The following is a 54,905-nucleotide window of genomic DNA, read 5'->3' as shown; positions in this document are numbered from 1 at the left end:
TGCAGGTCCGAAGCGCCCTGCTTGGCACTGAAGGCCAGCAGCTCGGTAATGTCCATGGGACTCCCCAATTCCAGGCAAACGGTCCGAGAACCGCTGAAATAATTCCGTGCGCCAGGCACCGGGCAGTGGAAGCCGACCCGCCTGGCCGTCGCTCGCTACATTCTCCGGCGGCAGTTAGAATGCCGCAGACCCCACTCAGGCCGGGCTGTAGAGCGCAGGTAATGTCCACGATAGCAGACAATATTGCAAAGGTTCGCGCGCGTATCCGTGAGGCAGCGCAAGCCTCAGGGCGAGAACATTCAAGCGTCGGCCTGCTGGCCGTGAGCAAGACCAAACCGGCCGCCGCCATCCGCGAGGCCTTCGCCTGCGGCGTGACCGATTTCGGCGAGAACTACCTGCAGGAAGCCCTGGCCAAGCAGGCCGAACTGGGCGACCTGGACCTGACCTGGCATTTCATCGGTCCGATCCAGTCCAACAAGACCAAAGCCATTGCCGAACATTTCCACTGGGTGCACTCGGTGGATCGGCTGAAGATCGCCGAGCGCCTCTCCGCCCAGCGCCCGCCGGCGTTGCCGCCGCTTAACGTCTGCCTGCAGGTGAACGTCAGCGGCGAGACGAGCAAGTCCGGTTGCGCTCCGGAGGAACTGCCGGCCCTGGCCGCCGCCGTGGCGGAACTGCCCAACCTGCGCCTGCGCGGCCTGATGGCGATCCCCGAACCCACCGAGGACGTCGCCGCCCAGCACGCCGCCTTCGCCCGCCTGCGCCAGTTGCAGGCGGCCCTGAACCCCTCCCTGGATACCCTGTCCATGGGCATGAGCCACGACCTCGAAGCCGCCATCTCCGAAGGCGCCACCTGGGTCCGCATCGGCACCGCGCTGTTCGGTGCCCGCGACTACGGCCAGCCCGCGAACTGACTAAGGAAGCCTCCATGAGCACTCCCCGCATCGCATTCATCGGCGCCGGCAACATGGCCGCCAGCCTGATCGGCGGCCTGCGCGCCAAGGGCGTCGACGCCGAACGCATCGTCGCCAGCGACCCCGGCGCCGAACAACGCGCCAAGGTCAGCGCCGAACACGGCATCCAGGTCCTTGGCGACAACGCCGAGGCCGTGAAGGATGCCGACATCGTCGTGCTGTCCATCAAGCCCCAGGTGATGAAAGCCGTCTGCCAGGCCCTGGCGCCGAGCCTTCAGCCCGGGCAGTTGGTGGTGTCCATCGCCGCCGGCATCACCTGCGCCAGCCTGGCCGCCTGGCTGGGGCCGCGCCCCATCGTGCGCTGCATGCCCAACACCCCGGCCCTGGTGGGCCAGGGCGCCAGCGGCCTGTTCGCCAACGCCGAGGTCAGCGCCACCCAGCGCCAGCAGGCCGGCGAGCTGCTGGCCGCCGTGGGGATCGCGCTGTGGCTGGACGACGAGAAGCTGATCGACGCCGTGACCGCCGTCTCCGGTAGCGGCCCGGCCTATTTCTTCCTGCTGATGGAGGCCATGACCGCCGCCGGCGAGAAGCTCGGCCTGCCCCGCGAGACCGCCGAGCAACTGACCTTGCAGACCGCCCTGGGCGCCGCCCGCATGGCGGTTTCCAGCGATGTGGATGCCGCCGAACTGCGCCGCCGGGTGACCTCGCCCAACGGCACCACCGAAGCGGCGATCAAGACCTTCCAGGCCGGTGGCTTCGAAGCCCTGGTGCAACAGGCGCTGAACGCCGCCGACCGGCGCTCGGCAGAACTGGCCGAACAACTGGGCCAATAAGGGAGCCTTTCTCGATGACCGGACTCAACACCGCCGCCATCTATGTGATCCAGACCCTCGGCAGCCTCTACCTGCTGATCGTCCTGCTGCGTTTCATCCTGCAACTGGTGCGGGCGGACTTCTACAACCCCCTCAGTCAGTTCGTGGTGCGCGCCACCAAGCCGCTGCTCAATCCCCTGCGCAAGATCATCCCGGGCTTCGGCGGCCTCGACCTCGCCTCCCTGGTGCTGGCCATCCTGGTTCAGCTGCTGCTGATGATCGTCACCCTGACCCTGATGGGCTACGGCGTCGGCGGCTACCTGTTGCAACTGCTGATCTGGTCCATCATCGGCGTCACTTCGCTGTTCCTGAAGGTGTTCTTCTTCGCCCTGATCATCAGCGTGATCCTTTCGTGGGTCGCCCCGGGCAGCCACAACCCCGGCGCCCAACTGGTGAACCAGCTCTGCGAACCGCTGCTGATGCCCTTCCGCAAGCTGCTGCCGAATCTGGGCGGCCTGGATATTTCGCCGATCTTCGCCTTCATAGCGCTGAAACTGCTGGACATGCTGGTCATCGGCAACCTGGCGGCGATGACCGGCATGCCGCAGATCCTCAGCCCCTTCCTGTGACCTGGTATCGCTGGGCGGGCGAGGACCTGATCCTCGACTGCCACCTGCAGCCCAAGGCGAGCCGTGACGAGTTCGCCGGGCTGCATGGCGAGCGCCTGAAGATCCGCCTCACCGCGCCACCGGTGGATGGCAAGGCCAACGCTCACCTGATGGCCTTCCTGGCGGAGGCCTTCGGCGTCGCCAAGAGTCAGGTGAGCCTGGAAAGTGGCGAGCTCAACCGCCAGAAACGGATCAGGATCCAGAAGCCCAGGACCCTCCCCGACCTGCCGGGCCTGACCGCTCGGCCCTCCTGACCGACCTTAAGGCGGACACCGGCGCGCCGGCGATTGACGGCGCCTCAGGCGGGCGCATAATGCCCAGCAATGTCAGGTTGGCAATTCGTCCTTTCCCCGCCCCGGAGCGCCCCTCCTCCGGCCGGAGCGGTCCGCACCGCCAGCGCAGTCGACACACCGGCCCGAAAGTTCGTCCATTCCCGTACGCAGGATGCGTGATCGCGAGGAGAGCCCGAATGAGCATGGAGCGTCTCGGTCAGCAGGTCGACGCCTATGTTGGCTGGAAGCGTGAGCTATTGCGGGAAATCACCCGTTACAGAAGCTGGCTCGAACGCAACCGCCTCATCTCCGACACGCTCTCCACCCGACTGGAACGGGCCCAGCGCCTGCTGCGTACCGATCACATCACCCTGGCCTTCGTCGGCGAGTTCTCCCGCGGCAAGACCGAACTGATCAACTGCCTGTTCTTCTCCGAGTACGGCCAGCGCATACTGCCGTCCCAGGCCGGGCGCACCACCATGTGCCCCACCGAACTGTTCCACGACCCACGCTCCGAACGCTCCTACATCCGCCTGCTGCCCATCGAGTCGCGCATGGCGGAGGCCAGCGTGGCGCAGTTCAAGCGAGCCCCCCGGCACTGGGTCAACATCCCCCTGGACCCGAGCGACCCGGACAACATGGTCCAGGCTTTCGCCCAGGTGGCCCGGACCAAGCCGATGCCGGTGGAACAGGCCATCCAGCTCGGCTTCCACCCCGACATGCTGGAAGCCACCGGCCGCCCCGGCGAAGTGCTGGTACCGGCGTGGCGCCACGCCATGGTCAACTTCGACCATCCCCTGCTGCGCAAGGGCTTGCGAATCCTCGATACCCCGGGCCTGAACGCCCTCGGCAGCGAGCCCGAGCTGACCCTTTCGATGCTGCCCAGTGCCCAGGCCATCGTCTTCCTGCTCTCGGCGGACACCGGCGTCACCGCCAGCGACATGGACATCTGGCAGCAGCACATCCGCCAGCTGGACGAGGACACCCAGGCCCACCTCTTCGCCGTGCTGAACAAGATCGACGTTCTCTGGGACGACCTGGCCGGCGAGGGCTTCGTGCAGAACGCCATCCGCCGCGTCCAGGAAACCACCGCCCGCCAGTTGGGCATCAGCAGCGAGGACGTGCTGCCGCTGTCGGCCAAGCAGGCCCTGCTGGCCAAGGTGCGCAATGACTCCGAGCTGCTCGCCCGAAGCCGGGTGGGCGCGCTGGAGGGACTGCTCTGCGACCGCATCATCAGCCAGAAGGAGCGGCTGATGGAGGAGAACGTCTCCAACCAGCTGATGGCCCTGCTGCAGAACAGCCTGCATGTGCTCAACCTGCGCCTGGAAAAGGTCCGCGAGCAGCAGGCGATGCTCGACACCCACCAGCAGGACAACGGCCAGATGCTCTTCGAGCTCACCGCCCGGACCAAGGAAGACCACGCCCGCCATCACCGCCGGCTGCTGGGCCTGAAGACCAACCAGCGCCTGCTCAAACGCCAGGGCGAGGCCCTGCGCAGCGCGGCCCGTGCCGAGCGCCTGGACGAACACCTCGAACGCCTGCGTCGGGAGCTTACCGGCAGCTGGACCACCCTCGGCATCAACCAGGGCATCCTGAAGTTCTTCCACGCGGTGGAGATGGACCTGCGCAGCCTGGAGCACGAGGCGGACCTGGCCAACAAGATGGTCGCGGCCATCTACCAGCGGCACAACGAGGAGAACCCGCTACAGGGGGTCGAGGCACCTCAGTTCAATGTCCAGCGCTACCTGCGGGAGCTGGCCCAGTTGCGGGAGAAGGCCGACCAGTTCCGACTCCATCCCATCACCCTGCTCACCGAACAGAACCAGCTCGGCAAGCGTTTCTTCGACACCCTGGTGCTGGAGCTGGTGGGCATGCACCAACGCCTGCGCCTGGAGGTTTCCCAGTGGGCCAGCGAAGCGCTGACGCCCCTGATGCAACACACCCTGGAGCACAAGCAGCTGCTGGAGACCCACATGCTGCGGCTCAAGGCCCTGGCCCAGGAAACCCAGCTCACCCGGCAGCGCGGCCAGCAGCTGGAGCGCTACACCGAAGAGCTGGAGCAGCAGATCGCCGAAGCCAACGACATGCTCCGCACCTTCCGCCGCCCCTCCCCCATGCAGCGCATGGCCAAGGTGGTCAACCTGCCCCTGGCGGCCCATCGCCGACGCGGTAGCGAGTCCGCCTGAAGCCGCGCCAGGCCTGATGAATCAACGCTTTGCCCGCCTTCCCCCGCGCTTGCCGCAGGGGGCGACGCTCTTTAGACTGGCGCCCTTCCCAAATCGAGAGCAGGGTCGCGATGCCCACCGCCATTCCCGCAGATTCCGTCGGCCTGGTCACCCCAAGGGTGCAGCGTTTCACCGAGCCGCTGGCGCTGGCCTGTGGCCGCAGCCTGGCCGATTACGAACTGGTCTATGAAACCTACGGCGAACTGAACGCCAACCGCAGCAATGCGGTGCTGATCTGCCACGCGCTGTCCGGCCATCACCACGCAGCCGGCTACCACAGCATGGAAGACCGCAAACCCGGCTGGTGGGACAGCTGCATCGGCCCGGGCAAGGCCATCGATACCAACCGCTTCTTCGTCGTCAGCCTGAACAACCTGGGTGGCTGCAACGGTTCCACGGGCCCTTCCAGCCTCAACCCGGCCACCGGCGCCCCCTTCGGCGCGGATTTCCCGGTGATGACGGTGGAAGACTGGGTCAACAGCCAGGCGCGCCTGGCGGACGCCCTGGGCATCGCCCAGTGGGCCGCCGTGGTGGGCGGCAGCCTCGGCGGCATGCAGGCCCTGCAGTGGACCATCAGCTACCCCGAGCGGGTCCGCCACTGCCTGGCCATCGCCTCGGCGCCGAAGCTCTCGGCGCAGAACATCGCCTTCAACGAGGTGGCCCGCCAGGCCATCCTCACCGACCCGGAATTCCACGGCGGCCATTTCCAGGAGCAGGGCGTGATCCCCAAGCGCGGCCTGATGCTGGCACGCATGGTGGGCCACATCACCTACCTGTCGGACGACGCCATGGGCGAGAAATTCGGCCGCGGCCTGAAGAGCGAGAAGCTCAACTACGACTTCCACAGCGTGGAGTTCCAGGTGGAAAGCTACCTGCGCTACCAGGGTGAGGAATTCTCCGGGCGCTTCGATGCGAATACCTACCTGCTGATGACCAAGGCGCTGGACTACTTCGACCCGGCGGCCGCCCACGACGGCGACCTGGCGCGCACCCTGGCCGGCGCCAAGGCGGACTTCTGCGTCATGTCCTTCACCACCGACTGGCGCTTCTCCCCGGCCCGCTCCCGGGAAATCGTCGACGCCCTGATGGCGGCGCGGAAGAACGTCAGCTACCTGGAGATCGACGCGCCCCAGGGCCATGACGCCTTCCTCATGCCCATCCCGCGCTACCTCCAGGCCTTCAGCAGCTACATGAACAGGATTGCGGTGTAACCCATGCGTGCCGACCTCGAAATCATCCAGGACTGGATTCCCGCCGGCAGCCGGGTACTCGACCTCGGCTGCGGCCGTGGCGAACTGCTGGCCTACCTGCGCGACACCAAGCAGGTCAGCGGCTATGGCCTGGAAATCGACCCGGAAAACATCGCCCACTGCATCGATCGCGGGGTGAACGTCATCGAACAGGACCTGGACAAGGGCCTGGGCAACTTCGCCAGCAACAGCTTCGACGTGGTGGTCATGACCCAGGCCCTGCAGGCCGTGCACTACCCCGACCGCATCCTCCGGGAAATGCTGCGGGTGGGCCGCCAGTGCATCATCACCTTCCCCAACTTCGGCCACTGGCGCTGCCGCTGGTACCTGGCGCGCAACGGGCGCATGCCGGTGTCGGAGTTCCTGCCCTACACCTGGTACAACACCCCGAACATTCACTTCTGCACCTTCAAGGATTTCGAGGAGCTGTGCCGCGAGATGCACGTGAAGGTCCTCGACCGCCTGGCGGTGGACCACGAACACCGGCACAACCTGCCCAGCCGCCTTTGGCCTAATCTGATGGGTGAGATCGGCATCTATCGCGTCAGCGGTCCCGGCCTCACTGATCACCGCGTCGCGGTATGAACCAGAGGAGATCCATCATGCGCCGCCTGGCCCTGTTTCTCGTCGCCCTCTGCCTCGCGCTGCCGGCCGCCGCCGAGCGCAAGCAGACCTTCGGCGACGTCGAGGTCCACTACAACGCCTTCAACTCCAGCTTCCTGCAGCCGGACATCGCCGCCGCCGTGGGCCTTACCCGCAGCAAGACCCAGGGTGTGGTCAACGTCGCCGTGCTCAAGGCCGGCAAGGCCAGTACCGCCCAGGTCAGCGGCCAGGTGAAGAACCTGCTGGGCCGCGTCACCCCCTTGCAGTTCAAGCAGGTGACCGAAGGCGAGGCCATCTACTACCTGGCCCAGTTCCCCACCGGTGAACGCGAGATGCTCAACTTCACCCTCACTGTCCAACTCGGAGACGAGGCGTCCCACAGCTTCAGCTTCGATCAGGAATTCTTCCCGGACGAATGATGCCCTTCAACGAACTGGTGCTGGCCAGCCACAACGCCGGCAAACTCAAGGAACTCCAGGCCATGCTCGGCGATAGCGTGAAGGTACGCTCCATCGCCGAGTTCACCGACGTCGAGCCGGAGGAAACCGGCCTGTCCTTCGTCGAGAACGCCATTCTCAAGGCCCGCAACGCCGCCCGCGTCTCCGGGCTGCCGGCCCTGGCGGACGACTCAGGCCTGGCGGTCGACTTCCTCGGCGGCGCCCCGGGCATCTACTCGGCGCGATACGCCAATGGCCAGGGCGACGCCGCCAACAACGCCAAGCTGCTGGAAGTCCTGGCGGACGTGCCGGAAGCCGAGCGTGGCGCGCAATTCATCTGCAGCCTGGCCCTGATGCGCCATGCCGACGACCCGCTGCCGATCCTCTGCGAAGGCAGTTGGCGCGGCAGCATCCTGTTCGAGCCCAGGGGCGACCAGGGCTTCGGCTACGACCCGCTGTTCTGGGTCCCCGAATGCAGCTGCTCCGCCGCCGAGCTGGCCCCCGTCGACAAGAACCGCCTGAGCCACCGCGCCCGCGCCATGGCCCTGCTCAAGCAGCGCCTGGGACTTCAATGAGCGCCGCCAAAGGCTCAGGGCAACGCGACGGCATGCCGAGCTCGCCCGGCCCCGTCAGCCCGGTGTTCCAGCTCCCCCCGCTGGCGCTGTACGTGCATATCCCCTGGTGCGTGCGCAAATGTCCCTACTGCGACTTCAACTCCCATGCCGCGGGCTCCGAGCTCCCTGAAGAGGCCTACATCGACGCCCTGCTCGCCGACCTGGAGCAGGACCTGCATCACGTCCACGGGCGCGAACTGACCTCCATCTTCTTCGGCGGCGGCACACCCAGCCTGTTCAGCGCCAACGCCCTGGGCAGGCTGCTGGATGGCGTGGAGCAGCGGGTCCCCTTCGCCCGCGATATCGAGATCACCCTGGAAGCCAACCCGGGCACCTTCGAGCAGGCCAAGTTCGCCGCCTACCGCCAGCTCGGGATCAACCGGCTGTCCATCGGCGTGCAGAGTTTCCAGGAGGCCAAGCTCAAGGCCCTCGGCCGCATCCACGACGGTGGCGAAGCCATCCGCGCCGCCGACATGGCGCGCAAGGCCGGCTTCGACAACTTCAACCTGGACCTGATGCACGGGCTGCCGGACCAGTCCCTCGACGACGCCCTGTCGGACCTGCGCACCGCCATCGCCCAGGGCCCGACGCACCTGTCCTGGTACCAGCTGACCATGGAACCGAACACGGTGTTCTGGAGCCAGCCGCCCACGCTGCCCGAGGATGACGTCCTCTGGGACATCCAGGAGGCCGGACAGGCCCTGCTGGCCGAACACGGCTACGCCCAGTACGAGGTCTCCGCCTACGCCCGGGAAGGCCGGCGTGCCCGGCACAACCTGAACTACTGGACCTTCGGCGATTTCCTCGGCATAGGCGCGGGCGCACATGCCAAGCTGAGCAGCCCGGACGGGCGCATCATGCGCAGCTGGAAAACCCGCCTGCCCAAGGACTACCTGGACCCGGCCAAGCATTACCTGGCGGGAGAACGCGTGCTGGAGGCGGACGAGCTGCCCTTCGAGTTCCTCATGAACGTGCTTCGCCTCACGGACGGCGCGCCGGTGGAGCTGTTCACCCAACGCACCGGCCTGCCGCTGGACGTCCTCGCGGCCGGTCGCGCCGAAGCCGAGGCCAGGGGCCTGCTGTCGACGGACCGCGAACGGCTGACCGCCACCGCCCAGGGCCAACTCTTCCTCAATGACCTGCTGCAGCAGTTCCTGCCTTGACGACCCGGCCAGGGATTTGGAATCGTCTGCCCTCGAACCCACCCTCAAGGAAACCGGATGGACGTCGTACTGGACCTGATCGCCACCCTCTCGCGCTGGAGCCGCGGGCACCTGAATGACATCGCCCTGGCGATCATGGCCACGCTGCTGGTGCTGTTCGGCCCGTCCATCAATGCCTGGGTGCAGCAACGCATCGGCAGCCTCAACTTCCTCTTCCGCACCCTGCTCTTCGTGCTGCTCTGCGCGGTGGGTTACGGCCTGGCGATGATCTACCTCACGCCCTGGCTGGTGAAGGGGCTGGGCTACTTCAATAACTACACCCTGGCGCCCGTCCTGCTACTAGTCTTCTTCGTGATCGGCGTGATCGCCGATCGCAACTGAGGCCGGCGGACTCCCCGGCGGCCCCGGCCGCCGACCACCTGGGAGCACGCCCATGAAGCCGATCAAGCACCTCTACCTGCACTTCCAGGACGGACAGCGCCTGGCCCTGCGCTTTCCCCAGCAGTCCGCCGATCCGATCGACGTGGCCCGGGGCCTGCGCCGCCAGCTGGAATCCCCCTTCCTCAGCATCGAGGTGGACGGCGACCTGCTGCTGATCCCCCGGGAAAGCATCAAGTACCTGCAGATCAGCCCAGCGCCTCCCGCCCTGCCGCAAGCCACCATCACCGGCGCCGAACTGATCAATTGAGGGCCTCGGCCACGCGACGGTTCGCAGGGCGCCCAACGCGTCCAGGCGCCCATTAAAAAGCCGCCCCGAGGGGCGGCTGGGATGGCCAGGCAGGCCGGAATTCAATTGCCTTCGCGTCGCAGCGCCTGGGGAGTGAAATCCCTTGGGCTGAGCGGAGCGTTGAAATCATACATGGGTTCGTTGTTGTCGAGTCCATCGACAAAGTAACGATTTCCGACGAAATCGTAGAGGCTCTCCAGGGTGCCGCCAAACATGGGTACATCGTAGTAGCTGATGGGGTGACTTTCCTGCAGGCCGATCAGTTGGCCGTCCCGGTCATACAGATCCACGGCGAGGATCTGCCAGCTGTCCTCGTCCAGGTAGAAACGACGCTTGGCATAGGGGTGGGTGAAGCCCTTGCGCAGGCTGGCCTCCACCACCCAGACGCGGTGCTGCTCGTAGCGCAGCAGATCGGGATTCACGTAGCCGGTCTTGAGAATGCGCTCGTAGGGGATGCCCTTCTGGTGAAGGGCATAGCTGTTGTAGGGCACCAGCATTTCCCGCTTGCCGAGCAGTTGCCATTCGTAGCGGTCCGGCGCGCCATTGTAGGCGTCCACCACATCGGCGGTGGCCATGCCGTTGGTGTCGGGCTGCAGGGTGTCGTAGGCCAGCATGGGCAGGCGACGCACGCGACGCTCGCCGCGGTTGAAGCGCCAGGCCTTGCGGATCGACAGCACCTGGTCGAGGGTCTCCTGTACCACCAGGGCCGAACCGGACAGCTTGGCCGGCGCCACCACGCGGTACTTGTAGAAGAACAGGGTGTTCTCCAGGTTGGCCGGCGTCATGCCCTCGCGGCCGTAGACGAAGTAGATGTCGCGCTCCAGTTTCAACAGGTTGTAGCTGCCATTGGCCAGCACCGCCGCCTGGTTGGTGGTGAAGTGCACCTGCTCCCCCCGGTAGCGGAGGATGTGGTTCCAGATCGCCTCCAGGCCGTTGGCCGGAATCGGGAAGGGAATGCCGGCGGCGACGCCTTCCACGCCATTGCCTCCGGCGATCAGCCTGCCGTTCTCGGCGTTGAAGCGGGTGGCGTCGTAGATGCGCTGGGGCGCGGCGGCGCTGCGATGGGTGGGGAAGACGCGCAGGCGGTAGTCCGGATGCTGCGCCAGCAGAGCCTTGTGGCCCGGGGTCAGCAGGGCGTCGTATTCACTGGCATTGCGGCCATCGATGACCAGCCGCGGGCTCTCGCCTGCATAGGGATCGGGGTGGTGCATGCCGCGCTGGTAACCCGCCGGCGGTGTGGCCAGGCCGCCATCCCAGGCCGGGATGACGCCATCGGCGGACGCGGCGCGTTCGCCGCCCAGTGGAGTGAGGTCCTGCCCCAGGCGAGCTGCCTGGGTGGCATCGACCTGGGCGTGGGCCTGCAGCACGCAGCCGGCCAGGAGCAGATATCCGAAAGTCTTCAACAACACAGCCTTCTCCTAACGGCGCCAGGGGCACTGCGCCGCTCTTATTCTTATGGCGCCCGCCATGACGGGCGGCGCTCTCGTCGGATCAGGTGAGGTGCCGGGTGGGCCCGGTCTGATAGGGGCCGTCAAGCCGCCCGGCACGGGCGGCATGCGGTCAATCGATGCGCTGGAACTTGAGGTCCCAGACGCCATGGCCAAGGCGCTCGCCACGACGCTCGAACTTGGTCACGGGGCGTTCATCCGGGCGCGGCACGAAGCGGCCGTCTTCCGCCAGGTTGCGGTAGCCGGGGGCGGCGTTCATCACCTCCAGCATGTGCTCGGCGTAGTGCTCCCAGTCCGTGGCCATGTGCAGCACGCCACCCACCTTGAGCTTCTGCCGTACCAGCTCGGCGAAGGCCGGCTGTACGATGCGACGCTTGTGATGGCGGGACTTGTGCCAGGGATCCGGGAAGAACAGCAGGACGCGATCCAGGCTGGCATCGGCGACGCAGTCGCGCAGCACTTCCAGGGCGTCGCAGCTGTAGACGCGGATATTGGTCAGCCCCTGGGACAGGGCGCCGTTGAGCAGGGCGCCGACACCCGGACGGTGCACTTCGACACCGATGAAGTCCTGGTCCGGCGCGTTGGCGGCCATTTCCAGGGTGGCGTGCCCCATGCCGAAGCCGATCTCGAAGGTGCGCGGCGCGCTGCGGCCGAACAGGGCATCGAAGTCCCGGAGACCATCGGCCAGCTCCAGGCCGTACTTCGGCCAGCCCTGGTCGAGGCCGCGCTGCTGGCCTTCGGTCATGCGCCCGGCCCGCATCACGAAGCTCTTGATGGTGCGGTGGTGGCGCGTTTCGTCGGCGGCGGCCGGCAAGCCCTGTTCTTCAATCATCGTGGGAAAACCTGTCAGTGAAACTTGCAGCACCTGTTCACAATCCTGCGAGCTCGCGCCGCTGATCGTGAGCGGGTATTCAGCGGATCATGCCATCCAGCGGCGAGGAGGCGCTGGCGTAGAGCTTGCGGGGCATGCGACCGGCCAGATAGGCCAGGCGCCCGGCGACGATGGCGTGCTTCATCGCTTCGGCCATCAGCACCGGGTGCTGGGCATGGGCGATGGCGGTGTTCATCAGCACGGCCTCGCAACCCAGTTCCATGGCGATGGTGGCATCGGAGGCGGTCCCCACGCCGGCATCCACCAGCACCGGGACCTTGGCTTCCTCGAGGATGATGCGCAGGTTCCAGGGGTTGCAGATGCCCATGCCGGAGCCGATCAGGCCGGCCAGCGGCATCACCGCGATGCAGCCGATCTCGGCCAGCTGGCGGGCGATGATGGGGTCGTCGCTGGTGTAGACCATGACGTCGAAACCGTCCTTGACCAGCACTTCGGCGGCCTTGAGGGTCTCGACGACATTGGGGAAAAGGGTCTTCTGGTCGGCCAGCACTTCCAGCTTGACCAGGTTGTGGCCATCCAGCAGTTCGCGGGCCAGGCGGCAGGTGCGCACCGCTTCCTCGGCGTCGTAGCAGCCGGCGGTGTTGGGCAGGATGGTGTACTTCTCCGGAGAGATCACGTCCAGCAGGTTGGGTTCGCCCGGGTTCTGGCCGAGGTTGGTGCGCCGAACCGCGACGGTGACGATCTCGGCACCGGAAGCCTCGATGGCCACGCGGGTTTCCTCGAGGTCCTTGTAGCGGCCGGTGCCCACCAGCAGGCGCGATTGATAGGTACGGCCCGCAAGGGTGAAGGGCTTGTCGATCGGCGTTTGGCTCATGCTGGACTCCTGGCGGGCAGTGGGAAATTCACGAAGGCAGGCGACGGGGCGTGCCGGGCGGAGCGATTGCGGGTCGGCTCGACTAGCCGCCACCGATGGCGTGCACCACCTCGATCCGATCGCCCTCGCGCAGCACCGTCTCGCCATGCTGGCTGCGCGGCACGATATCGAGGTTGAGCTCGACCGCGACGCGGCGGCCAGCCATGTCCAGGCGGTTGAGAAGGTCCGCGACGGTCTGGCCGTCGGGCAGCTCGAAGGATTCGCCGTTCAACAGGATGCGCATGACGGGTCGGTCAGATCTGGAAAAGGGGTCGGCATTCTAGCCCGATCGCCGCGCCGCACCAAGGCAAAAGGGCACCATTCGTCCCACAATCTGACGCCAGGGTCAGGTCAGCGATCGCCAGGCCGCCAGCCCCAGGCAGAGCCAGCCGGCGAGAAAAGCAAGGCCGCCGAATGGGGTGATGATGCCCAGCTTGCCGATGCCGGAGAGGGTCAGCAGGTAGAGGCTGCCGGAGAACAGCAGGATGCCGAATGCGAAGAAGCCACCCGCGAGGTTCACCAGGCGCCCTGGCAGGTGCAGGGACAGCAGGGCGACACCGAACAGCGCCAGGGCGTGGATCAGTTGGTAATGGGTGCCGGTCTGGAACACCGCCAGGTGCTCGGGACTCAGGCGGCTCTTCAGTCCATGGGCGGCGAAGGCGCCGAGTGCCACGCCGGTGAAACCGGCGAACGCGGAGAGCAGCAGGAAAAGGCGCGCCATGGGGACTCCAGACAGAGGACGGACGGCCGCTATAATGGCGCGCAAATTTCCCCGGGCCAACCCAGCATGTTCAGCACCATTCGCCGCCGCCTGTTCAAATTGCTGCTCTGGTTCGCGGCGGCGTCCGTGCTGCTGGTGATCCTGTTCCGCTGGATACCGCCGCCCGGCACCATGCTGATGGTGGAGCGCAAGGTGGCGTCCTGGATCGACGGCAAGCCCATCGACCTCCGGCGCGACTGGGTGGCCTGGGACGACCTGCCCGATAACCTGAAGATCGCGGTGATCGCGGCCGAAGACCAGAAATTCGCCGAGCACTGGGGCTTCGACGTCCCCGCCATCCGCGCGGCCCTGGCCCACAACGAGCGCGGCGGCTCGGTACGCGGTGCCAGCACCCTCAGCCAGCAGGTGGCCAAGAACCTGTTCCTCTGGTCCGGCCGCAACTGGCTGCGCAAGGGCCTGGAAGTCTGGTTCACGGGATTGATGGAGCTGTTCTGGCCGAAACAGCGGATCCTCGAGGTCTATCTCAACAGCGCCGAGTGGGGCAATGGGGTGTTCGGCGCCGATGCCGCCGCCCGGCATCACTTCGGCGTGCCCGCCGCCCGCCTGTCACGGCAGCAGGCCGCGCTGCTCGCCGCGGTGCTGCCTAACCCGCGCCAGTGGAGCGCCTCGCGGCCCAGCGGCTATGTCGCCCGCAGGGCCAGCTGGATACGTCGGCAGATGGCGCAGCTGGGCGGTGCATCCTACCTCGAGCGCCTCTGAGGCGAGACGCACCGGCGCTCAATGCTTCATCGCCTCCCGGGGCACCAGGTGCAGCAGTTGCACCTGGTCGTCCAGCAGGTGGACGCTGAGCCCCTGGCGCGGGTAGATCCAGGCTTCGCCTTCGCCGGTGCGCAAACGCAGTCGGGGGGCGCCGAGACTGGCCGCAATACGCGCCGCCGGAATCACCGCCATCGGCACCAGATTCAGCACCGCCACGCGATGACCGCCGAGCTGGTCCAGCATGGCGCCACTCAGTGGTTGCTCGTCGGTGCTCTTGCCCAGCGCCCTGGCCAGGCTCTCGTGCTCGCTGGCCGTCAGCCCCAGCTGCGCCTCCAGGCGCCAGGCGCCCTCTTCCCGATCCAGCTGCGCCCGATACACCAGGCGCGGTCCGCCCGCCCGGGGCTGCAGCCAGAGCTCTCCGGGGGCCTGCCCCGCCAGCTGCGTCAGGCTCAGTTGGTCATCGGCCAGTGGTTCGATCACGTCCGTGCCCCAGGTCGTCAGCCAGGGCATCGGCTCGGCGTCCGCGCCCTGCCGACTCATCCACAACGCCAGGGCGAAGAACAGTGCGGCGATGACGGCGAACAGCGTCAGGTGGCTGGAACGCAGGAGCGGCAGGGGCATCGGGTTTCTCCGGGCAGAAAAAAGCCGCACCAGGGTGCGGCTTCTTCGGGGGGCAGCGTCACGCCTGAATACAGCCCTTGAGCTTGTTCATGGCGTTCTTCTCCAACTGGCGAATACGCTCGGCGGAGACGTTGTACTTGGCGGCCAGGTCGTGCAGCGTCGCCTTCTCTTCGGCCAGCCAGCGCTGATAGAGGATGTCGCGGCTGCGTTCGTCCAGGCCCTCCAGCGCTTCGTGCAGGTTGGCGGTGGAGCTGTCGCTCCAGTCGGCCTCCTCGAGCTGGCGCGCAGGGTCGTAGCGATGATCTTCCAGGTAATGGGCCGGAGCCTGGAAAGCAGCGTCGTCATCGGCATCCGCCGCCGGGTCGAAGGCCATGTCCTGGCCCGTGAGCCGGCTTTCCATCTCGCGGACTTCATGGGGCTCGACGCCAAGGGTGTCAGCCACGGCGTGGACTTCATCGTTGTTCAGCCAGGTCAGGCGCTTCTTCTGGCTGCGCAGGTTGAAGAACAGCTTGCGCTGGGCCTTGGTGGTCGCGACCTTGACGATGCGCCAGTTGCGCAGGATGAATTCGTGGATCTCGGCCTTGATCCAGTGCACGGCGAAGGACACCAGGCGCACGCCCATTTCGGGATTGAAGCGCTTCACGGCCTTCATCAGGCCGACATTGCCTTCCTGGATCAGGTCAGCCTGGGCCAGGCCGTAGCCGGAATAACTCTTGGCGATATGTACAACAAAGCGCAGGTGCGCCAACACCATTTGCCGGGCCGCTTCCAGATCCTGTTGGTAGAAGAGGCGCTCGGCCAGTTCGCGCTCCTGCTCGACAGTCAGCAGCGGAATGCCGTTGACCGCATGCACGTATGCCTCCAGGTTCGCACCGGGGGCAAGGGCATAGACAGGTTGCAGGGAAGTGGTCATGCGAATCCTCCGATTCACTAAAGCTCGCGCAGTGTAGCACTGGCCAATCTGACTGCAAGGGGGTGTAAAAGTTTCCTTACACCCCGAAAAGCGGCAGCCGACGGACGCGCTTTTTCAGCGCGGCGCAAGCTCGCTCAGATGCCGCGCAACCGCCAGCCAGGCACCGATGTAGCCCAGCAGGACGGCACCGACCAGCAGCGACAGGCCGTCTCCGAGGGGCACGCCGGCCAGGGCGAAATCGCTGCCGTAGAGACCGGCGAGGCGAACGACGGCATCGTTCAGCCAGTTCAGGCCGTAGGCCAGCACCAGCCAGGCCAGCAGGCCGGCGCCGGTGCCGTAGATCGCGCCCATATAAAGGAAGGGACGACGGACATAGCCATCGGTGCCGCCCACCAGCTTGATCACCTCGATCTCGGTGCGGCGGTTCTCGATGTGCAGGCGGATGGTGTTGCCGATCACCAGCAGCAGCGCCAGGATCAGCAACACCGCCAGGCCGAAGACGAAGCGCTCACCCAGCTTGAGGATGGCCGACAGGCGCTCGACCCAGACCAGGTCCAGCTGCGCCTGCTCGATGCCCGGCATCTCCGCCAGGCGCTGGCGCAGGGCCTCCAGGCCGGCCTTGTCGACCTCCCTGGGCGTGACCAGGACCACGCCCGGCAACGGGTTCTCCGGCAGCTCCTTGAGGGCCTCGCCCAGGCCGGATTGCTGCTGCAGCTCGGCGAGCGCCTGCTCGCGACTGATCCACTCGGCCTCGGCCACGTCGGGCATGGCGGCGATCTCGTCCCGCAGCTTCTGGCCCTGGGATTCGCTGGCGTCGATCTTCATGAACAGCGAAATCTGCGCCGCTCGCTGCCAGGATCCGCCCAGTCGTTCCACGTTGCTCAACAGCAGGGACAGGCCCATGGGCAGGCTGAGGGCGATCGCCATCACCAGGCAGGTAAAGAAGCTGCCGATGGGCTGCCGGCCGAGGCGGCGCAAGCTGTCCATCAGGCTGGCGCGGTGGCTTTCCAGCCAGGCCAGCAGCAGGGTGCGGAAGTCCGGGCCATCGTCCTGGCGATCCGGCGACTCCACATTGCGCGGCGTGGCGCCCACGCGCTCGGCGGGCTTGGGTGGCGGAATCTGCTTGGCGCTCATACGGCCTCCCCATCGCCGATCAGGCGGCCGCGTTGCAAGGTGAGCAGGCGATGGCGCATGCGCGCGATCAGCGCAAGGTCGTGACTGGCGATCAATACGGTGGTCCCCAGGCGATTGATGTCCTCGAAGACGCCCATGATCTCGGCGGCCAGACGCGGGTCCAGGTTACCGGTGGGCTCGTCCGCCAGCAGCAGGGCCGGCCGGTGCACCACGGCGCGGGCGATGCCGACGCGCTGCTGCTGGCCGGTAGAGAGGTCGGCGGGGTAGAGCTCGGCCTTGTCGGCCAGGGAAACCCGCTCCAGGGCGATGCCGACCCGCTTGGCGATCTCCGGCTTGGACAGGCCGTGGATCTGCAACGGCAGGGCGACGTTGTCGAACACGGTGCGGTCGAACAGCAACTGGTGGTTCTGGAACACCACGCCGATCTGCCGGCGCAGGAAGGGAATCTGCGAATTGGTGATGGTGGACAGGTCCTGGCCGGCCAGCAGCAGCTTGCCGGTGGTGGGCCGCTCCATCGCCAGGAGCAGGCGCAGCAGGGTGCTCTTGCCCGCACCGGAGTGGCCGGTCACGAAGAGGAACTCGCCGCGGCGGACGCGGAAGCTCAGCTCGTGCAGGCCAACGTGGCCATTGGGGTAGCGCTTGCCGACCTGCTCGAATCGAATCATGCAGACTCCCGCTCGGCGAAGAGGGCCTTGACGAAGGCGTCGGCTTCGAAGGTCCGCAGATCATCGATGCCTTCGCCGACGCCGATGTAGCGGATCGGCAGGGCGAACTGCTTGGCCAGGGCGAAGATCACGCCACCCTTGGCGGTACCGTCCAGCTTGGTCAGGGCCAGGCCCGAGAGATTCACCGCCTGGTGGAACTGCTTGGCCTGGTTGATGGCGTTCTGGCCGGTGCCGGCGTCCAGTACCAGCAGCACCTCGTGGGGAGCGGTCTCGTCCAGCTTGCCGATCACCCGGCGCACTTTCTTCAGCTCCTCCATCAGGTTGTCCTTGGTGTGCAGGCGGCCGGCCGTATCGGCGATCAGCACGTCGACGCCCCGGGCCTTGGCGGCCTGCACGGCATCGAAGATCACCGAGGCGGAATCGGCGCCGGTGTGCTGGGCGATCACCGCGATGTTGTTGCGCTCGCCCCAGACCTGCAGCTGCTCCACGGCGGCGGCACGGAAAGTATCACCGGCGGCCAGCATCACCTTCTTGCCGTCCTGCTGAAGCTTCTTCGCCAGCTTGCCGATGGTGGTGGTCTTGCCGACGCCGTTCACGCCGACCACCAGGATCACATAGGGCGCACGAGCGCCATCGATGTTGAGCGGCTGCTCGACCGGGCGCAGCAGCGCGGCGAGTTCCTCCTGCAGGGCCCTGAACAGGGCATCGGCGTCGGCGAGCTGCTTGCGCGCCACCTTCTGCGTCAGGCTCTGGACGATGGCGCTGGTGGCCTCCACCCCGACGTCGGCGGTGAGCAGGCGGGTCTCGATCTCATCCAGCAGGTCATCGTCGATGGCCTTGCGCCCCAGGAACAGGCTGGCCATGCCCTCGCCGATGCTGGCGCTGGTCTTCGACAGGCCCTGCTTGAGTCGGGCGAAAAAGCCCGCCTTGGCCGGTTCGGCCGAAGCGACGGATGCGGAGGGTACCGGCGTTGCCTGGGCCGGCTCCAGCGCCGAAGGGGCAGCGGCGGCCTCCGGTGCAGGTGCAGGTGCAGGTGCAGGTGCAGGTGCAGCAGGCTGAGGCGCGGCCGGGATTTCGACCACCGACGCGGCGGGAATCTCTGTCACGGGCGCCGGCGCTTCGATCACCAGCGGGGCAGGCGCGGGCGTTTCAGGCGCGGCCGGCGCGGGGTCGGCCGCCGGCGAGGCAGGAGCCTCGGCCGACACTGGAGACGGAACGGAATCAACGGGGGATTCGGCCTGGGCAGGCGCTACCGGCTCCGCCGGAGCGGGAGCGGCTTCCTGGGGCTTCTTGCGCAGCCAGCCGAACAAGGATTTCTTTTCCCCGGCCTGAGCCGGAGCCTTCTTGTCGTCGTTGGAACCAAACATGAGTCGATTGCATCTCAAGGGAGCGACGGTGCTGGCTCTGTGCCTGGCCCGCTTCGCCGCCCCGGGAAGTCGGGTAGCCCCGTACCATTATCTGGTCCGGGGCCCCCTAAGAACCGTGCATGCGGCTTTCATCGCACACGGCTCAAGCCTACATGAAGCCATGAAGACTGGCCGGCAACGCACGGAGTGTTGCGCGCGACTTTACCACTATAAGCCGCTGTGGAGCAGGTTTACTTGCTTCCGCTGACTGTGGATCAGCGCGTGACAGTTGGGGTGCAGCAGCACCCGGTTATCGAGCGTGTCTGGTCCGCCGTCCACACGCCTAATGACGTGGTGGTCGTGCCATCCTGTCTCTTTGCTCACCGGGTATCCGCACAATGCGCACTTGCCTTTTTGCCGAGCGAAAAGCCTGACGACTTGCCCTCGGTAACGCAGCTTGTGCTGCATCCGTTGGACTCGTAGCGCTTCCCACTTCAGCTCATGCTCAGCGTCATAAGGGTGATACTCCCCCGGCAGACGCTTGTGTCGCACGATTGCGGTTTTCGCCAGCGTGTACAGCTGACGGAACCGCTGCTCTCCTTTGCCACCTTTATAGGGTTGCGCAAACACCCAGCTTCGCCCGTCTATGGAATGGAAGTATTTATTCCTAATCCAGTCGACCGACTTGTTCGGATGCCTGCGCTTCGCCCACCTCCATACACGCCAATGAATCAGGTGATCCAGCCTGCTGAAGGTCTGCTTTGCTACAACGGCGGAGTGGTATTGCGCCCACCCCTTCAGTACCGGGTTCAGTTGGCCGATCAACGCTTCCTGCGTCATAGCCCCGCTGCTCTTGATGATCTCTGCCACTTTTCGGTAGAACGCCGAGGCATTCTTCTTCGAGGGTTTGATCAACAGCTTGGCCTTCCCGTAAGGCGACTTCGGCACGTATTTCCTGAAGCACCAACCCAAGAAATCGAAGCCTTCGTGGATATGCGTAATCTGCGTTTTCGCCTGGGATAGTTCGACCCCTCGTACAGACAGGAATTGTTCTACCCAGGGTTTTACCTCGGACTCCAACAGCTCTTTGGAAGCTGCAGTAATCACAAAGTCGTCCGCATAACGCACCACTTGGACTTTCGTTTTCTCAGCCTTTTTGACACCCAGTTTCTCCGCCAGATGGCGTTTCAACTGAGCTTCCAGGCCGTTGAGGGTGGCATTTGCCAAGCAAGGGGAAATGATTCCTCCTTGTGGTGTCCCGGCCTGCGTGGCCGTGAATTGTCTCCGGTCGATAACCCCGGCCCGTAACCACTTGCGCAGTACCACCCTGTCCATGGGGACATTCCGGCACAGCCAGTCATGGTTGATGTTGTCGAAGAAGCCTTTGATGTCCCCCTCCAAGATCCATTGCGGACTGTCCTGCCGTGACAGCAGGGCAAAGAGTTCCACCATCGCATCAGCGGTAGAGCGGTCAGGTCGGAAACCGTAACTTTTCAAGTCGCTGGTGCTTTCGACTACGGGTTCTAGTGCGAGCAGGTGAAGTGCCTGCCAGGCCCGATCAATCATCGTCGGAATACCTAGTGGACGCTTCTCCTGCTTGCCGGGCTTCGGTATCCACACTCGCCGAAGCGGTTGCGGTCGATAGCCTCGTTTTTTCGACAGACGTATCACGGCCTGTAGCTTGGCCTGGGGCGAGCCCCATGTTGCTCCATCTACGCCCGGGGTCTTGCGACCACGGTTCTCCGTGACTCTTTTCGTGGCCAGACACCGACCATGAAACGAGTGGGTCAGCATCCTTTGCAGGCGTTTAACCCTGCGCCAGTTGCCTTCCCTTGTTGCCTGCGCAATTTTCAACTGCGTCTTCCGGACGGAGGTCTGAATACTGGCCCAGTCGAGACTGTGCCAGGTCATATCCTCGTCGAAGGACGCAGACGTAACTGATGTTTCTAGTTGCGTTTTCATACTGTCCTCCTGATGGTGACTAGACCTTCAGGACGGACTGCCCCTAGGGGCAGAATCCGCCCCCTAGGGTCGTTGTTACGCTGGAATCAGCGGTTTTCGTTGCGCCTGTAGACCAGGTGCAAGTCAGCCAGGGTTGCCCCTGTCGATGATGTTTCAACCGATATGACGCCCATTACAGGCGACCATTCGCTTTTTGCACCCTCCCATTCCCCACACTCATCAGCGTCCCTTGCGGGCAGCCTGCCTGCCGAAGCGAGGCGAGTGGTCGGGATTACCACGTTCCCCGGATAGCATCGATTCCCCGTTTAGGCTTCGCCTTTCCCCCGGTAGTGCGGCGGTACCGCAGTGCATCTTCCTACTGCACTGACCGACTACGGTGCCATTTTGGCCGGGGCCTAATTGCCGTTGGCCCCATGATACTGACGAGGGTTCTGACGACGATTCACATGTGTTAGCCATGCGGGTTAGGTCACTAGCCTCCAGACTCCGGGCAATTCGAAGCCTTATGCATACCGTCACCGGATGCATTTCCTAAAAAGGAGAGACATTGTTAGCCGGGCTTCATACCCCAGGGTTGGTCCCCAGAGCATGCCGACCTAGTGAACTGATGGGTACACATCAGGCTCGGTACTCCCTGGACCAGCGGAGTTGAGCAATGCGGTCCGGAGCTCACGCTCCGTGCTTGGACTTGGTGCCTCCAACATCTCACGACGATGGTGACGGTCAAGTTAGTCCAGAGGCCTTTATAAGGTGGGAGCAGCCCCTAAGGGCGTTTACCACCCTTGGGGCTTGAAATATCTTGAAACAATTCCCGTGATAGGAATTGCCTTTTGATGCGCTTAACCGAACGAATTTAGACCGCTAGAGGTCGTATTCGAGGCGTAGCTTCCCCCGGAACGGGGATTTACCACACCCCCGCAAGCGGGTCGATTTGAGCTGGTCAAACCAGGCACAAGTGCTTTATTTAGACTCTAGCCCCTTGATATCAAAGGACTTGGTGTCAGGGAGAAAGCTCTCCGACCAAGCACGACACGATCATACGTGTCGCACAGGATGGGGTATCCTAGCACCTCTTCGCCCGCAGGCGGTACGACCGCCGGGGCCGTCCGACAGGTCCAGAACATCCATGAAAGGCATTGCCCGACAAGCCGCTGGCTTGCTCATCTGCGCCCTCTGCCTGCCTGCCCTGACACTCGCAGCAGACACCCAACCCACCCACGAGTTCACCCTGGACAACGGTCTGAAAGTCGTCGTCCGCGAGGACCACCGTGCCCCCGTCGTGGTCTCCCAGCTCTGGTACAAGGTGGGCTCCAGCTACGAGACGCCCGGCCAGACCGGCCTGTCCCACGCCCTCGAACACATGATGTTCAAGGGCAGCCGCAAGCTCGGCCCCGGCGAAGCCTCGCGCATCCTGCGGGAGCTGGGCGCCGAGGAGAATGCCTTCACCAGCGACGACTACACCGCCTACTACCAGGTGTTGGCCCGTGATCGCCTGGGCGTCGCCTTCGAACTGGAAGCGGACCGCCTCGCCAGCCTCAGGCTGCCGCCCGAGGAATTCGCCCGGGAGATCGAGGTGATCAAGGAAGAACGCCGCCTGCGCACCGACGACAAGCCCAGCGCCAAGGCCTTCGAGCGCTTCAAGGCCATGGCCTATCCGGCCAGCGGCTACAGCATTCCCACCATTGGCTGGATGGCTGATCTCGACCGCATGAAGGTGGAGGAGCTGCGCCACTGGTACCAGTCCTGGTATGCCCCGAACAACGCCACCCTGGTGGTGGTCGGCGACGTCACCGCTGACGAGGTGAAAGGCCTGGCCCAGCGCTGGTTCGGCGACATCCCCCGCCGCGCCGTACCGCCGGCCAAGCGTCCCCTGGAGCTGGCCACGCCCGGCGAGCGTCGCATCACCCTGCACGTTCGCACCCAGTTGCCCAGCCTGGTGATGGGCTTCAACGTGCCGGGCCTCGCCACCGCCCCGGAGGCCCGTCAGGTCCACGCCCTTCGCCTGATCTCCGCCCTGCTCGACGGCGGCTACAGCGCCCGCCTGCCCAGCCGACTGGAGCGCGGCGAGGAACTGGTGAGCGGCGCCTCCGCCTGGTACGACGGTTTTTCCCGTGGCGACAGCCTGTTCGTTGTCAGCGCCACCCCCAACGTGCAGAAGAGCAGGACCCTGGCCCAGGCCGAAGCCGGGCTCTGGCGCGAGCTGGAGGCTCTGAAGCGGACGCCGCCCAGTGCAGAGGAACTGCAGCGCGTCCGCGCCCAGGTCATCGCCGACCTGGTCTACCAGCGCGACTCCATCACCAGCCAGGCCACCACCATCGGCCAACTGGAGACCGTGGGCCTGTCGTGGAAGCTGATGGACCAGGACCTGGCCGCCCTGGAAGCGGTGACCCCGGCCGACATCCAGGCCGCCGCCCGCACCTTCTTCACCCGCGACCGCCTGAGCGTCGCCCACGTCCTGCCCGAGGAGAGCGGCCATGAGTGATCGCAACGGCCTGCGTTACGGCCTGCTCGGCCTGGCCCTGATCGTCCTGCTGGGCCTGCTCGGCTTCATCGCCGACCGCCCGAACAGCTCGGCCACGGCGGAGACCGCCGCGCCGCCCAGCACCCCTGGCCTGGAATCCCTGGCGGAATTGAACGGCAACGCCCCCGGGCGCCGGCGCCTGGAGATCCAGAGCTGGAAGACCACCGAGGGGACCCGCGTGCTGTTCGTCGCCGCGCCCGAGCTGCCGATGTTCGACCTGCGCCTGACCTTCGCCGCTGGCAGCAGCCAGGACGGCGACCTGCCGGGCCTGGCCACCCTGACCAACGCCATGCTCAACGAGGGCGTGGCCGGCAAGGACGTCACCGCCATCGCCGAAGGCTTCGAAAGCCTCGGCGCCGAATTCGGCAATGGCGCCTACCGCGACATGGCCATCGCCAGCCTGCGCAGCCTGACCAAGCCCGAGCTCCGCACTCCGGCGCTGGAACTCTTCACCCAGGTCGTCGGCGCCCCGGACTTCCCGGAGGACGCCCTGGCACGGATCAAGAACCAGATGCTCGCCGGTTTCCAGTACCAGAAACAGAATCCTGGCCGCCTGGCCGGCCTGGAGCTTTTCGAGCAGCTCTACGGCCAGCACCCCTACGCCCACCCCAGCGACGGTACCGAAGCGTCCATCCCCGGCATCACCGTCGACCAGCTGCGCGCCTTCCATCGGAAGGCCTATGCGGCCGGCAACCTGGTGATCGCCCTGGTAGGCGACCTGTCCCGCGCCGAGGCCGAGGCCATCGCCAACCAGGTGTCCCGCGCCCTGCCCAAGGGACCGGCGCTGCCGAAACTGCCGGAGCCCGCCGCGCCCAAGGCCGGCGTCCACCATATCGAGTTCCCCTCCAAGCAGACCCACCTGATGCTGGCCCAGCTCGGCATCGACCGGAACGAGCCCGACTATGCCGCCCTGTACATCGGCAACCAGATCCTCGGCGGCGGCGGCTTCGGCACCCGGCTCATGGACGAAGTGCGGGAGAAGCGCGGCCTCACCTACGGCATCAGCTCCGGCTTCACCGCGATGCAGGTCAAGGGCCCCTTCATGATCGGCCTGCAGACCCGCGCCGAAATGAGCCAGGGCACCCTGGCGCTGATCCAGGACATCGTCCGCCGCTACCTGGCCGAAGGCCCTACCCGGAAAGAACTGGAGGATGCCAAGCGCGAGATCGCCGGCAGCTTCCCGCTGTCCACCGCCAGCAATGCCGATATCGTCGGCCAACTGGGCGCCATCGGCTTCTACGACCTGCCCCTGACCTACCTGGAAGACTTCATGACCCAGGTCCAGGCTCTGGACGTGGCCCAGGTGAAAGCCGCCATGGCCCGCCACCTGGATCCCGACCAGTTCGTCATCGTCACCGCAGGCCCGACCGTCTCCCAGCAGGACCTGCCGCCTCCCACCGACAAGCCCGCCGACCTTCCCAGCGGCGTACCGGAGCACTGATGCGCAAACCCAACGCCAAACCCGCCCGTCCTGGCCATGGCGGCCAGGGCCAGCTCCGCATCATCGGCGGCGAATGGCGCTCGCGGCGCTTCGCCTTTCCCGATGGCCCGGGCCTTCGCCCCACGCCGGACAGGGTGCGCGAGACCCTGTTCAACTGGCTGGCCCCCCATGTGGAGGGCGCCCGGGTGCTGGATCCCTTCGCCGGCAGCGGCGCGCTCTTTCTCGAAGCCCTGTCCCGGGGCGCGGAACAGGCGCTGGCCCTGGACCTGAATCCCGACTCGGTGGCCGCCTTGCGCGGCCACCTGGACGTGCTGCGCTGCGGCAAGGGCCAGCTGCTGCAGAGCGACGCCCTGCGCTACCTCGACACCCAGGCACCCTCCCCATTCGACCTGGTGTTCCTCGACCCGCCCTTCAACCTGGGCCTGCTGGCCCCAGTCTGCGAACTGCTGGAAAACCGGGGCTGGCTGGCCCCCCGTGCCTGGGTCTATACCGAAAGCGAGACCCCGCCATCCGCGCTGGGCCTGCCGAGCAACTGGCGCCTGCACCGGGAGAAGAAAGCCGGCCAGGTGTACTACGCCCTGTGGCAGCGCAGCGCCGAGACAGGTCACCTCCCTGACGTCTGACCCGGTTCCCGTCGATGCCCGCGTTCCACCAGCAGGTCACCGCCCACAGCAGCTTCCAGCCCGCCTGGTGGCTGCCTGGCCCCCACCTGCAAACCCTCTGGTCGCCCTTCTTCCGCGTACCGGCGCAACTGGAGCGACAACGGGAGCGGCTCTGGCTGGAAGACGGCGACTTCCTCGACCTGGACTGGCACGGTCCCCACGAGGCCGACAGACCCCTGGTGCTGGTACTCCACGGCCTGACCGGCTCGTCCGCGTCGCACTACGTGCTCGGCCTGCAGCAGGAACTGGCGGCGCGCCGCTGGGCCAGCGTCGCCCTGAACTGGCGGGGCTGCTCGGGCGAACCCAACCGCCTGCCCCGGGGCTATCACTCCGGGGTCAGCGAAGACCTGGCCGCCACCATCGCCCACCTCCGGGCCTGCCGACCATTGGCCCCCCTCTATGCCGTGGGCTACTCGCTCGGCGGCAACGTGCTGCTCAAGCACCTCGGTGAAACCGGCCTGGACTGCGGCCTGCAAGGCGCGGTCGCGGTGTCGGTGCCCTACCGCCTGGACCAGTGCGCGGACCGCATCGCCCTGGGCTTCTCACGGGTGTACCAGGCCCATTTCATGCGCGAGATGGTGGCCTACGTGAAAACCAAGCGGCAGCTCTTCACCCACCAGGGCCAGTCCGAGCACCTGAGCGCCCTGGACCGGCTGGGCACCCTGGACGGCATGCGCACCTTCTGGGACTTCGATGGCCGCGTCACCGCGCCCCTGCACGGCTTCGACGACGCCCACGACTACTACCGCCGGGCCTCCAGCCGCTACTACCTGGGCGGCATCCGTATTCCCACCCTGCTGATCCAGTCCGCCGACGACCCCTTCGTGTTCCGCCACAGCCTGCCGGAGGCCCAGGAACTGTCCGCCACCACGCGCATGGAACTCCATGCCCGGGGCGGCCATGTGGGCTTCGTCGAAGGGTCTCCGCGCAAGCCCGCCTTCTACCTGGAGAGGCGGATCCCGGACTGGCTGGACAGCTGCCGTCAGGCCGGCACGATGGCGTCGAGCGGTACGTAGAGCTTCTCGTAGAGCGCCTTCACCGCCGGCTGCGCCTCGGGCGCGAGGTAGCCGCCCTCCAGCGCCAGCACCTGGTAGATGCCACGGCGCAGCAGGTCCTGGCTGATGTCCGCGCTCTCGCCGCGCGTGGTGCAGAGAAATCGCACCCAGGAGGTGATGATGATCCAGCTGTTCAGGGTCAACGCCTCGGTCTGGGCCGGCGTCATCAGCAGAATCCCCGCCTCGACGAAGCCCCGGTAGATGCCGAGAGCGTGGTCCAGGCAGCGCTGGGCGAACTGCCGGTAGCGGACCGCCAGCTCCGCATCGGACTCCAGCAGGTGCTCCAGGTCGCGGTGCAGGAAACGGAAGTCCCACATCGCCGCCAGCAGCGACTCCAGGTAGAAGGTCTTGTCCTCCACCGTCACCGCGCGCCCTTCAGGCACCCGCAGGAAGGCATCCACCCGCGCCTCGTACTGGCCGAACAGCTCGGTGATGATCTCCTGCTTGTTGCGGAAGTGGTAATAGAGGTTGCCCGGCGACATGCCCAGGTGCGCGGCGATGTGGTTGGTGGTCACGTTGCGCTCACCCTGGGTGTTGAACAGCCCCAGGCTCTCCAGAACGATGCGGTCGCGGGTCTTGGTTCTCGGGGCCATGGAGCGGAATTTCCTGCGGGTGGATGGACCTGGCGGAGGCAAAGGTACATCGACTGATCGTCCGGGAACACCCGGCGTGACCGGCAAACGGACCGCCCGGCCGTTCGACGGGCAGCCTTCCGGCGCGACGAGGGGCAAGCCGTTTGACAGATTAGAGCAATTGCTCTAGAAATCCAGCGACAGGATAACAATAGAGTCCCGCCGATCCCCACCCGGATCCGGAGATTCCCCAGAGCCCGCCAGGAGCCGCACCATGGTCGCCGACCTCGCCTACCTGCAACACAGCCAGCAGCAGATCAGTCAGCTGGAAGCCCTCTTCCAGCGCCAGCGCGAGGCGTTTCGTGCCCATCCCATGCCCAGTGCCGAACAGCGCATCCAGTGGCTGCGCAGCCTGGCCGAGCTGATCTCCAGCGAACGCGACGCCCTGATCGCCGCCGTCTCCAGCGACTTCGGCAACCGCTCCGCCGACGAAACCCTGCTGGCGGAAATCATGCCCAGCCTCCACGGCATCCACTACGCCCGCAAGCGCCTGCGCAAATGGATGAAACCCTCCCGCCGCGCCGTCGGCCTGGCCTTCCAGCCGGCGGCCGCCCGGGTGGTCTACCAGCCACTGGGCGTGGTGGGCGTGATAGTGCCCTGGAACTACCCGCTGTTCCTGGCCATCGGCCCGCTGGTCGGCGCGCTGGCTGCCGGCAACCGGGTGATGATCAAGATGAGCGAGTCCACCCCGGCCACTTCGCGGCTGCTCAAGGAGCTCCTGGCGCGAATCTTTCCCGAGGACCTGGTGGCGGTGGTGGAAGGCGAGGCCGAGGTGGGCGTCGCCTTCTCCCGACAGCCCTTCGACCACCTGCTGTTCACCGGCGCCACCAGCATCGGCCGGCACGTGATGCGCGCCGCCGCCGAGAACCTGACCCCGGTGACCCTGGAGCTGGGCGGCAAGTCGCCCGCCATCGTCTCCGCCGAGGTGCCCCTGGCCGACGCCGCCGAGCGCATCGCCTTCGGCAAGACCCTGAACGCCGGCCAGACCTGCGTGGCGCCCGATTACGTGCTGGTGCCCGAAGACCGTGTGGACGGTTTCATCGAGGCCTACCGCGAGGTGGTCCAACGCTTTTTCCCGAAGCTCGCCGACAACCCCGACTACACCGCCATCATCAACGAACGCCAGCTGGGCCGCCTCAAGGGCTACCTGGCCGACGCCGAGGCCAAGGGCGCGAAACTGGTCCCGCTGTTCCCCGAAGGCGAGGACCGTCGCCTGCCCCATACCCTGGTGCTGAACGCCACCGACGACATGAAACTGATGCAGGAGGAAATCTTCGGCCCCCTGCTGCCGGTGGTGCCCTATCGGCGGATCGACGACGCCTTCGCCTACATCAACGCACGTCCGCGCCCCCTGGCCCTCTACTACTTCGGCTACGGCAAGGCCGAGCAGCAGCGGGTACTCCACGAAACCCACTCCGGCGGTGTCTGCCTCAACGACACCCTGCTGCACGTCGCCCAGGACGACATGCCCTTCGGCGGCATCGGCCCCTCGGGCATGGGGCACTACCACGGCCACGAAGGCTTCCTGACCTTCAGCAAGGCCAAGGGCGTGTTCATCAAGCAGCGCTTCAACGCCGCGAAGCTGATCTACCCGCCCTACGGCAAGGCGATCCAGAAGCTGGTGTACAGACTCTTCGTCCGCTGAGTCGGGCGCTCGCAGGACGGAAACAAGAATGAGCGAAACCACCCTCGACACCCCGGGACTTTCCCGGCGCAACCTGCTCAAGGTCGGCCTCTTTGGCTCGGCCTTCCTCGCTACCGCCGGGCTCACCGCCAGCCTCACCGGCTGCTCGGCGAGCGTCCCGGCCAGCGGGTACGCGGCCCTGCGCGACGCCGACCTGCCCTTTCTCCGGGCCCTGGTGCCGGTGATGCTCGACGGCGCCGTGCCCGCCGGGCGCATGGCCGACGCCGTCACCGGCACCCTGGAGAGCCTGGACCATGCCCTGCACCGCCTGTCACCGGAAATGCTCAGGCTCACCCGGCAGCTGTTCGACGTGCTCGCCCTGCCCGTCACCCGGGGCCCGCTGACGGGCGTCTGGGGGCGCTGGGAGAACGCCAGCGCAGAGGATATCCGCCAGTTCCTCGGACGCTGGGAAAACAGCTCCATCGGCCTGCTGAAGATGGGCCACGCCTCGCTCCTGCAACTGGTGATGATGGCCTGGTACGGCCGGCCCGAATCCTGGGCCCACTGTGGATACCCCGGCCCGCCCCAGGTATGAAACGCCCCCGGCCGTCCCTCCCGATAACGACAAGAATTCGCCCGAGACCCTGAGATGCCCGTACCCGATCTGTTCGCCGAAGGCCTGGCCCGAGGCTGGAAGACCCACGACGGCTCGCGCCTGGAGCGCGACCTGACCCTGGAAGCCGACGTCGCCATCGTCGGCAGCGGCGCCGGCGGCGGCACCACCGCTGAGATCCTCAGCGCCGCCGGGCTCAAGGTGCTGCTGATCGAGGAAGGCCCGCTGAAGACCAGCACCGACTTCAAGATGCAGGAAGCCGAGGCCTACCCGGCGCTCTACCAGGAAGGCATCGGCCGCATGAGCAAGGACGGCGCCATCACCATCCTCCAGGGCCGCGCCGTGGGCGGCACCACCCTGGTCAACTGGACCTCCAGCTTCCGCACCCCCGACCCGACCCTGGAACACTGGGCGCGGGAACATGGCGTGAAGGGCCTGTCCCCCGCCGAGATGGCGCCCTGGTTCGAGAAGATGGAGCAGCGCCTCGGCGTCGCGCCCTGGATGTTTCCGCCCAATGCCAACAACGACGTGATCCGCCTGGGTTGCGAACAGCTCGGCTACCACTGGAAGGTCATCCCACGGAATGTGCGCGGCTGCTGGAACCTCGGCTACTGCGGCATGGGCTGCCCCACCAACGCCAAGCAGTCCATGCTGGTGACCACCATCCCCGCCACCCTCGACAAGGGCGGCGAGCTGCTCTACCTGGCCCGCGCCGACAAGCTCCTGCTGGAGGGCGACCGGGTCAGCGGCCTCGAATGCCTGGCCCTGGACGAACGCTGCGTGGCCCCCACCGGCCGGCGCATCACCGTCAGGGCCCGTCATTACGTGCTGTCCGGCGGCGGCATCAACACCCCGGCCCTGCTGCTGCGCTCCAGGGCGCCCGATCCCCACGGCCGCGTGGGCAAGCGCACCTTCCTGCATGTGGTGAACTTCTCCGCCGCCACCTTCGACCGGCTGATCAACCCCTTCTACGGCGCGCCGCAGTCCATCTATTCCGACCACTTCCAGTGGGACGACGGCGCCACCGGGCGCATGTCCTACAAGCTCGAAGTGCCGCCTCTGCACCCCGCGCTCACCAGCACCCTGCTGGGTCGCTTCGGCACCGACAACGCCCTGCGCATGGAGCAGCTACCCCACACCAACGTGATGCTCGCCCTGATGCGCGACGGCTTCCACCCGGACAGCGCCGAAGGCACGGTGGAGCTGCGCGGCGACGGCAGCCCGGTGCTGGACTACCGCATGACCGACTACACCTGGGACGGCATCCGCCGCGCCTTCCACGTGATGGCGGAGATCCAGTTCGCCGCCGGGGCCAGGGCCGTGCTGCCCCTGCACAACGACGCCCGCCACGTGACCCGCCTGGACGAGGCCCGCCGCCTGATCGACGAACTGCCCCTGGCGCTCTACCGCACCCGCCTGGGCAGCGCCCACGTGATGGGCGGCTGCGCCATGGGCGAGGACCCCACGCGGGCGGTGGCCGACAGCCTGGGCCGCCATCACCAGCTGGCCAACCTGTCCATCCATGACGGCTCGCTGTTCCCCACCAGCATCGGCGCCAATCCGCAGCTGTCGGTCTACGGCCTCAGCGCGCGCCTCGCCAGCGCCCTCGCCGAACGACTCGGCAAGGCCTGACCGACGAGCCGGCCCCGGCGCGCAAATCTTGGCCGCCGGGGCCTGCTGCGCTACCATCCGATTCCCTTTTGGCCCCCTGCCAGGACGTCGCGATGAACCGAGTGTTGTATCCGGGCACCTTCGACCCCATCACCAAGGGTCATGGCGATCTGATCGAACGTGCCTCCCGCCTGTTCGATACCGTGATCATCGCCGTGGCCGCGAGCCCGAAGAAGAATCCCCTGTTCAGCCTGGAACAGCGTGTTGCACTGGCGCGCGAAGTCACCAAGCACCTGCCCAACGTGGAAGTGGTCGGCTTCTCCACCCTGCTGGCGCACTTCGTCAAGGAGCAGAACGCCAATGTGTTCCTCCGCGGCCTGCGCGCGGTGTCCGACTTCGAGTACGAGTTCCAGCTGGCCAACATGAACCGCCAGCTCGCACCGGACGTGGAGAGCATGTTCCTCACCCCGTCGGAGAAGTATTCCTTCATCTCCTCCACCCTGGTACGCGAAATAGCGGCCCTGGGCGGCGACATCACCAAGTTCGTCCACCCGGCCGTGGCCGCGGCGCTGGCCGAGCGCTTCAAGCGCTGAGTCGGGCCGCTGCCCGGCAGTCGCGCCCCGCACCGGGGCGACCGCGATCGATGCGTGCGTCGATCGCGGCAATCCGGCACAATTCCGCTATTTTCCGTTAAAGGCCGCCGCTGCCCGGCGACGGCAGGAGTTGTTCCGCCATGTCCCTCAAGATCACCGACGACTGCATCAACTGCGACGTCTGCGAACCCGAATGCCCCAACGGCGCCATTTCCCAGGGCGAGGAGATCTACGTGATCGACCCCAACCTCTGCACCGAATGCGTGGGCCACTATGACGAGCCCCAGTGCCAGCAGGTCTGCCCGGTGGATTGCATTCCCCTCGACGAGGCCCATGTCGAAAGCAAGGATGAGCTGATGCAGAAGTACCTGAAGCTCACCGGCAAGGCCTGAGCCATGGGCCGCCTGGTCCGCGGCGCCTGCCGAGGCGCGCTGCTCGCGACGCTGCTCCTCCTGGGCGGCGTCGCCCAGGCCGCCGGTCCCGGCCGTGCCGCCGTGGCCACGCCCCATCCGTCCGCCACCGTCGCCGGCCTGGAAACCCTGGCACAGGGCGGCAACGCCTTCGACGCCGCCGTTGCCATCGCCGCCGCCCTGGCGGTGGCCGAACCCTACGGCTCTGGACTGGGCGGCGGCGGGTTCTTCCTGCTGCGCCAGGCCGGCGACAAACCCGTCTACCGCTTCCTCGATGCCCGTGAGCGGGCGCCGCTGGCGGCCCACGCCAAACTCTACCTGCGCGACGGTAAGCCTGACCCGGCCCTGTCCCTGGACGGTCCCCTGGCCGCCGCCATCCCCGGTCTTCCCGCCGCCCTGGCGGACCTGGCCGGCCACTACGGCAGGCTGCCACTGGCCGACACCCTGACCCCGGCCATCCGTCTCGCCCGCGATGGCATCTCCGTGGACCGCATCTACCGGGAGCGTGCGGGTTTCCGCCTGGCGGCCATGCGCGACGACCCGGAAACCGCGCGGCTGTTCCTCGACCACAAGGGCGAAGTCCCCGAGGAATTCAGCCTGCTGCGCCAACCGGAACTGGCCAACACGCTGGAGCGCATGGCCCGCTACGGCAAGGCGGGGTTCTACAGCGGTCCCGTGGCCGAGAAGCTGGTGCGCGGCGTGAACGCCGCCGGTGGCATCTGGAGCCTCGAGGACCTGGACCGCTACCGCACCGTGGAACGCGAACCGATCCGCTTTCCCCTCGCCGAGGGCCGCGAGCTGATCAGCGCCCCGCCGCCCTCGGCCGGCGGCATCGCCCTGGCCCAGAGTCTGGCCATGCTGCAGCAACTGCCCTGGCGCGAAGCCGATCGGGTGCAGCGGACCCACTATGTGGTGGAGGCCCTGCGTCGCGCCTACCGCGACCGGGGGCTGCTGGGTGACCCCGACTTCGTCGCCATCCCCACCGCCAGGCTGCTGGACGCCAGCTACCTGAAACAGCTCGCGCAAGGCATCGACCCGCGCCGCGCCACTCCCAGCAGCGCATTGCCGCCATCACCGTCCTGGCGCGAGGGCGACCACACCACCCATTTCGCGGTGATCGACAAGGACGGCAACGCCGTCGCCGCCACCCTGTCCATCAACCTGCCCTTCGGCGCCGCCTTCACCGTGCCCGGCACCGGCGTCCTGCTGAATGACGAGATGGACGACTTCGCCGCCAACCCCCAGGGCGCCAACGCCTACGGACTGGCCGCCAGCCAGGCCAATGCCGTGGGCTCGGGCAAGCGCCCGCTTTCGTCCATGAGCCCCACCTTCATCGAAAGCGCCAGCGAGTTCACCGCCTTCGGCACCCCGGGTGGCAGCCGTATCCCCAGCATGGTGCTGCTGTCGGTGCTGGAGTACCTCGATGGCCAGCCGGTCAGCCGCTGGCCGGCGGTGGCGCGCTACCACCACCAGTACCTGCCCGACGTGATCGAGCACGAGCCCGGCGCCTTCAGCAGCGATGAAAGCGCGGAACTCCGGGCGCGCGGCCATGCGCTCAAACCCCTGGGCCGCAACTACGGCAACCAGCAAGTGCTCTACTGGAACAAGGAGAAGGGCAGCCTGGAGGCCGCCAGCGACCCCCGAGGCGTGGGTCGCGCCGACCTGCTGGAAGAGCCGCGCTAGGGTTGCCTCAGGACGGCCGGCCAACGTCCAGGACGATCAGCGTCTCGTCATCCCTCCCAAGCCGGCGCAACTCACGGAACAGCGCCTGCCCCTCCCCCAGCATCAGCACATTGCGCAGGCTCTGGAAGATCCGGCTGGCATAGCCCAGGTCGTTCATCAGCGAGCTGGTCTGCAACCCATCCATCTCACCCAGGCGCACCGCATTGAACAGGCGCGCGCGGAAGCGGCCGTCGAAGGCCGCCGCCTGGTCGTCCAGCCACCGGAGTCGCTGGCTCCAGGCCTCCTCGGGCAACTCCGAGCGGCCCAGTTCGCGCAGCTCATGGAGCATGACCAGCAGGTGGCGTCGCAGATCGACGTAGGCCTCGCGCACCGGCGAGTGCTCCTGGTCGAGGAATCGGCCCAGGTTCTTCTGCAGGTGCTTGGCATCCTTCACAGCATCCACCAGTTGCAGGGCGGCCAGTTGGCTGCTGACCCAGAACTGCTGATGCGCCTCGTCCAGGGGCAGGTCGAGGCGCCCCATGAAACTCAGCAGGTCGGCGTAGACGCCCTTGATGTGCCGCTGGTACAGCGCCTCGGCATCCAGGTGATGACGCTCCGGGCGCCCCTGCAACAGGCTTTCATCCCCCTGGACCCGCGCCAGCTGGTCCACCGGCAGATAGAGGGCGTGGCAGATCACCTCGAGGCTGAGCCGGCCCAGGTGACGCAACTCCCGCACCACGGCGCTGGACGCCGCATCCACCGAATCCAGTGCCCGGTCGTTCAGGTAGCGGGCCCGGGTTCGCTGGGGCTCCTCCGGCCCGGCGGCCAGTTCGGTGATCAGCACCTGGGGCTCGGCCCGCTCCGGCAGCCAGCGCACAAGTTGCTGCGCAAGGCGCCCCTGCAGCGGCCAGAACAGCAGCACGCCCATGGCATTGATCAGGCTGTGGAACATCGCCAGCTGGATCAGCTCGTTGGTCCCCAGCCCCGTGCGTTCGGCGATCAGCCCCACCAGCCAGGACAGCGGCGCCAGCAGGACGAAGGCCAGGCTGCAGGTCACCAGGTTGAACAGCACGTGGGCCAGGGCCAGGCGCTGGCCGCTGCGGTTGCCCCCCAGGGAGCCGACGAAGGCCGTGGTGACGCTGCTGCCGACATTGGAGCCGATGGCGATGGCGAACCCCTGGGCCAGGTCCAGTTGCCCGCCCGCCAGGGCGGCGAGGGTGAGCATCAGGGTCGCGTGGCTGGACTGCAGCACCAGGGTCAGCAGCAGCCCCACCAGGGCGAACAGCAGGCTGCCGGCCAGACCGTCGGCCTGGTAGGCGGTCAGGTCGAGGCCGTCGCCGAAGCTGGCGAAGCCCTCCTTGATCTGGTCGATGCCGAGGAAGATGAAGGCGATGCCGAGGACGATGCGCCCCGCCGCCTTGCTCTTCTCCCCCAGGAAGCCTCCCAGCACACCGAACACCAGCAGGGGCAACGCCAGCGGGCTGAGGCTGAGGTTCTGGCCGGCGAGCGCCAGCAGCCAGATGCCGCTGGTGGCACCGAGGTTGGCGCCAAAGAGGATGGCGATGCCGCCGGCCAGCTGGATGAGTCCGGCGCTGATGAACGCGATGGTGAGCAGGGAGACCAGGGTGCTGGACTGCAGCAGCAGGGTGCCGCAGATGCCGAACATCAACCCCTTGAAGGAGGTGGCGGTGCTCCGGGCCAGCAACTGCTCGAGCTTGCCCCCGGCCAGTTGCCGCAGCCCCTCCTCCAGGCACTGCATGCCGAAGAGGAAGAGCGCGAGGCCGGCGCAGAGCTCCAGCCAGCCGGAGCTGAACCAGAAGCTCGCGATCAGGCCGGCGGCGGCCAGGACCAGCAACAGGAGGCGGGCGTAATCTTTCACGGGTGGTTTCCCTTCACCAGAATCAGGGACCAGCTAATACCCGACCCGGACGGGGGGAGCAATCATCGTGCCCCGAAAACGCCAACGGCCCCGTGCAGGGGCCGTTGTGGACGGAGCGAGAGGGATCAGTCGGCCTTGTAGCCGCTCAGGGTGCAGCCGAGGCACCGCACGAAGGCTTCCTGGGCCGGCACGCCCACCAGTTGCTCGGCCGCCTCGCCGACATTACCGCCCAGGGCGGAGAACGGCAGGCTGATGATGAACAGGCCGGCGCCGATCACGGTGGCGCCGATCAGCAGCGGACGGGCGATGAGGATATCGCCGGCCATGCTGTAGCCGCTCGGGGCATTGGCGGTGTACATGGGGTCGCCGCTGACGTTCTCCTGAACCACTTCCGCATGCGCCGGCAACGCCAGCAGGCCAGTGGTCAGAGCCAGGACAGCAGCGGTGGAGCGGAACAGGTTCATGGGGCGATCCTTCAGATAGGGTTGTGCGAAAACTATACCAGCGTATGGCGAATCGACAGCGTGACGGCCATCAATCGCCATTGAAAGCGTAGTCCGGTTTTTTTGGCACGTAAGGGCGGAAAAACGCGAGCAACTGCCGCAAATCGGCCTGCTCGTCACCGGTGGGCGAGAAGGGTTCGCCGATCACCACGCGCCGGTTCACATAGTCCAGGGCGGCCGGAACTATGGGTACGCCCGCGCCCCGGGCGATGTGGTAGAAGCCCATCTTCCAGCGCTCGACCCGTTTGCGCGTGCCCTCCGGGGAGATCACCAGCATGAACTCCCGGCTCTCGCGGAAGCGCTCCACCGCCTGGTCCACGCTGTTCAGCTTGAGGTGGCGGTGAATCGGCACCCCACCCCAGCGTTGCAGCAGCCCGCCGAAGGGCCAGCGGAAGATCGTGTGCTTGCCGAACCAGCGGGCGTTGAGCCGCAGGACGAACTTCACCGCGAGGAACAGCACGAAGTCCCAGTTGGAGGTGTGGTGGGCGCCGATCACCACGAACTTGTCGAGGGGCGGCAGCCGGCCCTCGATGCGCCAGCCCATCAGGCGAAGGACGCCGTGGCCGATGGCCTCGGCGATGGGATTGCGGGGCAGGTAATTACCGGACATGGGCAGGGGTCTTTCTTGTTCTTCCGTTGATGGGCCGCCGGGCACAGGCGACCGATGAGGGATCAGCGCTGGCAACGCGGACAGTAGACACTGGCGCGCTGGCCGAGGCGAATCTCCCGCAGGGTGGAGCCGCACTGGCGGCAGAACTCGCCGCCCCGGCCGTAGACCCAGAGTTCCTGCTGGAAGTAGCCGGGCTTGCCGTCGCCACCGACGAAGTCCCGCAGCGTGGTGCCGCCGCACTCGATGGCCTGGGCGAGGATACGCTTGATCGCCTCCGCCAGCTTCAGGTAGCGGGCGCGGGAGATGGAGCCGGCTTCTCGACGGGGATCGATGCCGGCGGCGAACAAAGCCTCGCTGGCGTAGATATTGCCGACGCCCACCACCACCGCGTTATCCATGATGAAGGGCTTGACCGCCATGCTGCGGCCCCGGGACAGCTGGAACAGCCGGTCGCCATCGAACAGGTCGGTGAGCGGTTCGGGGCCCAGGTGGCGGAGCAGCTCGTGGTTCAGCGGATCCTGGCTCCAGAGCAGCGCGCCGAAACGACGGGGATCGGTGTAGCGCAGGGCCATGCCCGACTCCAGCTCGATATCCACATGCTCGTGCTTGCCCGCCGCCAGCCCCGCCTCCACCAGGCGGAGGCTGCCGGACATGCCCAGGTGGCTGATGAGGGTGCCGGCCTCGGCGCCCAGCAGCAGGTACTTGGCGCGACGCTCCACCCGCAGGATGAGCTGGCCGGAGAGTCGCACATCCAGGTCCTCGGGAATCGGCCAGCGCAGGCGACGCTCACGGACGATCACGCGGCTGACGCGCTGGCCTTCGAGGTAGGGCGCGATGCCCCGGCGGGTGGTCTCGACTTCGGGTAGTTCAGGCATCGGAATCTCGGAACGGCAACGCGGCTCAGTTAACCCCGAGCTCGCGGATGGTTTCCTTGAGGTTCTCGAAGTCGTACTCCGAGAGCCCCACGTAGTCCAGCACCTGGCTGCGGATGCTCAGCCACTCGTAGTCCTCGGCCTGGTTACCCAGCACCAGGTGCGAGGCACAGATGTGCTCGGCCATCTTGAGGATCGCCAGGAGGGTCTTCAACTGGGCGTCACGGCCGGAGTCGTCGGTGATGATCGACAGGGCGTTGTGGTGGTTGGCGATGGCCTCGCAGAGGTGTTCCGGCAGGCGCCAGGAGCGCGCCGTGAAATAGCCCACCACGGCGTGGTTGGTGTTCAGCAGGCGGTTCTCGGTATCCACCACCCGACGCTCCGGACCGGCGCTGGCATAGGCTTCCTCCAGCACCAGCATGTAGTCGGGGAAGCGCTTGAGCATCAGCGGGATGCCGCAGTTGTGGAACAGCCCCAGGGCGTAGGCCTCGTCGGGCGACTGGTAGCCGATCCGCTTGGCCAGGGTGAGGCTGGTCATGGCCACGTCCTGGGCGGTGTCCCAGAACCGGTTGAGGGTGACGATGGTCTCGTCGCTCATCTCGCCCTTGATGGACTGGGCGTTGATCAGGTTGATCACGGTATTGCAGCCCAGCAGGTTCACCGCCTGCTGGATGGACGCGATGCGATTGGTGAGGCCGAAGAAGGGCGAGTTGACGATCTTCAGCAGCGCGCCGGAGAGCCCCGGATCCTGGCTGATCAGCTTGGCGATGCTGCGCAGGTCCGGGCTGGGCATGACCTGCTCCATCTGGAGGTCGACCATGATCTGCGGCTGCGGCGGCACACTGATGCCCTGCAGGACCTGACGAATCTGTTCTGCTGAAAGTTCTTGAGACATGAGAATGAGGAAAAGTCTGACCGTGGCGACAGTCTACCCGGATGCGCCAGGGCTTGGCGCGGCCTTTCGGGCCATTTTTCCGGCTGTCGTGCCAATTGGCCATACCCCCCGCCCGGCGGCCTCCGGCGACCCCACCGGCTGAGGTATAATCCGCGCCTTTTTTCCGGAGAGCGACCATGTCCCTGCCCAGCCTGCGCCTCAAAGCCAACGCCGACCGACGCCTGCGCGCCGGCCACCTGTGGGTCTACAGCAACGAAGTGGACGTGGTCGCCACCCCGCTGACCGGCTTCCAGCCCGGCGACCAGGCCATTCTCGAGGCCGCCGGCGGCAAGGCCCTGGGCGTGGTCGCCCTGAGCCCGAACAACCTGATCTGCGCGCGCCTGGTGTCCCGCGACGTCAAGCACAGCCTGGACAAGTCCCTGCTGGTGCATCGCCTCAACGTGGCCCTGAGCCTGCGCGAGCGGCTGTTCGACAAGCCCTTCTACCGCCTGGTCTACGGCGACTCCGACCTGCTGCCGGGCCTGGTGGTGGACCGCTTCGGCGACCACCTGGTGGTGCAGCTGGCCTCCGCCGCCATGGAGCGCAACAAGGCCGCCGTGCTCGATGCCCTGGTGCAGGTGCTGAAGCCCCGAGGCGTGCTCTGGAAGAACGACTCCAGCGCCCGTGACGCCGAGGGCCTGGAACGCTACGTCGACACCGCCTTCGGCGTGGTGCCGGAATGGGTCGCCCTGGAAGAGAACGGCGTGAAGTTCGAAGCCCCGGTGCTGGAGGGCCAGAAGACCGGCTGGTTCTACGACCACCGCATGAACCGCGCGCGTCTGGCGCCCTACGCCAAGGGCAAGCGCGTGCTGGACCTGTTCAGCTACATCGGCGGCTGGGGCGTGCAGGCCGCCGCCTTCGGCGCCAGCGAAGTCTTCTGCGTCGACGCCTCCGGCTTCGCCCTGGATGGCGTGGAGCGCAACGCCACCCTCAACGGCGTGGCGGAGAAGGTCACCTGTGTGGAAGGCGATGTCTTCGAGGCCCTGAAGGAACTGAAGGCCGCCGAGGAGCGCTTCGACGTCGTGGTGGCCGATCCGCCCGCCTTCATCAAGCGCAAGAAGGACCTGAAGAACGGCGAGGCCGCCTACCGCCGCCTCAACGAACAGGCCATGCGCCTGCTGAACAAGGACGGCATCCTGGTCAGCGCCTCCTGCTCCATGCACCTGCCGGAAGACGACCTGCAGAACATCCTGCTGGGCAGCGCCCGCCACCTGGACCGCAATATCCAGCTGCTGGAGCGCGGCGGCCAAGGCCCGGACCATCCGGTGCACCCGGCCATCGCCGAAACCCGCTACATCAAGAGCCTGACCGTCCGCCTGCTGCCCAACGCCTGACGGCAGGCTCTCCGCGCCTGCGCAGGGGCGAACTCGATCGCCACGGGGCGCACGGCGTCCCCCCTCTCCCGAGCGGAGAGGGGGCTGTCCGTGCCATTGGATGGTTTCCCGCCTTCCCCGTGAGCACCTCGCTCAATGCAGGATCTGCGACAGAAAGGCCTTGGCCCGCTCGCTCTTCGGCGCATTGAAGAAGGTCTCCGGCGGGCTGTCCTCGACGATCCGCCCGCCCTCCAGGAACAGCACCCGCTCGGCCACCTGCCGGGCGAATCCCATCTCGTGGGTCACGCAGAGCATGGTCATGCCGCTGCCGGCCAGCTTCACCATCACGTCCAGCACCTCGCCGACCATCTCCGGGTCCAGCGCCGAGGTGGGCTCGTCGAACAGCATGATCTTCGGCTCCATGCACAGCGCCCGGGCGATCGCCACCCGCTGCTGCTGACCGCCGGACAGCTGGCTCGGGTACTTGTGGGCGTGGCTCTCGATGCCCACCTTGCGCAGGTACTCCCGCGCCCGCTCCTCGGCCTCGGCGCGGGACAGGCCGCGCACCGACATCGGCGCCAGGGTGCAGTTGTCCAGCACGCTCATGTGGGGGAAGAGGTTGAAGTGCTGGAACACCATGCCCACCTCCCGCAGCACCTCGGAGCCCCGGCGCGGGTCCGCCATCAGGTCGCAGCCGTTGACCAGGATGCGTCCGCCACTGGCACCCTCAAGGCGATTGATGCAGCGGATCAGGGTCGACTTGCCGGAGCCGGAGGGCCCGCAGAGCACGATGCGCTCCCCCGGCCGGACCACCAGGTCGATCCCCTTGAGCACGGAGAAATCCCCGTACTGCTTCTCCAGCCCCTCGAGCACCACAGCCGGCACCTGAGGCACGGCGGCAAGGCGGGGAGAGGCGACAGGCTTGGCTTTCATGCTCGATAACATCTTGTTGTCCTCATTGTCCTGTATCGGCAAGTGATCGGCCCTGGCGCTCAGCCGAAACGCTGGGCGCCATAGGGCGTCGGGTCGGTGAAGGGGCGCTCGCCGGTCATCACTTCCGCCAGCAGGCGGCCGCTGACCGGCCCCAGGGTCAGGCCGTGATGGGCGTGGCCGAAGTTGAACCAGAGCCCGGGATGGCGCGGTGCGGCACCTATCACCGGGCGCATGTCCGGCAGGCAGGGGCGGCGGCCCAGCCAGGGTTCGGCATCCAGCCGGCGGCCCAGGGGGAGCAGTTCGCGGGCCAGACGCTCGGCCCGCCGCAACTGGATCTCGTTGGCGGGCGCATCCGGGTGGGCGAACTCGATGCCGGTGGTCAGGCGGATGCCACGGGCCATGGGCGCCAGCACATAGCCACTCTGGGCGTCGCAGATGGAGTGGTCGAGGCCGGCACCCTCCACCGGGGCGTAGTGCATGTGGTAGCCGCGCTTGATCGCCAGCGGGATGCGATAGCCCAGCTGGCGGAACAGGTCGCCCGACTGGGGTCCCAGGGCCACCACCACCTGCGGCGCCTGCAGGTCCAGGTCGCCGACCGAAAGGCACCAGGCGTCGCCGCGCCGGGTCAGCCCACGGGCGTCGCCCGTCAGCAACCGCCCGCCGCGGCGCACGAAAAGCTCGGCGTAGCCGCGCACCAGGGCGCCCGGGTCGAGCACCGTCTTCGGGTCGTGCCAATGAATGCCGCCGGCCGCTACCGGCCCCAGGTGCGGTTCACGGCGGCGTAGGGCGTCGCCATCGAGGATCTCGTAACGCAGCCCGAAGCGGTCCAGAGACCGCGCTTCGTCCGCCGCCCGGGCCAGGGCCTCGGGGCTGCGATAGATGTCCATCCAGCCCTTGGCGCGGATCAGGTGTTCGAGCCCGGCGGCGGCCACCAGTTGGTCGTGTTCTTCCACGCTGCGCTCCACCAGCGGCAGCATCGCCCGCGAGGCCGCCTCCAGGCGCCGGGGCGCGGACTGGTACCAATAGGCCGCCAGCCAGGGCGCGAGCCGGGGCAGATAGGTCGGGCTGTAGCGCACGTCGGGCTGACGGTTCAGGCCATAGCGCAGCAGCGCCCCGAGGTCGCGGGGAAAGGCGTAGGGAATGACGCTGGAACGCTCGATCAGCCCGGCGTTGCCATGGCTGGTGCCGGAGCCGGGCTCCGCGCGGTCCACCAGGCAGACGTCACGGCCGCGCGCCTGGAGATGGAGGGCAGTGGAGACGCCGACGATGCCGGCGCCCAGGACAAGGATGTCGCAGTCCATGTAAGGATCCTTCGAAGGGCACTCTGGCGGTGCCTGGATGGGTGTGAACTAGTTCAGGTGACGCCCCAGGCGCCCCTCGACCCGCAGCAGGCCCCGGCGGATCAGCTCCACCAGCACCAGGTAGAGCACCGCCGCCCAGAGGTAGAGCTGGAAGTCGAAGGTGCGGGAGAAACCGGCCTTGGCCACGCCCATCAGGTCGTGGATGGTCACCAGGGAGGCGATGGCGCTGGCCTTGATCATCAGGATCAGCTCGTTGCCCAGGGGCGGCACGGCCACCAGCAGCGACTGCGGCAGCACCACCCTGAAGAAGGTCGTGCGACGCGACAGACCGAGGGCCGAAGCCGCCTCGTACTGGCCGGGAGCGATGGCCAGCAGGCTGCCGCGGAAGATCTCCGCCTGGTAGGCGGCGGTGTTCAGGGTGAAGGCCAGCAACGCGCAGAACCAGGCGTCGCGGAAGAACCACCAGAGCCCCAGGTCCTGCCAGAACTCACGGAAGGAGCCGACGCCGTAGTAGAGCAGGAACAACTGGGCCAGCAGCGGCGAGCCCCGGAACAGGTAGATGTAGCCGCCGGCGAAACCGCGCAGCGCGCGGCTGCCGGAGTTGCGCGCCAGGGCCAGCAGCAGCCCCAGCACCAGGCCGAGGCTGAAGGAGATGGCCACCAGCTTCGCGGTGACCAGCAGGCCGTCCAGCAGGCGCAGGCCGTAGCGGTCCAGCAACTCGGGATCGACGAAGAAGTGCAGGAACTCGCTCATGCGCGCTGACTCCTGTGGCCGAGGCTGTAGCGCTTCTCGGCGTAGCTGAATACCCGGCCTGAAAGGGCGGAGAAGAACAGGTAGATCAGGCAGGCGCAGCCATAGAACAGCATCGGCTCCTTGGTCGCGCTCACCGCCAGGTTGGTCTGGCGCATCACGTCCACCAGGGAAATGGTGGAAACCAGCGAGGTGTCCTTGAGCAGGCTCAGCCAATTGTTGGACAGCCCCGGCAGGGCGACACGGGTCAGCTGCGGCAGGATCACCCGGAAGAAGGTGGTGACGCGGGACAGGCCCAGCACCTGGGCGGCCTCGTACTGGCCCTTGCCGATCACCTTGAAGGCGCCGAGCCAGACCTGGCTGGAGAACGCGGCGAAGACCAGGCTGAAGGCGATCATCGCGGCGAGGAAGGCGTTGATGCTGACCTCGGTGGTGTGGCCGAAGTGCGCCAGCAGCTTTTGCACACCGATCTGGCAGCCGTAGTAGACGATCAGCAGGGTGAGCAACTCCGGCAGGCCACGAAAGACGGTGGCGAAGACGGAGGACAGTGCGCGCCGCCCGCGATGGGGCGAGCGGGCGCCCAGGGCGACCAGCAAGCCAAGGGACAGGCCCAGGGGCAGGCAGGCCAGCGCCAGGGACAGGGTGACCAGGGCGCCGGCCAGCAGGGCCATGCCCCAGCCGCCCTCGCCCAGGGAGAGAAGAGCCAACTGCTCGAACATGATTCAGGCCTCGCGGCGGTGTGCCCGGCGGGTGCCGGGCACGGGGCGACGGATCAATAGATGTCGAAGGGGAAGTAGCGGCTGGCGATCTGCTTGTAGGTGCCGTCCGCGACCATCTCCGCCAGGGCCTTGTTCAGGCGCTCGCGCAGGGCGTTGTCTTCCTGGCGCACGGCGATGGCCACTTCGTCGTCGGTGCCCTGGATGTCGCCCAGCAGGACGCAGCAGTCATTACCGTCCTTGGCCAGCCAGTCCAGCAGCGGGAACTTGTCGTGCACCAGCGCATCGAGGCGGCCGGTGGCCAGGTCGGCATTGGCCTCGTCCTGGGACGGGTAGAGCTTCACCTCGGCACCGGCGGCGCCGTAGATGTCCTCGGCGTACATGCCCTGGGTGGTGGCGGACTGGGCGCCCACCACCAGGCCCTTGAAGCTTTCCGGGCGGGTGTCCTTGAGTTCGGAGCCCTTGGCCACCGCCACCGCCAGGCGGGTGCGGTAGTAGCGATCGGTGAAGGCCACCTTCTTCTGGCGCTCCTCGGTGATCACCATGGACGCGACCACGGCGTCGTATTTCTTCGCCAGCAGGGCGGGGATGATGCCGTCCCAGTCCTGGGCCACCAGCGTGCATTCCACCTTGAGTTTCGCGCAGAGCGCGTTGGCGATGTCGACGTCGAACCCGTGCAGCTGGTTCTTCGAGTCCACGTAGTTGAAGGGCGGGTAGGCGCCTTCGGTGGCGATACGCAGGGTCTCGGCCTGCGCGGTCGCGACCAGGCCGCAGAAAGCCAGGGAAGCCAGTGCCAGACGGGTGAGTCGTTTCATCGATGCTGCCTCTTATTAGGGTTGTTCTAGCGGGATGAGCCGGGTGAGGAGGTGTAGCCAACAAACTCGTTGTGCAGGGCCGCGACCGACTCCAGGCGCTGCTCGACATCGGGGCCGAGGCACTTGAAGACATCGTTCAGCAGCAGGTTGACCAGGGTGAGCATGGGGCCGGTGGACTCCCAGAACAGGTTGAGGTCCGTGGGCACGCGGAAGACCTCGTCCGCATGTTGCTCCGCCCAGTCGCAGTAATCGTCGGTGACCAGGGTCACGGGGATGCCCGCCTCCCGCGCATGGCGGCACAGGGCAATGGCATGACGCGAGTAGCGCCGGGCCTCGAACACCACCAGGGCCGACTGGCCCGGGGCGGACAGCAGCACGTCGCCGAAGTAGCCGGAGGCGCCATCCACCAGGTGCACGCCGTCGCGCAGGTACTGCAGCAGGTGGACGAAGGACACCGAGATGCCGCGCTCGGTCTGGAAGCCGGCGGCATAGACCCGCGGGATGCTCGCCAGGCGCTCGCAGACGGTGCGCCACTGCAGAGTCCGGCTGTGCTCGTAGACGCGCACCAGGGCCGCCATCTCGCGCTCCAGCCCAACCGACAGCGCGTCCTCGCCGGCCACCGCCTGCTGGCGGAACTCCTTCAGCCGATCGCCGATCAGCCAGGGGCTGTCTCCCAGGTCGCCCTTGAGGTCGGCCTTCAACGCCTTGAAGTGGGCGTAGCCCAGGGCGCGACAGAAGCGCCCCACGGTGGACTCGCTGATGCCGAGCTTCTCGGCGAGGGCGGCGGAGGTCTCGAATGGCAGCTCCTGGAGGTTGGCCAGCATGTAGTTGGCGATCGCCCGCGACGACGCGGTGCGTGCCGACAGGCTGTCTTCCAGGCGCTCTTTGAGGGTTCGATTCATGGTGACCTCCGGTTGCGAAGAAAAATGATTGTTTTCTGTCATCAAGTCAATATTTGACAGATAACTTGCAGAACCTATGATGCGGGACCAGTCCACTAGCCGGAGCAAGGCGCCATGCAGAATCCCCCCAGCGACAGGGTCCAGCTGTCCTTCGACGAACTGCGGAACCTGATCGCAGGCATTTTCGAGTGTCACGGCACCTCGGCCCGAACGGCCGCCATCCTCGCCGAGAACTGTGCCGCCGCCCAGCGCGACGGCTCCGAGAGCCACGGGATCTTCCGCATCCCCGGCTACCTCTCGTCCCTGGGCAGTGGCTGGGTGAACGGCCAGGCGGAACCGGTGGTGGAGGATGTCGGCGCCGCCTTCGTGCGGGTCGACGCTGCCGGCGGATTCGCCCAACCGGCGCTGGAGGCCGGCCGCGCCCTGGCGCTGGAGAAGGTCAGGGCCAATGGCATGGCGGTGCTGGCGATCCGCAACTCCCACCACTTCGCCGCGCTCTGGCCGGATGTGGAGCCCTTCGCCCGCGAGGGCCTGGTGGCCCTGGCCTTCGTCAACAGCATGACCTGCGTGGTCCCCCACGGCGGCCACCGCCCCTTGTTCGGCACCAATCCCATCGCCTTCGCCGCGCCCCGCAGCGGCGGCGACCCGCTGGTGTTCGACCTGGCCACCAGCGCCATCGCCCACGGCGACGTGCAGATCGCCGCCCGCGAAGGGCACGCCTTGCCGGAAGGCTTCGGGGTCGACGCCCAGGGGCGTCCCACCACCGATCCCCGCGCCGTGCTCGACGGCGGCGCCCTGCTGTCGTTCGGCGGCTACAAGGGCTCGGCCCTGTCGATGATGGTGGAGCTGCTGGCGGCGGCCATCACTGGCGGCAATTTCTCCTTCGAGTTCGACTGGTCGGGCCATCCCGGCGCCCAGACGCCCTGGACCGGCGAGCTGCTGATCCTCATCGACCCGGACCGTGGCGCCAGCCGCCCCTTCGCCGAACGCTGCGAACACCTGATCACGCGCATGGTGGAGGCCGGCCAGGAACGCCAGCCGGGCGATCGGCGCTACCGCCAGCGCGCCCGCGCCGAGCGGGAGGGGATTCCCCTCAAGGCCGCCGACCTGGAGCGCCTGCGCGCCCTCGCCGGCCGCTGAGCGGCGGCCCGGCGCGCCTTTCCAGTGCCGAGCGGGCGGGGTTAGAATCGGGCATCCCTCGCCAGTTACCCTTCGGCAGGCCGAACGAGCCCCTGCCGGGCACGCGGAGACCCCGCTACCCCGGCACCCTGCAGGCGCAGCCATCCACGCGCCGGCACGCGCCCCGGGCTCCATACGCACATGACTCCCACAAGCGGGTCGTGCAGGACTCGCAACCCTATTAGCCGCAGGAACCCCCATGCCCGACTATCGCTCGAAAACCTCCACCCACGGCCGCAACATGGCCGGCGCCCGCGCCCTCTGGCGCGCCACCGGGATGAAGGACGAAGACTTCAAGAAACCGATCATCGCCATCGCCAACTCCTTCACCCAGTTCGTGCCCGGCCACGTGCACCTGAAGGACCTGGGCCAACTGGTCGCCCGCGAGATCGAGAAGCACGGCGGCGTGGCCAAGGAGTTCAACACCATCGCCGTGGACGACGGCATCGCCATGGGTCACGACGGCATGCTCTATTCCCTGCCGAGCCGCGAGATCATCGCCGACTCCGTGGAGTACATGGTCAACGCCCACTGCGCCGACGCCATCGTCTGCATCTCCAACTGCGACAAGATCACCCCCGGCATGCTGATGGCCGCCCTGCGCCTGAACATCCCGGTGGTGTTCGTCTCCGGCGGCCCGATGGAAGCCGGCAAGACCAAGCTGGCCAACCACGGCCTGGACCTGGTGGACGCCATGGTCGCCGCCGCCGACGATTCCTGCTCCGACGAGAAGGTCGCCGAGTACGAGCGCAGCGCCTGCCCCACCTGCGGTTCCTGCTCCGGCATGTTCACCGCCAACTCCATGAACTGCCTGACCGAGGCCCTGGGCCTGTCGCTGCCGGGCAACGGTTCCACCCTGGCCACCCACGCCGACCGCGAGCAGCTGTTCCTGCGCGCCGGCCGCCTGGCCGTCGAACTGTGCCAGCGCTACTACGGCGAGGGCGACGAGTCCGTGCTGCCGCGCAACATCGCCAGCTTCAAGGCGTTCGAGAACGCAATGACCCTGGACATCGCGATGGGCGGCTCCACCAACACCATCCTGCACCTGCTGGCCGCCGCCCAGGAGGCGGAGATCGACTTCGACCTGCGCGACATCGATCGCCTGTCGCGCAAGGTGCCGCAGCTGTGCAAGGTGGCGCCGAACATCCAGAAGTACCACATGGAAGACGTGCACCGCGCCGGCGGCATCTTCAGCATCCTCGGCGAGCTGGCCCGTGGCGGCCTGCTGCACACCGACGTGCCCACCGTGCACAGCCCGAGCATGGCCGACGCCATCGCCCAGTGGGACATCACCCAGACCGACGACGAAGCCGTCCACACCTTCTTCAAGGCGGGCCCGGCCGGCATCCCGACCCAGGTCGCCTTCAGCCAGAGCACCCGCTGGGACAGCCTGGACGATGACCGCGAGAACGGCTGCATCCGCAGCGTCGAACACGCCTACTCCCAGGAAGGCGGCCTGGCGGTGCTCTACGGCAACATCGCCCTCGACGGTTGCGTGGTGAAGACCGCCGGCGTGGATGAATCCATCCATGTGTTCGAAGGCACCGCGAAAATCTTCGAGAGCCAGGACGCCGCCGTGAAAGGCATCCTCTCCGACGAGGTGAAGCCCGGCGACGTCGTGGTCATCCGCTACGAAGGTCCGAAGGGCGGTCCGGGCATGCAGGAAATGCTCTACCCCACCAGCTATCTGAAATCCAAGGGCCTGGGCAAGCAGTGCGCCCTGCTCACCGACGGCCGCTTCTCCGGCGGCACCTCGGGCCTGTCCATCGGCCACGCCTCGCCGGAAGCCGCCGCCGGCGGCGCCATCGGCCTGGTGCAGGATGGCGACAAGATCCACATCGACATCCACAACCGCACCATCCAGTTGCTGGTGTCCGACGAGGAGCTGTCCCACCGTCGCCACGTCCAGGAGAAGAAGGGCTGGAAACCCGCCGCCCCGCGCGCGCGCAAGGTGACTACCGCCCTGAAAGCCTACGCCCTGCTGGCCACCAGCGCCGACAAGGGCGCGGTACGCAACAAGGCGATGCTGGAAGGCTGATAGCCGCGTCAACCCGAGAGCCCGGCCACGCGCCGGGCTTTTTCTTTGCGTGCGGGAGTGGCTGCAGCAAGGCGCGACTCCCGCCCCCCGGACGCTGGACACCCGTACGCGCCCCGGTCTGAGGCAGAATGGGCCTCGTTCCACCACGAGGCCCCTTCCATGACCCTGCGCATCGGCCTGATCGCCGACACCCACGGCCTGCTCCGGCCCCAGGCCCTGGCGGCGCTGGAAGGCTGCCACCACATCCTGCATGCCGGTGACATCGGCAAGCCCGAGATCCTCGACGCCCTGCGCCAGCTCGCGCCGCTCACCGTGGTGCGCGGCAACAACGACACCCAGGACTGGGCCCTGGAAATCCCTCATGACGCCACCCTCTGCCTCGGCGGCGCCCGCCTCTACCTGGTCCACGACCAGGCCGACATTCCCCCCGGCCTGACCACGCGCGGCATCGACGCCATCGTCACCGGCCATTCCCACAAGCCGCTGGTCACCAGCCGCGACGGCATACTCCACGTCAACCCGGGCAGCGCCGGGCCCAGGCGCTTCAGCCTGCCGATATCGGTGGGGTTCCTGCTGGTGGGGGACGGGGTGAGGGCGGAGCTGCGGGCCCTGGATATCTGAGCCCTTTTACGCCGCAGCGAAGGGGGTTCAGGTGCGGTAGGCCGACGCACAGCCTGCGCCCGACTGCGGTCGCGATCCGGATCCAGAGGGGATGCAGCGCTTGGCAGGCTCCCAGCGGTGTCAGCGCCGCTCCCACACCTGGAAGGCATAGGCCGGCGTCGTGTCGCTGGCTTCGTGTTCGATGCTGGAGGTCAGGTGCCAGTCGGCGGCGGGCACCTCGGGGAAGAAGGCATCGCCTTCCGGCTCCAGCGCCACCTGGGTCAGGTAGAGACGATCCGCCTCGGGCAGGCCCTGGTCGTAGAGCTGGGCGCCACCGATCAGCATCACTTCATCCACCTCCTCCTCTCGCGCCCAGACTTCGGCCCGGGCGATGGCCGTGGCCAGGTCGGGAAAGACTTCGGCGCCCTCCAGCTGCAGGCCGGCCTGGCGGCTGACCACCAGGTTGAGACGCCCAGGCAGCGGGCGACCCAGGGAGTCCCAGGTCTTGCGGCCCATGATGATGGGCTTGCCCAGGGTCAGGGCCTTGAAGTGCTTGAGGTCCGCCGGCAGGTGCCAGGGGAGCTGGTTGTCGCGACCGATCACGCGGTTCTGCGCGAGGGCTGCGATGAGACAGAGGGGGAGGGTCTTGTTCATGGCGGCGAGGATACCGGCTGGCACGACGGCGAGGAAGCCAACGGACGCCGGATCATCCGTAACGAAATCCGGGCACCCGGACGGTCGCCGCATCGACCATTCGTCGAGACCTCTTTATCTGACCATTAAGTCAACTACTTGATTGTTATTATTTGCCGAGATTCGCGGTAATTGACTGCATGTTCATCGAACAACAAAGCAATTAAAATTGTATACAAACCACTAGTCAATGACTCGAATAATTGTCTACAGTTGGCAGCACAATAACAAAACGCGAGAGCCCACCATGACAGTCCCATCCGCAAGTCCGTCTCCGGTGCAACGCCCGGAAGACGAAAACCTCGGCATTGGAGCCAACTTCGCCTACGGTCTTCAGCATGTGCTGACCATGTATGGCGGCATTGTCGCGGTACCCCTGATCATCGGCCAGGCCGCCGGGTTGTCGCCCGCGGACATCGGCCTGCTGATCGCAGCCTCACTCTTCGCGGGTGGGCTGGCCACCCTGCTGCAGACCATCGGCCTGCCCTTCTTCGGTTGCCAGTTACCGCTGGTGCAGGGCGTGTCGTTCGCCGGCGTCGCGACCATGATCGCCATCATCGGCGGCAACGGTCAGGGCGGTATTCCCGTGGTGCTGGGCGCGGTGATTTCCGCCTCGCTGATCGGCCTGCTGATCACGCCGGTGTTCTCGCGGATCACCAAGTTCTTCCCGCCGCTGGTGACCGGCATCGTCATCACCACCATCGGCCTGACCCTGATGCCCGTCGCGGCGCGCTGGGCCATGGGCGGTAACAGCCAGTCGCCGGAGTTCGGCAGTGTGGCCAACGTCAGCCTGGCCGCCTTCACCCTCGCCACCGTGCTGCTGCTGAGCAAGCTGGGCAGTGCCAGCATCTCGCGCCTGTCGATCCTGCTGGCGATGGTCATCGGCACCGTCGCCGCCGTGTTCTTCGGCATGGCGGACTTCTCCAAGGTGCTGGAAGGCCCGCTGGTGGCCATGCCCACCCCGCTGCACTTCGGGATGCCGGAGTTCCAGCTGGCGGCCATCCTCTCGATGCTGATCGTGATCATCGTCACCCTGGTGGAAACCTCCGCCGACATCCTCGCCGTGGGTGAGATCATCGGCACCAAGGTGGACTCCAAGCGCCTGGGCAACGGCCTGCGTGCCGACATGATCTCCAGCTCCGTGGCGCCGCTGTTCGGTTCCTTCACCCAGAGCGCCTTCGCCCAGAACGTCGGCCTGGTGGCCGTGACCGGCGTGAAGAGCCGCTACGTGGTGGCCACCGCCGGCCTGATCCTGGTGACCCTCGGCCTGCTGCCGGTGATGGGTCGCCTGATCGCCGCCGTTCCCACCGCCGTGCTGGGCGGCGCGGGCGTGGTGCTGTTCGGCACCGTGGCGGCCTCGGGCATCCGCACCCTGGCCCAGGTGGACTACCGCAACAACATGAACCTGATCATCGTCGCCACCTCCATCGGCTTCGGCATGATCCCGATCGCCGCGCCGAGCTTCTACCACCACTTCCCGGCCTGGTTCGAAACCATCTTCCACTCGGGCATCAGTTCGGCCGCGATCATGGCCATCCTGCTGAACCTGCTGTTCAACCACCTGAAGGCCGGCAACTCCGACCAGCAGTCGGTGTTCGTCGCCGCCAGCGAGCGCACCCTGCGCTACCAGGACATCGCCGTGCTCCACGAAGGCGACTACTTCCGCGACGGCAAGCTCTATGACTGCGACGGCAACGAGGTGCCAGTGACCGACCGGGACGACCACCACCACGGCGGCGCGCCGGAACCCAGGGTGAAGATGGCGGCTGGCTCCCACAGCCACTGACACCCACCCCAGGCGAAAAGGCCGGCGCGATATGCCGGCCTTTTCGCTGATATTCTCAGCGCTCACCCTTGGCCTAGGGGCCCTTCGTGAGCCGACTCGACACCCTCTCCCACCTTGACCGCCTCTGGCTGACCGAAGCCATCCGCCTGCGCGAGGAACACGCGGGGCCCCTGGAAGACGCCGAGGCCAACCGCCGCGCCAACGCCGCCGGCGGCGATCTCCCCCAACGCATCCAGGCTCGCGCCCTCTGGCTCGCCGAGCGCGACGGCCAGTACCCGGCGCTGCAGCGCTGGCGCCAGGGCGCGCGCCTGGCCGGCCTGCTGCTGGCGGCGCTGGCGATCATCAGCGGCGCCGGCCTGGCCCTGGCCGCCCTCGGTGACGGCCAACGCCCGGTGAACCTGTTCTGGGCCCTGGGCAGCCTGCTCGGACTGCACCTGCTGACCCTGCTGGGCTGGGCGCTGAGCTTCGGCCTCGGAGGCAGCGCCAGCCTGCTCGGACGCCTCTGGCTCTGGGCCAGCGGCAAGCTCGCCCGCGACGCCCGGGCCGCCCACCTGGCCCCCGCGCTGCTCCTGCTCCTGCAACGCCACGGACTGACCCGCTGGGGCCTGGGCGCCCTGGTCCACGGCGCCTGGCTGCTGGCCCTGGGCAGCGCCCTGGTCATGCTCCTGCTGCTGCTCTCCACCCGCCGCTACGGCTTCGTCTGGGAAACCACCCTGCTCGACAGCGACACCTTCGTCGTCCTCACCCAGGCGCTGGGTGCGCTGCCAGGCCTCCTGGGCTTCAGCCTGCCGGACATCGAGACCATTCGCGCCAGCAGCAGCGCGCTGGCCGACGATGGCGCCCGCCAGGCCTGGTCCGGCTGGCTGCTGGGCGTGACCTTCACCTACGGCCTGTTGCCGCGCCTGCTGCTGGGCCTGCTTTGTCTCGGACGCTGGCTTCACGGCCGCTCGCGCCTGGCGCTGGACCTCGGCCTGCCCGGCTACAACCTGCTGCGGGAACGCCTGCAGCCGCCCAGCGAACGCCTCGGCGTCTGCGATGCCGCAGCGGATGCGCCGATGGAGCCGACTCCCCATGCATTCAACGGCCGGAGCGAGGGGGCCCTGCTGGTGGCCATCGAGCTGGACGACCGCCGTCCCTGGCCGCCGGCCCTGCCCAAGGGGGTTGGCGACGCCGGCGTGCTGGATAGCCGCGAGCAGCGCCAGCGCCTGCTGGGGCAGTTGAGCCGTTTTCCCGCCGAGCGCCTCGCCGTGGCCTGCGACCCACGCCGCTCACCGGACCGCGGAACCCTGGCACTGATCGGCGAGCTGGCCCGCAGCGCCGGCGAGATCCGCATCTGGCTGTTGCCGGCGCCGCCGGGCGAGGCGCTGGACAGCCATCGCCTGGAGGACTGGCAGCAAGCCCTGGCGCGGCTTGGCCTGCCCTTCAGCCAGGGCGCGCCCATGAACTGGCTGGAGAGCGGCCATGACTAAGCCCCTCAAGCTCGCCGTGGTGGGCCATACCAATGTGGGCAAGACCTCATTGCTACGCACCCTGCTGCGCGACCGGTCGTTCGGCGAGGTCTCCCACCGCCCCAGCACCACCCGTCACGTGGAGGGCGCTCGCCTGTCGGTGGACGGTACCCCGCTGCTGGAGCTCTACGACACGCCGGGCCTGGAGGATGCCATCGCCCTGCTGGAACACCTGGAGCGTCTCGATCGGCCCGGCGAGCGGCTCGACGGCCCCGCCCGCATCGCCCGCTTCCTCGAAGGCAGCGAGGCGCGCCAGCGATTCGAGCAGGAGGCCAAGGTGCTGCGCCAGTTGCTGGCGTCCGACGCCGGCCTCTATGTGATCGACGCCCGCGAACCGGTGCTGGCCAAGTACCGCGACGAACTGGCGGTACTGGCCCTGTGTGGCCGCCCCCTGCTGCCGGTGCTGAACTTCGTCGCCAGCGGCAGCCACCGCGAGGACGACTGGCGCGCGGCGCTGGCCCGCCTGGGCCTGCACGCCCTGGTGCGCTTCGACAGCGTGGCCCCGCCGCTGGACGGCGAGCAGCGCCTCTACGACAGCCTGGCGCTGCTGCTGGAGCGCGCGCGCCCGCAGTTGCAGCGGCTGGTGGACGATCACCAGGCACAACGCCGCCTGCGCCTCGAAGCGGGCAGCCGCCTGATCGCCGAACTGCTGCTGGATGCCGCCGCCTGCCGCCGCAGCGTTCCCGCCCAGGAAACGGCCCTCGAGGCCGCCACCGAGCGCTTGCGCCAGCAGGTGCGCGATCGCGAGCAACGCTGCGTCGAGGCCCTGCTAAGGCTCTACGCCTTCGACGACGGCGCCGCCGCCACCGGCGAGCTGCCGCTGCTGGGCGGCCGTTGGGGCGATGACCTGTTCAACCCGGAAACCCTCAGGCAGCTGGGCGTGCGCCTGGGAGGCGGAATGGCGGCTGGCGCGGCGGCAGGCGCGGGCCTTGACCTGCTGGTGGGCGGCCTGACCCTGGGCGCGGCGGCGGCCCTGGGGGCCATCGCCGGGGGCGCCTGGCAGACCGTCGGCCACTACGGCGAGCGCCTGCTGGGCAAGCTCAAGGGACAACGCGAGCTGACGGTGGACGACGCCATCCTGCGCCTGCTCGCCCTGCGCCAATGCCAGCTGCTGCAGGCCCTGGACGCGCGCGGGCACGCGGCCTTCGAGGCCGTGCGGGTCGAGACGCCGGAAGAGCGCCAGTGGCGCGAGGGCAAGTTGCCGCCGGAACTGTCCAGGGCCCGGGCCCACCCGGAATGGTCGTCGCTGAACACGGGGGCGGAACTGGAGCAGGCCGAGCGTCAGGCCGAGGTGGCGCAGTTGGCCAAGCAGTTTCTTCCGGCACAATGATCGATGCCCAGACAAGGAGTCTGGCTCTGCGACACCCCGCAATCGAAGCAGGAGAAGGAAAGCGCCTGATGCAAGTCGAACAGTTCATCTCCGGCCACTGGCAGCAGCAATACCAGTACAAGAGTTTTTCGCCGACTCGGATCAACCAGGAATGGCTCTGGATGGATCCGCGGCTCAATACCCTCCTGGAGCAGGCGTCACGAGCCCTGGCCGAGCTGAATACGCTTTCGCTCATGGTCCCGGATGTCGACCTGTTCATTCGCATGCATATCGCCAAGGAGGCCAACACATCCAGCCGCATCGAAGGCACCCAGACGCAGATGGACGAAGCCATCATGCGCAAGGAGCAGGTCGCGCCGGAAAAGCGCGATGACTGGCAGGAAGTGCAGAACTACATCGAAGCGATCAATACCGCTGTCG

56 protein-coding genes (2 of these 56 only partly in view) are annotated in these 54,905 nt (G+C 67.1%); 31 read left to right on the top strand and 25 right to left on the bottom strand.

The window, feature by feature from the left end; all coding sequences use genetic code 11:
* On the bottom strand, positions 1 to 56 hold the beginning of the coding sequence (pilT, locus tag KF707C_RS01330) for a type IV pilus twitching motility protein PilT (RefSeq protein WP_003455638.1). 979 nt of this gene lie to the left of the window's left edge; the window shows 56 of its 1,035 coding nt (coding positions 1-56); the start codon lies at positions 54 to 56; the stop codon falls past the left edge of the window.
* Between the two features lie 165 nt (positions 57 to 221).
* Here pilT and KF707C_RS01325 point away from each other — a divergent pair, with 165 nt between their 5' ends.
* The 12 genes from KF707C_RS01325 (at position 222) to KF707C_RS01270 (ending at position 9,646) form a co-directional block, all read left to right on the top strand.
* Positions 222 to 914: a YggS family pyridoxal phosphate-dependent enzyme gene (locus tag KF707C_RS01325; protein WP_003455639.1), complete on the top strand. Its 693-nt coding sequence runs from the start codon at positions 222 to 224 to the stop codon at positions 912 to 914.
* A 14-nt stretch (positions 915 to 928) separates the two neighbouring features.
* Positions 929 to 1,747: a pyrroline-5-carboxylate reductase gene (gene proC, locus KF707C_RS01320; protein ID WP_003455640.1), complete on the top strand. Its 819-nt coding sequence runs from the start codon at positions 929 to 931 to the stop codon at positions 1,745 to 1,747.
* Positions 1,748 to 1,761: 14 nt separating this feature from the next.
* Positions 1,762 to 2,355, top strand: a complete 594-nt coding sequence (locus KF707C_RS01315) for a YggT family protein (protein ID WP_003455641.1) — start codon at positions 1,762 to 1,764, stop codon at positions 2,353 to 2,355.
* Entirely contained in the window at positions 2,352 to 2,648 is a 297-nt protein-coding gene (locus KF707C_RS01310) for a DUF167 domain-containing protein (protein ID WP_003455642.1), read from the top strand. Before KF707C_RS01315 ends, KF707C_RS01310 begins: the two co-directional genes overlap by 4 nt.
* A 215-nt stretch (positions 2,649 to 2,863) precedes the next feature.
* The gene (locus KF707C_RS01305; protein ID WP_003455643.1) at positions 2,864 to 4,852 is read left to right on the top strand and encodes a dynamin-like GTPase family protein; all 1,989 of its coding nucleotides are present in this window, start codon (positions 2,864 to 2,866) and stop codon (positions 4,850 to 4,852) included.
* Positions 4,853 to 4,962: 110 nt separating this feature from the next.
* Entirely contained in the window at positions 4,963 to 6,102 is a 1,140-nt protein-coding gene (gene metX, locus KF707C_RS01300; protein WP_003455644.1) for a homoserine O-succinyltransferase MetX, read from the top strand.
* 3 nt (positions 6,103 to 6,105) lie between these two features.
* Positions 6,106 to 6,726 carry a methionine biosynthesis protein MetW gene (gene metW / locus KF707C_RS01295; protein ID WP_003455645.1) on the top strand — a complete coding sequence of 207 codons (621 nt, stop codon included), beginning with the start codon at positions 6,106 to 6,108 and terminating at the stop codon, positions 6,724 to 6,726.
* A 17-nt stretch (positions 6,727 to 6,743) separates the two neighbouring features.
* Positions 6,744 to 7,163, top strand: a complete 420-nt coding sequence (locus KF707C_RS01290; protein WP_003455646.1) for a DUF4426 domain-containing protein — start codon at positions 6,744 to 6,746, stop codon at positions 7,161 to 7,163.
* The gene (gene rdgB, locus KF707C_RS01285; RefSeq protein WP_003455648.1) at positions 7,160 to 7,756 is read left to right on the top strand and encodes an RdgB/HAM1 family non-canonical purine NTP pyrophosphatase; all 597 of its coding nucleotides are present in this window, start codon (positions 7,160 to 7,162) and stop codon (positions 7,754 to 7,756) included. The genes KF707C_RS01290 and rdgB overlap by 4 nt, the downstream gene beginning before the upstream one ends.
* Positions 7,757 to 7,788: 32 nt before the next feature.
* Positions 7,789 to 8,958 (top strand): radical SAM family heme chaperone HemW, encoded by a 1,170-nt coding sequence (gene hemW, locus KF707C_RS01280; RefSeq protein ID WP_036993805.1) that lies wholly within the window; start codon positions 7,789 to 7,791, stop codon positions 8,956 to 8,958.
* Positions 8,959 to 9,015: 57 nt separating this feature from the next.
* Complete coding sequence (locus tag KF707C_RS01275) at positions 9,016 to 9,339, top strand: DUF3392 domain-containing protein (protein ID WP_003455650.1); 324 nt, start codon at positions 9,016 to 9,018, stop codon at positions 9,337 to 9,339.
* Positions 9,340 to 9,391: 52 nt separating this feature from the next.
* The gene (locus KF707C_RS01270; RefSeq protein WP_003455651.1) at positions 9,392 to 9,646 is read left to right on the top strand and encodes a hypothetical protein; all 255 of its coding nucleotides are present in this window, start codon (positions 9,392 to 9,394) and stop codon (positions 9,644 to 9,646) included.
* A gap of 101 nt (positions 9,647 to 9,747) precedes the next feature.
* Here KF707C_RS01270 and KF707C_RS01265 read toward each other — a convergent pair whose 3' ends face one another.
* The 5 genes from KF707C_RS01265 to KF707C_RS01245 form a co-directional block, all read right to left on the bottom strand.
* Positions 9,748 to 11,091 (bottom strand): DUF1329 domain-containing protein, encoded by a 1,344-nt coding sequence (locus tag KF707C_RS01265; protein ID WP_036993868.1) that lies wholly within the window; start codon positions 11,089 to 11,091, stop codon positions 9,748 to 9,750.
* 154 nt (positions 11,092 to 11,245) lie between these two features.
* Positions 11,246 to 11,965, bottom strand: a complete 720-nt coding sequence (gene trmB / locus KF707C_RS01260; protein ID WP_036993808.1) for a tRNA (guanosine(46)-N7)-methyltransferase TrmB — start codon at positions 11,963 to 11,965, stop codon at positions 11,246 to 11,248.
* Positions 11,966 to 12,044: 79 nt separating this feature from the next.
* Complete coding sequence (locus KF707C_RS01255) at positions 12,045 to 12,839, bottom strand: thiazole synthase (RefSeq protein ID WP_003455660.1); 795 nt, start codon at positions 12,837 to 12,839, stop codon at positions 12,045 to 12,047.
* An 82-nt stretch (positions 12,840 to 12,921) separates the two neighbouring features.
* On the bottom strand, positions 12,922 to 13,122 hold the full coding sequence (thiS, locus tag KF707C_RS01250; RefSeq protein ID WP_003455661.1) for a sulfur carrier protein ThiS: 201 nt from the start codon (positions 13,120 to 13,122) through the stop codon (positions 12,922 to 12,924).
* 102 nt (positions 13,123 to 13,224) lie between these two features.
* The gene (locus tag KF707C_RS01245; RefSeq protein WP_003455662.1) at positions 13,225 to 13,599 is read right to left on the bottom strand and encodes a DUF423 domain-containing protein; all 375 of its coding nucleotides are present in this window, start codon (positions 13,597 to 13,599) and stop codon (positions 13,225 to 13,227) included.
* A gap of 66 nt (positions 13,600 to 13,665) precedes the next feature.
* Between KF707C_RS01245 and mtgA the strand changes: the two genes are divergently transcribed.
* The gene (gene mtgA, locus KF707C_RS01240; protein ID WP_003455663.1) at positions 13,666 to 14,358 is read left to right on the top strand and encodes a monofunctional biosynthetic peptidoglycan transglycosylase; all 693 of its coding nucleotides are present in this window, start codon (positions 13,666 to 13,668) and stop codon (positions 14,356 to 14,358) included.
* An 18-nt stretch (positions 14,359 to 14,376) separates the two neighbouring features.
* Here the strand turns inward: mtgA and KF707C_RS01235 are convergent, their stop codons facing one another.
* The 6 genes from KF707C_RS01235 to ltrA all read right to left on the bottom strand — a co-directional run bounded on the left by KF707C_RS01235 (position 14,377) and on the right by ltrA (position 20,999).
* The gene (locus KF707C_RS01235; RefSeq protein ID WP_003455674.1) at positions 14,377 to 14,979 is read right to left on the bottom strand and encodes a hypothetical protein; all 603 of its coding nucleotides are present in this window, start codon (positions 14,977 to 14,979) and stop codon (positions 14,377 to 14,379) included.
* 58 nt (positions 14,980 to 15,037) lie between these two features.
* On the bottom strand, positions 15,038 to 15,892 hold the full coding sequence (rpoH, locus tag KF707C_RS01230) for an RNA polymerase sigma factor RpoH (protein WP_003455675.1): 855 nt from the start codon (positions 15,890 to 15,892) through the stop codon (positions 15,038 to 15,040).
* Between the two features lie 114 nt (positions 15,893 to 16,006).
* On the bottom strand, positions 16,007 to 17,026 hold the full coding sequence (gene ftsX, locus KF707C_RS01225) for a permease-like cell division protein FtsX (RefSeq protein ID WP_003455676.1): 1,020 nt from the start codon (positions 17,024 to 17,026) through the stop codon (positions 16,007 to 16,009).
* Entirely contained in the window at positions 17,023 to 17,691 is a 669-nt protein-coding gene (ftsE, locus tag KF707C_RS01220) for a cell division ATP-binding protein FtsE (RefSeq protein WP_003455677.1), read from the bottom strand. The genes ftsX and ftsE overlap by 4 nt, the downstream gene beginning before the upstream one ends.
* Positions 17,688 to 19,058, bottom strand: coding sequence for a signal recognition particle-docking protein FtsY (gene ftsY / locus KF707C_RS01215; protein ID WP_003455678.1), 1,371 nt, complete (start codon positions 19,056 to 19,058; stop codon positions 17,688 to 17,690). Before ftsY ends, ftsE begins: the two co-directional genes overlap by 4 nt.
* A gap of 207 nt (positions 19,059 to 19,265) precedes the next feature.
* Positions 19,266 to 20,999: a group II intron reverse transcriptase/maturase gene (gene ltrA / locus KF707C_RS01210; protein WP_003455680.1), complete on the bottom strand. Its 1,734-nt coding sequence runs from the start codon at positions 20,997 to 20,999 to the stop codon at positions 19,266 to 19,268.
* Between the two features lie 1,126 nt (positions 21,000 to 22,125).
* On the opposite strand from ltrA, the gene KF707C_RS01205 reads away from it, so the two are divergent.
* The 4 genes from KF707C_RS01205 to KF707C_RS01190 are packed head-to-tail and all read left to right on the top strand — an operon-like array spanning position 22,126 to position 26,639.
* Positions 22,126 to 23,481: a M16 family metallopeptidase gene (locus KF707C_RS01205; RefSeq protein WP_003455681.1), complete on the top strand. Its 1,356-nt coding sequence runs from the start codon at positions 22,126 to 22,128 to the stop codon at positions 23,479 to 23,481.
* A complete protein-coding gene (locus tag KF707C_RS01200; protein WP_003455682.1) occupies positions 23,474 to 24,961 on the top strand; it encodes a M16 family metallopeptidase in 1,488 nt (495 codons plus the stop codon). Before KF707C_RS01205 ends, KF707C_RS01200 begins: the two co-directional genes overlap by 8 nt.
* Entirely contained in the window at positions 24,961 to 25,584 is a 624-nt protein-coding gene (rsmD, locus tag KF707C_RS01195) for a 16S rRNA (guanine(966)-N(2))-methyltransferase RsmD (RefSeq protein ID WP_003455683.1), read from the top strand. The genes KF707C_RS01200 and rsmD overlap by 1 nt, the downstream gene beginning before the upstream one ends.
* A gap of 14 nt (positions 25,585 to 25,598) precedes the next feature.
* Entirely contained in the window at positions 25,599 to 26,639 is a 1,041-nt protein-coding gene (locus tag KF707C_RS01190) for a hydrolase (RefSeq protein WP_003455686.1), read from the top strand.
* Here the strand turns inward: KF707C_RS01190 and KF707C_RS01185 are convergent.
* Positions 26,606 to 27,271, bottom strand: coding sequence for a TetR/AcrR family transcriptional regulator (locus KF707C_RS01185; protein WP_003455688.1), 666 nt, complete (start codon positions 27,269 to 27,271; stop codon positions 26,606 to 26,608). The genes KF707C_RS01190 and KF707C_RS01185 overlap by 34 nt on opposite strands.
* Before the next feature lie 253 nt (positions 27,272 to 27,524).
* Between KF707C_RS01185 and KF707C_RS01180 the strand changes: the two genes are divergently transcribed.
* The 6 genes from KF707C_RS01180 to ggt all read left to right on the top strand — a co-directional run bounded on the left by KF707C_RS01180 (position 27,525) and on the right by ggt (position 33,844).
* Complete coding sequence (locus KF707C_RS01180; RefSeq protein ID WP_003455690.1) at positions 27,525 to 28,955, top strand: coniferyl aldehyde dehydrogenase; 1,431 nt, start codon at positions 27,525 to 27,527, stop codon at positions 28,953 to 28,955.
* Between the two features lie 28 nt (positions 28,956 to 28,983).
* Positions 28,984 to 29,529: a hypothetical protein gene (locus KF707C_RS01175; RefSeq protein WP_003455700.1), complete on the top strand. Its 546-nt coding sequence runs from the start codon at positions 28,984 to 28,986 to the stop codon at positions 29,527 to 29,529.
* Between the two features lie 54 nt (positions 29,530 to 29,583).
* Positions 29,584 to 31,179 (top strand): GMC family oxidoreductase, encoded by a 1,596-nt coding sequence (locus tag KF707C_RS01170; protein ID WP_003455703.1) that lies wholly within the window; start codon positions 29,584 to 29,586, stop codon positions 31,177 to 31,179.
* A gap of 92 nt (positions 31,180 to 31,271) precedes the next feature.
* Positions 31,272 to 31,751, top strand: coding sequence for a pantetheine-phosphate adenylyltransferase (gene coaD, locus KF707C_RS01165; protein WP_036993815.1), 480 nt, complete (start codon positions 31,272 to 31,274; stop codon positions 31,749 to 31,751).
* 140 nt (positions 31,752 to 31,891) lie between these two features.
* Positions 31,892 to 32,143 (top strand): YfhL family 4Fe-4S dicluster ferredoxin, encoded by a 252-nt coding sequence (locus tag KF707C_RS01160; protein WP_003455709.1) that lies wholly within the window; start codon positions 31,892 to 31,894, stop codon positions 32,141 to 32,143.
* A gap of 3 nt (positions 32,144 to 32,146) precedes the next feature.
* A complete protein-coding gene (ggt, locus tag KF707C_RS01155; RefSeq protein ID WP_003455711.1) occupies positions 32,147 to 33,844 on the top strand; it encodes a gamma-glutamyltransferase in 1,698 nt (565 codons plus the stop codon).
* Between the two features lie 7 nt (positions 33,845 to 33,851).
* Here ggt and KF707C_RS01150 read toward each other — a convergent pair whose 3' ends face one another.
* The 5 genes from KF707C_RS01150 to KF707C_RS01130 all read right to left on the bottom strand — a co-directional run bounded on the left by KF707C_RS01150 (position 33,852) and on the right by KF707C_RS01130 (position 38,582).
* Positions 33,852 to 35,702, bottom strand: a complete 1,851-nt coding sequence (locus KF707C_RS01150; protein WP_003455713.1) for a Na/Pi cotransporter family protein — start codon at positions 35,700 to 35,702, stop codon at positions 33,852 to 33,854.
* Positions 35,703 to 35,827: 125 nt separating this feature from the next.
* Positions 35,828 to 36,166: a hypothetical protein gene (locus KF707C_RS01145; RefSeq protein ID WP_003455715.1), complete on the bottom strand. Its 339-nt coding sequence runs from the start codon at positions 36,164 to 36,166 to the stop codon at positions 35,828 to 35,830.
* Between the two features lie 70 nt (positions 36,167 to 36,236).
* Entirely contained in the window at positions 36,237 to 36,815 is a 579-nt protein-coding gene (locus KF707C_RS01140) for a lysophospholipid acyltransferase family protein (RefSeq protein WP_003455718.1), read from the bottom strand.
* Positions 36,816 to 36,877: 62 nt separating this feature from the next.
* On the bottom strand, positions 36,878 to 37,690 hold the full coding sequence (mutM, locus tag KF707C_RS01135; RefSeq protein ID WP_003455720.1) for a bifunctional DNA-formamidopyrimidine glycosylase/DNA-(apurinic or apyrimidinic site) lyase: 813 nt from the start codon (positions 37,688 to 37,690) through the stop codon (positions 36,878 to 36,880).
* Between the two features lie 25 nt (positions 37,691 to 37,715).
* On the bottom strand, positions 37,716 to 38,582 hold the full coding sequence (locus tag KF707C_RS01130; protein ID WP_003455723.1) for an HDOD domain-containing protein: 867 nt from the start codon (positions 38,580 to 38,582) through the stop codon (positions 37,716 to 37,718).
* Positions 38,583 to 38,758: 176 nt separating this feature from the next.
* On the opposite strand from KF707C_RS01130, the gene KF707C_RS01125 reads away from it, so the two are divergent.
* The gene (locus KF707C_RS01125; protein WP_003455726.1) at positions 38,759 to 39,955 is read left to right on the top strand and encodes a class I SAM-dependent rRNA methyltransferase; all 1,197 of its coding nucleotides are present in this window, start codon (positions 38,759 to 38,761) and stop codon (positions 39,953 to 39,955) included.
* 132 nt (positions 39,956 to 40,087) lie between these two features.
* Here the strand turns inward: KF707C_RS01125 and KF707C_RS01120 are convergent, their stop codons facing one another.
* From KF707C_RS01120 to KF707C_RS01095, 6 genes are read right to left on the bottom strand one after another with little or no spacing between them, the layout of a single operon-like run.
* Positions 40,088 to 40,867, bottom strand: a complete 780-nt coding sequence (locus KF707C_RS01120) for an amino acid ABC transporter ATP-binding protein (RefSeq protein WP_036993817.1) — start codon at positions 40,865 to 40,867, stop codon at positions 40,088 to 40,090.
* 59 nt (positions 40,868 to 40,926) lie between these two features.
* Positions 40,927 to 42,168, bottom strand: coding sequence for an NAD(P)/FAD-dependent oxidoreductase (locus KF707C_RS01115; protein WP_003455746.1), 1,242 nt, complete (start codon positions 42,166 to 42,168; stop codon positions 40,927 to 40,929).
* Positions 42,169 to 42,216: 48 nt separating this feature from the next.
* Positions 42,217 to 42,921 (bottom strand): ABC transporter permease, encoded by a 705-nt coding sequence (locus tag KF707C_RS01110; protein ID WP_003455752.1) that lies wholly within the window; start codon positions 42,919 to 42,921, stop codon positions 42,217 to 42,219.
* Complete coding sequence (locus KF707C_RS01105) at positions 42,918 to 43,637, bottom strand: ABC transporter permease (RefSeq protein WP_003455754.1); 720 nt, start codon at positions 43,635 to 43,637, stop codon at positions 42,918 to 42,920. The genes KF707C_RS01110 and KF707C_RS01105 overlap by 4 nt, the downstream gene beginning before the upstream one ends.
* 53 nt (positions 43,638 to 43,690) lie before the next feature.
* The gene (locus KF707C_RS01100) at positions 43,691 to 44,449 is read right to left on the bottom strand and encodes an ABC transporter substrate-binding protein (RefSeq protein ID WP_003455756.1); all 759 of its coding nucleotides are present in this window, start codon (positions 44,447 to 44,449) and stop codon (positions 43,691 to 43,693) included.
* 26 nt (positions 44,450 to 44,475) lie between these two features.
* Complete coding sequence (locus KF707C_RS01095; protein WP_003455758.1) at positions 44,476 to 45,351, bottom strand: MurR/RpiR family transcriptional regulator; 876 nt, start codon at positions 45,349 to 45,351, stop codon at positions 44,476 to 44,478.
* A gap of 114 nt (positions 45,352 to 45,465) precedes the next feature.
* On the opposite strand from KF707C_RS01095, the gene KF707C_RS01090 reads away from it, so the two are divergent.
* From KF707C_RS01090 to KF707C_RS01080, 3 genes are all read left to right on the top strand, one after another.
* Positions 45,466 to 46,491 (top strand): Ldh family oxidoreductase, encoded by a 1,026-nt coding sequence (locus KF707C_RS01090; protein WP_003455760.1) that lies wholly within the window; start codon positions 45,466 to 45,468, stop codon positions 46,489 to 46,491.
* Positions 46,492 to 46,729: 238 nt separating this feature from the next.
* Positions 46,730 to 48,568 carry a dihydroxy-acid dehydratase gene (ilvD, locus tag KF707C_RS01085; RefSeq protein WP_003455761.1) on the top strand — a complete coding sequence of 613 codons (1,839 nt, stop codon included), beginning with the start codon at positions 46,730 to 46,732 and terminating at the stop codon, positions 48,566 to 48,568.
* Between the two features lie 159 nt (positions 48,569 to 48,727).
* On the top strand, positions 48,728 to 49,189 hold the full coding sequence (locus KF707C_RS01080) for a metallophosphoesterase family protein (protein WP_003455762.1): 462 nt from the start codon (positions 48,728 to 48,730) through the stop codon (positions 49,187 to 49,189).
* Positions 49,190 to 49,309: 120 nt separating this feature from the next.
* Here the strand turns inward: KF707C_RS01080 and KF707C_RS01075 are convergent, their stop codons facing one another.
* Positions 49,310 to 49,822 carry a dihydrofolate reductase gene (locus tag KF707C_RS01075; RefSeq protein ID WP_100244214.1) on the bottom strand — a complete coding sequence of 171 codons (513 nt, stop codon included), beginning with the start codon at positions 49,820 to 49,822 and terminating at the stop codon, positions 49,310 to 49,312.
* Between the two features lie 286 nt (positions 49,823 to 50,108).
* On the opposite strand from KF707C_RS01075, the gene KF707C_RS01070 reads away from it, so the two are divergent.
* From KF707C_RS01070 to KF707C_RS01055, 4 genes are all read left to right on the top strand, one after another.
* Positions 50,109 to 51,647, top strand: a complete 1,539-nt coding sequence (locus tag KF707C_RS01070) for a nucleobase:cation symporter-2 family protein (RefSeq protein WP_036993820.1) — start codon at positions 50,109 to 50,111, stop codon at positions 51,645 to 51,647.
* Between the two features lie 86 nt (positions 51,648 to 51,733).
* Positions 51,734 to 53,116: a DUF2868 domain-containing protein gene (locus KF707C_RS01065; protein ID WP_003455765.1), complete on the top strand. Its 1,383-nt coding sequence runs from the start codon at positions 51,734 to 51,736 to the stop codon at positions 53,114 to 53,116.
* Entirely contained in the window at positions 53,109 to 54,485 is a 1,377-nt protein-coding gene (locus KF707C_RS01060; protein WP_003455766.1) for a GTPase/DUF3482 domain-containing protein, read from the top strand. Before KF707C_RS01065 ends, KF707C_RS01060 begins: the two co-directional genes overlap by 8 nt.
* Positions 54,482 to 54,905, top strand: partial view of a Fic family protein gene (locus KF707C_RS01055; protein WP_197704970.1) — the start only. It continues 782 nt past the right edge of the window; 424 of the gene's 1,206 nt are visible here — the first part of the coding sequence; it begins with the start codon at positions 54,482 to 54,484; its stop codon lies off the right edge, out of view. Before KF707C_RS01060 ends, KF707C_RS01055 begins: the two co-directional genes overlap by 4 nt.

It is taken from the genome of Pseudomonas furukawaii (assembly GCF_002355475.1).
GTDB lineage: Bacteria > Pseudomonadota > Gammaproteobacteria > Pseudomonadales > Pseudomonadaceae > Metapseudomonas > Metapseudomonas furukawaii.
The sequence above is the reverse complement of the archived record's forward strand: the minus strand, read 5'-3'. Positions and strand labels throughout refer to the sequence as shown.

Excerpts from the sequence above, each read along its gene's own strand:
- rsmD (WP_003455683.1), top strand. The coding sequence starts at position 24,961 with ATGCGCAAACCCAACGCCAAACCCGCCCGTCCTGGCCATGGCGGCCAG.
- KF707C_RS01170 (WP_003455703.1), top strand. The coding sequence starts at position 29,584 with ATGCCCGTACCCGATCTGTTCGCCGAAGGCCTGGCCCGAGGCTGGAAG.
- KF707C_RS01120 (WP_036993817.1), bottom strand. The coding sequence starts at position 40,867 with ATGAAAGCCAAGCCTGTCGCCTCTCCCCGCCTTGCCGCCGTGCCTCAG.
- ltrA (WP_003455680.1), bottom strand. The coding sequence starts at position 20,999 with ATGAAAACGCAACTAGAAACATCAGTTACGTCTGCGTCCTTCGACGAG.
- KF707C_RS01315 (WP_003455641.1), top strand. The coding sequence starts at position 1,762 with ATGACCGGACTCAACACCGCCGCCATCTATGTGATCCAGACCCTCGGC.
- KF707C_RS01175 (WP_003455700.1), top strand. The coding sequence starts at position 28,984 with ATGAGCGAAACCACCCTCGACACCCCGGGACTTTCCCGGCGCAACCTG.
- KF707C_RS01130 (WP_003455723.1), bottom strand. The coding sequence starts at position 38,582 with ATGTCTCAAGAACTTTCAGCAGAACAGATTCGTCAGGTCCTGCAGGGC.
- metX (WP_003455644.1), top strand. The coding sequence starts at position 4,963 with ATGCCCACCGCCATTCCCGCAGATTCCGTCGGCCTGGTCACCCCAAGG.
- mtgA (WP_003455663.1), top strand. The coding sequence starts at position 13,666 with ATGTTCAGCACCATTCGCCGCCGCCTGTTCAAATTGCTGCTCTGGTTC.
- ftsX (WP_003455676.1), bottom strand. The coding sequence starts at position 17,026 with ATGAGCGCCAAGCAGATTCCGCCACCCAAGCCCGCCGAGCGCGTGGGC.
- KF707C_RS01200 (WP_003455682.1), top strand. The coding sequence starts at position 23,474 with ATGAGTGATCGCAACGGCCTGCGTTACGGCCTGCTCGGCCTGGCCCTG.
- mutM (WP_003455720.1), bottom strand. The coding sequence starts at position 37,690 with ATGCCTGAACTACCCGAAGTCGAGACCACCCGCCGGGGCATCGCGCCC.
- ftsY (WP_003455678.1), bottom strand. The coding sequence starts at position 19,058 with ATGTTTGGTTCCAACGACGACAAGAAGGCTCCGGCTCAGGCCGGGGAA.
- KF707C_RS01090 (WP_003455760.1), top strand. The coding sequence starts at position 45,466 with ATGCAGAATCCCCCCAGCGACAGGGTCCAGCTGTCCTTCGACGAACTG.
- KF707C_RS01245 (WP_003455662.1), bottom strand. The coding sequence starts at position 13,599 with ATGGCGCGCCTTTTCCTGCTGCTCTCCGCGTTCGCCGGTTTCACCGGC.
- KF707C_RS01075 (WP_100244214.1), bottom strand. The coding sequence starts at position 49,822 with ATGAACAAGACCCTCCCCCTCTGTCTCATCGCAGCCCTCGCGCAGAAC.
- proC (WP_003455640.1), top strand. The coding sequence starts at position 929 with ATGAGCACTCCCCGCATCGCATTCATCGGCGCCGGCAACATGGCCGCC.
- KF707C_RS01290 (WP_003455646.1), top strand. The coding sequence starts at position 6,744 with ATGCGCCGCCTGGCCCTGTTTCTCGTCGCCCTCTGCCTCGCGCTGCCG.
- KF707C_RS01305 (WP_003455643.1), top strand. The coding sequence starts at position 2,864 with ATGAGCATGGAGCGTCTCGGTCAGCAGGTCGACGCCTATGTTGGCTGG.
- ilvD (WP_003455761.1), top strand. The coding sequence starts at position 46,730 with ATGCCCGACTATCGCTCGAAAACCTCCACCCACGGCCGCAACATGGCC.
- ggt (WP_003455711.1), top strand. The coding sequence starts at position 32,147 with ATGGGCCGCCTGGTCCGCGGCGCCTGCCGAGGCGCGCTGCTCGCGACG.
- KF707C_RS01145 (WP_003455715.1), bottom strand. The coding sequence starts at position 36,166 with ATGAACCTGTTCCGCTCCACCGCTGCTGTCCTGGCTCTGACCACTGGC.
- KF707C_RS01100 (WP_003455756.1), bottom strand. The coding sequence starts at position 44,449 with ATGAAACGACTCACCCGTCTGGCACTGGCTTCCCTGGCTTTCTGCGGC.
- trmB (WP_036993808.1), bottom strand. The coding sequence starts at position 11,965 with ATGATTGAAGAACAGGGCTTGCCGGCCGCCGCCGACGAAACGCGCCAC.
- coaD (WP_036993815.1), top strand. The coding sequence starts at position 31,272 with ATGAACCGAGTGTTGTATCCGGGCACCTTCGACCCCATCACCAAGGGT.
- KF707C_RS01060 (WP_003455766.1), top strand. The coding sequence starts at position 53,109 with ATGACTAAGCCCCTCAAGCTCGCCGTGGTGGGCCATACCAATGTGGGC.
- KF707C_RS01125 (WP_003455726.1), top strand. The coding sequence starts at position 38,759 with ATGTCCCTGCCCAGCCTGCGCCTCAAAGCCAACGCCGACCGACGCCTG.
- metW (WP_003455645.1), top strand. The coding sequence starts at position 6,106 with ATGCGTGCCGACCTCGAAATCATCCAGGACTGGATTCCCGCCGGCAGC.
- KF707C_RS01185 (WP_003455688.1), bottom strand. The coding sequence starts at position 27,271 with ATGGCCCCGAGAACCAAGACCCGCGACCGCATCGTTCTGGAGAGCCTG.
- KF707C_RS01115 (WP_003455746.1), bottom strand. The coding sequence starts at position 42,168 with ATGGACTGCGACATCCTTGTCCTGGGCGCCGGCATCGTCGGCGTCTCC.
- hemW (WP_036993805.1), top strand. The coding sequence starts at position 7,789 with ATGCCGAGCTCGCCCGGCCCCGTCAGCCCGGTGTTCCAGCTCCCCCCG.
- KF707C_RS01070 (WP_036993820.1), top strand. The coding sequence starts at position 50,109 with ATGACAGTCCCATCCGCAAGTCCGTCTCCGGTGCAACGCCCGGAAGAC.
- KF707C_RS01095 (WP_003455758.1), bottom strand. The coding sequence starts at position 45,351 with ATGAATCGAACCCTCAAAGAGCGCCTGGAAGACAGCCTGTCGGCACGC.
- KF707C_RS01080 (WP_003455762.1), top strand. The coding sequence starts at position 48,728 with ATGACCCTGCGCATCGGCCTGATCGCCGACACCCACGGCCTGCTCCGG.
- KF707C_RS01110 (WP_003455752.1), bottom strand. The coding sequence starts at position 42,921 with ATGAGCGAGTTCCTGCACTTCTTCGTCGATCCCGAGTTGCTGGACCGC.
- KF707C_RS01205 (WP_003455681.1), top strand. The coding sequence starts at position 22,126 with ATGAAAGGCATTGCCCGACAAGCCGCTGGCTTGCTCATCTGCGCCCTC.
- KF707C_RS01235 (WP_003455674.1), bottom strand. The coding sequence starts at position 14,979 with ATGCCCCTGCCGCTCCTGCGTTCCAGCCACCTGACGCTGTTCGCCGTC.
- thiS (WP_003455661.1), bottom strand. The coding sequence starts at position 13,122 with ATGCGCATCCTGTTGAACGGCGAATCCTTCGAGCTGCCCGACGGCCAG.
- ftsE (WP_003455677.1), bottom strand. The coding sequence starts at position 17,691 with ATGATTCGATTCGAGCAGGTCGGCAAGCGCTACCCCAATGGCCACGTT.
- KF707C_RS01160 (WP_003455709.1), top strand. The coding sequence starts at position 31,892 with ATGTCCCTCAAGATCACCGACGACTGCATCAACTGCGACGTCTGCGAA.
- rpoH (WP_003455675.1), bottom strand. The coding sequence starts at position 15,892 with ATGACCACTTCCCTGCAACCTGTCTATGCCCTTGCCCCCGGTGCGAAC.
- KF707C_RS01275 (WP_003455650.1), top strand. The coding sequence starts at position 9,016 with ATGGACGTCGTACTGGACCTGATCGCCACCCTCTCGCGCTGGAGCCGC.
- KF707C_RS01270 (WP_003455651.1), top strand. The coding sequence starts at position 9,392 with ATGAAGCCGATCAAGCACCTCTACCTGCACTTCCAGGACGGACAGCGC.
- rdgB (WP_003455648.1), top strand. The coding sequence starts at position 7,160 with ATGATGCCCTTCAACGAACTGGTGCTGGCCAGCCACAACGCCGGCAAA.
- KF707C_RS01255 (WP_003455660.1), bottom strand. The coding sequence starts at position 12,839 with ATGAGCCAAACGCCGATCGACAAGCCCTTCACCCTTGCGGGCCGTACC.
- KF707C_RS01105 (WP_003455754.1), bottom strand. The coding sequence starts at position 43,637 with ATGTTCGAGCAGTTGGCTCTTCTCTCCCTGGGCGAGGGCGGCTGGGGC.
- KF707C_RS01140 (WP_003455718.1), bottom strand. The coding sequence starts at position 36,815 with ATGTCCGGTAATTACCTGCCCCGCAATCCCATCGCCGAGGCCATCGGC.
- KF707C_RS01190 (WP_003455686.1), top strand. The coding sequence starts at position 25,599 with ATGCCCGCGTTCCACCAGCAGGTCACCGCCCACAGCAGCTTCCAGCCC.
- KF707C_RS01325 (WP_003455639.1), top strand. The coding sequence starts at position 222 with ATGTCCACGATAGCAGACAATATTGCAAAGGTTCGCGCGCGTATCCGT.
- KF707C_RS01180 (WP_003455690.1), top strand. The coding sequence starts at position 27,525 with ATGGTCGCCGACCTCGCCTACCTGCAACACAGCCAGCAGCAGATCAGT.